Below are 57,671 nucleotides of genomic sequence, written 5' to 3'. Positions count from 1 at the left end.
GTGATAGCATGTGCTATTCCAGGTATACTCTCTCCTTGTAGTGAAGTAGTAGTACTTAACAATGCTCCTGTTGATACAAGAAGTATACGTTTTACAGTTTTATTTTTTAATTTTTCATATAAATAACTGCTAGCCACAACGGCTGAGCACCCTGCACCACTCCCTCCACAATTAACTTTCTGATCTTCAATATCAAATATACTCTCTCCACAATCCATATAAATATCCCTAACATCATACCCTAGATCAAGAAGCATTTCCTCAGTAATTTTCCGTCCGACAATCCCTAAATCACCTGTAGCGATGATATCATAATCTTTAGGGAGAAATCCTGTGTCTTCAAAATGAGTTTTTATTGTGTGCACAGCTGCTGGTGCCATAGCACCTCCCATATTAGTAGGATCTTTTTCCCCAAAATCTTTTACCTGACCAAATGTTACATGGGTAACTTTGGGATGCCCATTTCCCATACCTAGAAGCATAGCCCCTGACCCTGTAACAGTCCATTGAGCAGTAGGACTTCTTTGTCCTCCCATTTCTAAAGGAGCTCTAAACTGCCTCTCAGCTGATGAAAAATGAGATGAAGCCTCAGCTATTGCATATGATCCATATCCACCATCTATAAGTATACTAGCTACACATAAAGCTAAAGTCATTGTAGAGCACGCTCCATAAAGCCCAATAAGTGGAATATCAAAATCTCTTGATGCAAATGTAGTAGCAGTCAATTGATTTAAGAGATCCCCACCACATATGTAATCAATATCTTTGTCCTCTAATCCTACTCCATTTATACATTTCATTATTGTAGTATGGCTTATATGACTTTCTGCCATTTCATATGACATCTGCCCGTCCATATCATCATTTAATACAGAATTAAAATATTTCCCCAGTGGACCTGCTCCTTCTTTAGGACCAACAGTACTGTATGTTGAAATAATACTAGGTTTATTACGAAGAATAATACTTTGTTTTCCAATATGATTTTTCACGTTCTCACCGCTTTTCTTAATTTTAAGGTACATTCAAAAAATAAACTAGTCATCTTACTCGTCCTTTTGCCTATTTTCGTCGTTACTCAATCACTCACATACAGTCAGTATGCGCGTGATTAAGTTCCTAGAAAATACTCAAAATTACTTCGCAATCTGACTTGTTTATTTTTTTCATGAACCTAAAAGTTTAGTAAAATAATATATAATTCCTAAAAGTACAGATGAACTTATACCATAAATAAGTACAGGTCCTGCAATTGTAAACATTTTTGCTCCAACACCAAAAACAAAACCCTCTTTCTTGAATTCCATTGCAGGAGATACAATTGAATTTGCAAATCCAGTAATAGGCACTATAGAGCCCGCTCCTGCGAATTCTCCTATTTTATCATAAATACCTATTCCAGTAAGTAGCGCACCTATAAACACCATTGTAATTGTAACTAGTAACCCTACATTCTCTTCTGAAATGTTTATCATAAGGTAAATATCATTGATTAATTGTGCTAGAACACAAAATAACCCTCCTACAATGAATGCCTTAATACAGTGGGAAACCAAATTTGGTTTAGGTTTACTTACATCATTATGCTTCCTATATGATTCTTTAAGTATTTCATCTTTCACAGTGTACACCTCCGCTTTTACTACTTTCTATTATTTTGTGTAATTTTCAAGAAAATAATAAAAAAAATAAAAGAAAAAAGCAAGCAGATTTTATCCACTTATTTTTTCTTTTATTTGACCGAGAACTTTCTTTTCAATTCTTGATACCTGAACTTGACTTATCCCTAACTTCTTTGCAACTTGTACTTGCGTTTTATCTTTAAAGTACCTTAATATTATTACCTGTCTTCCTCTCGAATCTAATTGCCTTATTGCTTCTTTTAAAGCAATTTTGTCAATTAATTTAACACTATTATCTTTCTTATTTGCAATTTTATCAATGAGAAGTACTGGTGACCCATCATCTTGATGTATTGTGTCGTACAAATAATTCATACCAGCACTAGATTCAAGTGCAACGATAACTTCTTCTCTAGGAATTCCAGAATATTCGGACAACTCTTTTACTGTTGGATCACGCTCTAGTTCATTAGTTAGGGTTTCTCTATCATAATGTAACTGCCTTGCTTGCTTTTTAACACTTCTACTAACCTTTATTATTCCATCATCACGGAAGAATCTCTTTATTTCACCCATAATCATTGGAACAGCATAAGTTGAAAATTTAACACCATAACTATCATCAAAATTTGATACAGCTTTTACAAGACCTATACACCCTATCTGAAATAAATCATCGTACTCATAACCTCTATTTATAAATTTCTTACAAATAGAAGTCACAAGTGGAAGATTATTTTCAACGATATTATCAAGGGCTTCTTTATTCCCCTTTTTTGCTTCTTTTAGAAGTTCTAGATTATTACTATATTTTTTGTCCATCTAATTCACCCGTTCCATATTTCCTAATTGATATGTTTTCTCATTACAACACATGTTCCTTTTTCATATTCTGATTCAACTTTTAACTCATCCATAAATGTCTCCATAACTGTAAATCCCATTCCTGATCGTTCTAAATCAGGCCTAGAAGTATATAATGGTTCCATAGCAAGTTCAATATTTTTGATACCATTCCCCTCATCCATAACTTTTATTTCAATATCACTGTTCTCAATAGTACATTCGATAATTACTTTCCCATCTTCATGACCATATCCATGAATAATGCTATTTGTTACAGCCTCAGAAACTGCTGTTTTAATGTCAGCAAGGGTATCAATTGTAGGATCCAAAATTGATATAAAACTCGCCACAGCTACACGTGCGAACCCCTCATTAATTGATTTACTTAAAAATTCTAGTCTCATACTATTCTTTTGCATATTTATCCCCCCACTAAAAATTACTAACAATACTCTCAATAGAGTCAATCTTTTTGATAATCTTGTAAATTCCAGATACACTAAAGATTTTGTCTACTCTTTCATTGGTGTTAACTATATTGAGTTCTCCACCATGTTCAATAACCTTCTTGTATCTGTTTATCAACATACCTAACCCTGAACTGTCCATAAATGATACATCCCTAAAATCGATAATTACCTTATAAATCTTTTCTCTATCAATTTTATCATCTATCTTAGTTCTCACTTCCATAGCATTATGGTGATCTAATTCACCAAATAATTTAATAACCAGATGATCTTTTACTATATAAAAGTCTAAATGCATTTTCACTCCCCCTATCGATTATTTACATATATTTCCTTTTATATAATTCGTTAAAAAAGTCAAGAATCCTTCAATTATTAGTAATTTATTTTTGATTATATCCATTTTATTGTTTATTATACATTTTTATTAGTATTTGCATGAATTTTCTATTATGTTTATTTGCTCTTTGTTTAAAGATAAATAATCATATATTTTTTCATCAGAAATAGTCTCTTTCTCGAAAAAAATATTCAATAATTTTATTTTTTTCAAAGAATTTGGATAATACTCATAAAGATCATTTCCTAATTTTTTGCACACACACTTCATATAAAACTCATATAATTTTGAATTGAAAAGACTGCATAATCTTTCATAATGATATGCTTCATCTTTAAATTTAATACAGTAAATATCAGCACTGAAGAAACTTCCATAATCTACTGCGAATCTATTACTTGCACTTTTATATGGGAATATTATTTTTTCTCCTTCAAAAATTTCTATATTTCTTCCCCACTGTAACTCGTACCATCTTCTTACTCCATTAATACACTCTCTTCTTTTTTTTAGCTTATCTTCATATTTCCTTAAATGTTTAATAACATTACCTTCATTTATATCCTTTTCTCTTATTATATCTGAGTATATTAAACACTTGTCACTCTTATAAATCTTTGACTTATTAATAGAGCTATTTTTTATCCATCTTCTCAAAAGGTACTCTTCAATTTTCTCAGTATTTTCATCATGTATTATAAATGCTTTATCACACCCTGTAATTATTCCTTGATAAAATTCAGCAATTTCATCAATTGTTTTATTACTATTACAATTTATTTTATTTATAATATTTTGCTGTTCTTCATTTATTAACATCCATTTACTTTTTTCAAGTCTTTCTTTTCCTACAGTAAACTCTCCATAATATCCACCAGCATTTAATAGTTTTTTTGTGAATTCTCTATCAACTTCACCATTTACTATTTCAGGTTTTATTACAGAAACATGAGACTGATTTTTTACTTCTTTATCAATATTTATTATCACAGGATCTATACCCACACCTTTAAATGGTCTAAGTCCGTAAAAATCAGTTATTTGTATGTATCCTTCTACTTCCAACAACTCATCTCTAAGCTTTTCTCCACTTAATGACTCCATAAAATATCTAGATGTTATGAATATTATTTTCCCTTTATCAGTTGTGTTTTGTAAAGCTTCGTACAAAAAACAATATGAAACATCACCCTTATTCATATAAATATTACTATATTTTTCTTTAAGTATTTTTCTATATTCTTTTGATATACTCTTATGCCCTATATAAGGAGGATTTCCAATTATTATATCATATTTTTCCTTATCATTAAGAAGATAATCTACATTATATATTTTATCTATAAAATGCCTATATTTATAATAAACATCCATTTGTAATATAGCTAATGCAACTTCATCGATATCGTATCCAATGATATTGTTTTTAAGAATATATTCCACTACACACTCCTTACATCGTGGTTTCATTGTTTCACCTTTTGAAAACAATTCAATCAACTGAGCTATAACCTCAAATATAAAATTCCCTGCACCACATGACGGATCACAGATTTTTATATTTTTATGCTTATTAAAACTTAAGTTATTTACATGTTTTTTTACCATATATGCTACAATATGTGGTGGTGTATATACTCTTCCTTTTTCTTTATTCCCATGAACACATTTTTTTAAATAGAACTCCCCAATTTTTCCTTTTATCTCATACTTATTTTTTAATAATTCTATCAACTGTATCTTTTCAAAATATTCTGTTTTTTCTCCTCGTATAGAATCATATGTCTCTAAAACATCATTTTTAAACCCCATAAGTTATTCACCCCAATTGAATTATACACCACCCTTTCTTATTCTATAAAAATTGCTTATCCCCTTTATTTTTTATTCTCAAGTATAAAAAAACACTTGAAAATTTCTTTTCAAGTGTTTTATTCTCAAATATTAAAACAAAGATGTAATCAATACATATATCCAGTGGGCAGAAATTCCTGCACAGAGACCTCCAACTGTATGACTCAATATAGCCTTACCAGTAAGGTCTCTACATCCAAGCCCGTCCATCATTGCTACATGTGTACTTAAGTATCCACTCCAACACATTCCCATTGCTGTGAATACTGCAATCTCATTTCCACCTATAGTTCCACTTTTAAGTAATGGATCAACAAGACCTAAAGCGGCTCCAACAGCACCTAATGCTGTAATAGGGAAAGCTAGTGCTTCTCCACTTGTAAATCCAAATAACCATCCAAATATGGTCTTAAATATCCCTATTTCTCCTATAGCAGGAAGAAGTCTAACTCCTTCGAATGCAGCTCCAGTGTACCCTCCATCTGGCACTCCATATGTTAGCATCATTACCACTGTACATATTATAAGCACTCCAGGAATTATGCCCATTCCAAGCTCCACCCCTGCTTTACCACCATCAAGCATTGCTTCTAGTAATCTAGATGAAACACTTCCTTCTCTAACTTCTCTGAACTTCATAACATCTAAATCATCGCCATTACTTTCAACAGCCATCTCTTCTGTTCCAAATCGTTTCTTAGTGAATATCATCATTATTCTAACCGATACAATACTCCCAACTACAGCTCCTATATTTCCTACAAGTGCAGCGGTTGCCATACTTTCTCCAGTAGATGATACTTTTATTGCCATAGTAGTAGTAACTACTAGTCCCATTCCGAAAGCTGTACCCATATTAGTTAATGCTGGTAATTGAAACTTCTTAAAATATTTCTTAAATCCTTTATCACTAGCTAATGTTAGTATAGCCGGATTATCTGAAAGATAAGTTGTTACCATTCCAAGCGCCGCTGCTCCTGGAAGGTTATAAAGTGGTTTCATTAAAAGAGATAAACATTTATTAATTAATGCAACAATTCCAAACTCTGTTAAAATAGCTGCTACGGCACCTGCTAAAACTGAAATTGCCATTATATAAAATACAGTGTTTATCAATAAATCAAAGGCTGTATTCATCATAGTCTGTAGCATATTTGCTGTTCCCATGACAGAGCCTAAATACGTAAAAAATCCTAAAAACAAAAATAATGCAATAAACCCTTCAAAACCAATTGCTTTTTTAACCCTTTTATTATTTACTACCGGCTCAATAACTTCTGGATTAATATTCACTACTTGATTGTTCATACCTGTTCCCCCGAGTATTAATTTATTCCGATTTTTTCATTTACTATTGATTGAATTTTTTCACATTTCAACTTACCTTGATTTACTATGTGATTACATTTTTCTATAGTCTCATTCTTAAACTGCTCATTACTTATAGCAGTAAGATTTATTTTAACATTTAATACAGCACCTTCTATTGCGCTCTGAATCATCAATGCAGCAACACCTGCATCTGAAATAGCATTCTTATTTCCAAGTTCACATGCTGTTTCTATAAGGTTATACATATCAAATGATTTTTCTCCAACAATCATTGGAATAAGCATAGCTCTCTTATATGCTTCCTCAATTTTTTCTTTCCTTAAAGCCTTTTCCTCATCAGTCTCTTTAGGTAGCTTGTAAGCTTTCATTACTTCCATGAATTCCTCAGTATCCTTATTCATAAGGGTTAAAAATTCATCCTTAAGTGCTTGAGCCTCTTCAAGAGTATTATCTACTCGTTTCTGATCCTCTTCACTCATATTTTTGTAAGCTTTTTTCCCTACCGTTAAGCTAAAAACCATTGATGTTAAAGCAGCTCCAATACTTGCACTCAACGCTGCAACACTTCCACCACCTGGAGCAGGTGAATTCGATGCCAACTCATCAATGAATTCATTGACTTTTTTGTTATCTAGCATGGCTATTCCTCCTTAATTAACATGAAAATACTCAGAAAATTTTTCTTAACGATTTCATTATGGGGGATACAGGTATTTCTGTCAATAAAAAAAAATAAGATTTTTTTGATTAATTTTTATATTACGATTTTTCCATCTTTGATTACTTTATCTATCTGATTAATTCCAAAATGATACATTAAATAATTCAAATCCTTACTATCAAAAATAGCAACATCAGCCTTTTTCCCTATCTCAATACTTCCTATTTCATCTTGCCTGTTAATAGCACAAGCTGCATTATATGTCATAGCATTTATTATTTCTTCTGGAAACATTCCCATTCCAAAACATGCAAATGTCATCACAGTTTGTAATGATTCAGTAGGAGATGTTCCTGGATTACAATCTGTTGAAAGTGCTACTGCCACATCACCTTCAATAATCTTTCTAGCTTTTGCAAAATGATCTAACATTAAATAGAATGAAGTCGAAGGTAATAATACAGCAATTACATTATTATCACTCAAGGATTTAATTCCATCATCTGAAATTGCAACAAGATGTTCAGCTGATACTGCTTTAACTTCACCAGCTAGTTCTGCCCCTCCAATTGATACAACTTCATCAGCATGAATTTTGGCCTTAAGTCCCTTTTCCTGACCTGCTTTTAATATTCTTCTTGATTCTTCAACTGTGTATACCCCTTTTTCACAGAACACATCAATATACTCTGCAAGATTATTCTCAGCAACATGAGGTAACATCTGGTTAATTACAATGTTTATATATTTTTCTCTATCTTCTTTATACTCCATAGGTATTGCATGAGCCCCTAAGAATGTAGATACAATATCAATATGGTGTTTCTCATTCAATATTTTATTTACCTCTAAACACTTTATCTCACTCTCAAAATCTAACCCATACCCTGATTTACTCTCAATTGTTGTTGTCCCGTGAGCTAACATAGTATCTAGTCTCTTTTCCGCTTGTTCAACTAACTCTGCTGTAGTGGCTTCCCTTGTGTGTCTTACAGAGCTTAATATTCCACCACCACTTTTCAATATCTCAATATATCCAACTTTTTTTAATTTTAGTGGAAGTTCTCTTTCTCTTGACCCACCATAAACAACATGAGTATGACAATCTATCAATCCTGGTGTAACGGTTTTACCTCTTCCATCTATAATCTCTGTGTGGTTCTTAATATGTTCCTTATACCCATCACCACTACCTATTTTTATTATTCTATCTTCTTCAATTACTATAAATCCATTCTCAATTATTCCAGCTTCCATCATCTCTTTGCCTTTTTTAGGTCCTTCACCTTTACAAGTCACAAGACAATCTATGTTTTTAATGATAATAGACAATTATATCCCTCCTATTCCATAACTCTCTTTTCTAAAATTTGATCCATAGAGAAGTTCTCAATCTGAAGATAGTATTCAGCACATCCTATTAATGCAGCCATTGGAACTAGCCCTATAACCTCACTTCCCACAACTGGTACTCCATATCTCTTAGCTTCCATCTTAATCATTTCAAATGCTCTATATACAGCAGTTTTTTCATAATTAACAAGATTCATTGATACTTGTGCGATATTTCTCTCCTCAAGCATAACACCCATTGCCTTAACATATCTTAATCCACCACCTATATGTCTAACAACCTTACCTATCTTTGTTGCAACTTCTAGGTTATCTGTACCAAGATTCACATTGAATGCAACTAGTGGCACTCTAGCACTTATTGCTGTACATCCTGACTTCTCATTCATTTCTATTGGACCAAAATCAGGTTTCCATTGTTCTTCTTTTATTTTCTCAAAGAATCCTTCATATTGACCTTTCCTAACTTTTGCTAGATTCTTTCTATGAGTTGCAGTAGCTGCTTCTTCATATAAGTATACAGGCACACTATACATCTCTCCAATTTTTTCTCCAACCCTATTAGCCATTTCTTTACATTCATCCATTGTTACATCACTTATTGGTACAAATGGAACAACATCTAATGCTCCCATTCTTGGATGACCACCCTCATGCTTTGTCATATCTATATTTTCATAAACAACTCCAGCGAATTCTACTATAGCCTCCTCTAATTTAGCAGGATCCCCTATCACTGTGACAACTGTCCTATTGTGATCACTATCTGATGAGTAGTCAAGAAGTTTGACTCCGTCTCTTCCTCTCAATACATTTACTATTTTTTCAACTTTCTCCAAATCTCTTCCTTCACTAAAATTTGGTATACATTCAATTAACTTTGCCATAATTCTTCTCCTCCTAAATGTTAATTTTAATTATATCATTAACAGCATTATTGATTTTCTCGCTTTTCAATAACTCTGTACATAAATCAAGATCTTTATACATTACAATATCCTCTTCTATAAATTGTACTTCTTTTCTAATCTCATTGTAAGCAGTTTGTGTTGCCTCCCCAAGCTTAAATCCTTCTCTAAAGTCTATAGCTTGACATGCAGCCATCATCTCTGTTGCTACAACCCTATATGTGTTATTAATTATGTCTCTAGCTTTTCTAGCTGCAATTGTTCCCATACTAACATGATCTTCCTGATTAGCTGAAGAAGGAATCGAATCAACTGAAGCTGGATGTGCTAGTACCTTATTCTCAGATACTAATGCAGCTGCAGCATATTGAGTTATCATATATCCAGAGTTTAAACCACCCTTTTTAACTAAAAATGCAGGTAGATCATTTAACTGATAATTTATTAATCGCTCTAATCTTCGTTCTGAAATATTCCCAATCTCAGACATTGCGATACCAAGGAAATCAAATATTATTGCCATTGGTTGACCATGGAAATTACCACCGGAGTATACCTCTCCTTCCCTAGTAATAATAGGATTATCGGTAACTGAATTTATCTCAATTTCAACTTTTTCTCTTACATACCTATATGCATCTTTTGATGCTCCATGAACTTGCGGTATGCATCTTAATGAATATGCATCCTGTACTCTTATGTCCCCTTGTGAAGTAATAAAAGTACTTCCTTCCACAAGTTTAAGCATATTCTCTGCAGTATTAATTTGCCCTTGATGAGGTCTAATTTCATGTATTGCTGGGTTAAAGGCATCCCTTATACCTCTTAAAGCTTCTAATGTTAATGCTGATGTTATATCTGCAGCTTCAAGTAATATCTTAGAATCATATAAAGCTAATACACCCACAGCAGTCATAACTTGTGTTCCATTTATTAAAGCAAGCCCTTCTTTAGCAGTTAGTTCAATTATATCAATTCCTGCTAGTTCCATTGCTTTTTTACCAGTCATTCGCTCCCCATTAAATACTGCTTCCCCTTCTCCCAACATTGGTAATACCATATGGGCTAAAGGTGCTAAATCGCCTGAAGCTCCTAACGATCCTTTCTGAGGTATTATAGGTGTAACTCCCTTATTCAACATATCAATTAATGTATTTAAAGTTTCAACTCTAATCCCAGAGTACCCTTTAACAAGATTATTGATTCTTAGAAGCATTATAGCCCTTGTTTCATCAATGGAAAATGGTTCACCAAAACCACATGCATGTGATATTATGAGGTTCCTTTGTAAGGTTTTACAATCTTCTTGTGTGATTGTAACATCCGCGAACTTACCAAACCCAGTTGTTATTCCATATTTAACCACATCATTCTTAACTATTTCATCAACTATTTTTCTTGATTCCCTTACTTTGTCATATGCATCTTCACTGATAATAACCTCTTCATTCCCTCTAGCAATATGTACAACCTTTTCTATCGTCAAACTCTTCCCATCTATTACTATTTTCCCCATTTAATTTACCTCCTTAATTTTCTCAATATTATAAAAATTATAAATTTTCTTTATTGTACATCAAAAAAACCCAAAACATAATTATCAGAATTTTCTGAATATATAACCTCTGTTATCACTTTATCATACCATAGCAATTAAAACATAAAAGAAGCACGGCAAACCGTGCTAAAAAAACGGAGAATTGAGAATGTTTCGCTTTTTTAATATTTTAGGGCGCTATCATTAATTGTAAATGGTTCATTAAATTCATTCATAAAAACATATTCTCTTACATCTTTTTTTACATGTGATTCTTTAGTTTCATTAGGTTTTCCTACTGGTGTTAGAGCGATTACTTTATAGTCTGAAGGGATATTTAACATTCTTTTTATTTCGTTTTCATCAAATTCAGTTACCCAACAAGTACCGTATCCTTCTGCCGCTGCACTAAGAACAAAATGTTCCATAGCTATTGCTCCATCCATAAGGTAAAAATCTTTGCCATTCATAACTCCTGAATTTTCTGGTTTTCCAATAACTACACATGTTACTGGTGTATCTTTCACAGCTTCACTCATTTCAGAAGTACTATTTCTTATACAGTTACTTAAAGAGTTTTTGATATTATCATCTTCAACTATTATTATCTTATATGAAGTATTATTTTTATACGATGGAGAATTCATAGCACTATTTATCATTCTCTGAAGACTATCTCTATCAATACTATCATTCTTAAATTTCTTGTAACTTACTCGATTTTCTATTACATTATAAAAATCCATACAATCACTCCTTTGAGTTTATTGTTTGCATGAATTAATACTTTTATCAAAAGAACTCTTCAATTTTTTTATAATAACATCATAATTATATTTCTTCTCGATAAGTTCTCTATTTTCTATCCCTTTCTCTTCTATATCTTTATCATTCACCACTTTCACCATGGCATCCTTAATGACTTTTATATCATCATATTTTATAATTTCAACATTTCCATGAATCTTTAATTCTTCTGCAACTCCAACATCCGTTGATATTATCATATTTTTAAATAATGCTGCTTCAATAAGAACAAAACCAAAACTTTCAAATTCTGAATTTAGTATAAATGCTTTTGTCTTTTTATAGATATTATAAAGAGCTTTTCTCTCTCTTATTTCTCCTTTATAAATGATTCTATCATTTAAATCCTTATTTTCTTCTAAAAATATTTTATAGAACTTTTTAAACCTCTCCTCCATTGGACCCACCAATACTAATTTCCAATTGGTATTGGTTTTAGAGAATTCTTTAAATGCCTTTAAAATATTCTCTGTTTTTTTCTCTTCTGATCCTAATCTAGCCACGTGAAGAAATGAATTTTCTTTCTCAAACTTTTCTTCATTATTAATCTCATTTACCCAATCTAAGTCTACACCATTTGTAATATGAATAAGTTTACTTCCAAACTCACCAAATCTCTCTTTTAATGGTTCTATGAGTCTCTCCTGTTCAGCGCTTATAATATCAACTCTTTTTAAGTAAGCTTCAATAAATTTTCTCTCTATAGTGTTCATACTATCTAATCGTTCGATCAGCTTTTCACTGCAATCAAGTTTAAGATAGATCTTCCCTTTCCTGTTAAAGAACTTATAAACCATTGAATATACTACTGAATATGATGTCATATGGAATATTTGAAGTATATCGATTTTCTTACTATTTTTTAATAAATATAAACATCCATCTAATATATAATTATTAAATATTTTTTTTAGAAATTCTATCTTAAGTCCTTTAACTTCATCTTCTAAATAGGAATATTCGTCTTGGTTATAACATGTAATCCAAGAATTATACCCATATGACTTATAAAGTTTATATGGAATCATTCCCATATCTTTCACAAGATTTACATTACTAGTATTAGGATATAAAACACAATAATTAACCATATTCTTTCTCCAATCTATTTTAAAAATGTACGTAATGTATTCAGATACCCACTTTTGTACAACACCCCAAAGTACACCAAAATACTAATTGGGATAACTAAAATTATATTAATTTCAGCTATTTTAAAAACAATCAAAATAGCAGTTAATAAACAAATAGCTGGTAATATTTTTATTGTTTCTTTTAAATAAGATAAATTCACATTTTCTCTAACACTTAATGCCATTAATACAAACGTCATAATCTCACAAAATAACGTTGATAATGCAGCTCCCTCTATTCCAATATTTGTTATTGCAATATAATTTATTATAATATTTGCTATGGCTGAAATTCCTATTATCTTTAGATAAATTCTTTCTTTTCCCCAAGCATTTAAACTGTATGCACATAACTCTCTTATAAATAAAACCATAAAATATATCATAAGTATTTTAAGAGTCATACTTCCTTCAATATATTTTTTCCCAAATAATAAAACCAGTATCTCTTTTGAAAAGATGAAACCTCCAATTGAAATAGGTATTGCAAACATAATTACAACTCTAGTTAGCAATCCAAAGAAGCTTCTCAATTCCTGTCCTTTAAGTTTTGTTAACTTAGGATATGTAACATTAAATAAAACTGCAATCATACTTATGAGAAAGAAAATTAATTTATATGAATTCGAATAGATTCCTAGTTCATGCTCATTCAAAAGTTCTCCAACCATTATTGTATCAACATTTCCATTGATTGTAGATAGTATACTAGTCATAACAAATGGAAGAGCCATTGTCAATAATAGTTTGCGCTTCATTCTATCCCTTTTACTAAAGGAAAAACCCTTACTTTTAAATTTATAAATATGATAACATCCAGCCATAATCAATCCTATTAAAAAAGCAATTGGTATAACATATACATCGCTATCACTTTTAAGAAACGCTACAATAATACATAATGGTATTATTACTTTTATTACATTAAATACTCCATTATGCTTCATTTCATATATGCCAGTAAAGAACCAATCAAGATTAAAACATAAAGGTATTAATGTTAAAGAATATAATAATAATATTGTGCTGAAACTCTCTCCTTTTGTCATTAACATGGCTATAATTGCAATTACCACTATTGATAATAATGCAATAATCATTCTTATTGATATTACTGAATAAACTATCTCATCTTTTTCTACACTTTTTACAACTTCTTTAGAACCAAGCGTTTGAAATCCGAAGAGTGTTAAAAGGGTAAAATAAAGTATAATAGCTTGGCTTAAATTGACCAAACCAACTACATCAACAGACAATACTCTACTTATATATATGATTATTATTAAATTCACTATTTGAACCCCTATAGTACAAACAAACATATACATGAGATTCTTTTTAAGACTACTATTTGTATTCATTATCTTTTTCCTTCAATCCTCTTAAAATGAATTTTGGAATTACAGTTAATCTTTTTATTCTAAAAGGTTCCTTTATTACTCTATATGCCCATTCTAATCCAATCTTAATCATCCATTTAGGTGCTCTTTTTAATTTCCCACCAAGAATATCAATACTTCCGCCAACTCCCATTGCAATATTAAAATTCATTTTATTAAAGTTTTCATAAATGAACTTTTCTTGTTTAGGACACCCTAGTGCCACTACTAATAAATCTGGTGAACACTCATTAATTTCTTCCATTACTTTATCAGTATCTTTAAAATAGCCATCACGGTATCCACAAATGTTAATACCCGAGAATTTATACGCAATGTTTTTAACAGCTTCATTTAAAGTATCTTTATCTGCTCCCAATATATATACCTTTTTATTTCTCTCAGAACATACCTTTAATAATGATGTTAATACTTCTATCCCTGCAATTTTTTCTTTTAATTTCTTTTTCTTCAGTTTGCATAATAGAACAGTACCAATACCATCTGGTACAATAATAGTATTACTGGATTTAAAATGCTGATTAAGCTCTTTATCATTTAATCCTTCATATAATATTGCTGGATTGCCTGAAAGGACTACCTTTTTACTATTCCATTCAATTTCGTCATCAATTAATGATTTAATATCCTTATTATAAATACTATATCCTAAAATTTTGCTGTAGTTTTCCATATTAAATACCTACCTTGCCCCTTCTTTTCTTAATACAGAAAATATTGTATTGAAAAGAATTTTAATATCATAAAATACAGAAAAATTCTTAATGTATTTTAAATCATAATAAATTGTTTTTCCTAGTTCTATTTCTCCTCTTCCACTAATTTGAGCTAGTCCTGTTATTCCTGGTAAAACCAAAAGTCTCTGCTTATATTCTTGCGGATAATGTTCTACTACTTCAGTTATTTCTGGTCTTGGACCTACTAAACTCATATTGCCAATCAATACATTAAACAATTGAGGTATTTCATCAAGACTAGTTTTCCTAAGGAATTTCCCTACTTTAGTTATTCTAGGATCTTCTCCACTTTGAAAAACAAACTCATGTATATTTTCAATTTCTAGTTTTTGTTCTTTATGAGCATTTTGTCTCATTGTTCTAAATTTAAATATTTTAAAGTTCTTATTATTCTTTCCTACTCTACTCTGTTTAAATATAACTGGACCTTTACTATCAAGTTTAATAGCAATGCTAATTAAAGCAAATACTGGTAGAAGTATTACTATTCCTATAATTGACAGAGTAATGTCCATTATTCTTTTAAGAAAGAATTGGAACCCCTTACGTTTGATGTCTTCATATTCATCTATTTTTTCAAAATCATATGTTACTTTATTGTCTTTTATCATTACTCATTCTCCTTTGCTCATATCCCCATGCCAAAGCCGTAAACATCCAAAAGTAAGTAGTTAGTTTAGGTACAAAGAAAAGATCATCACTCAAATTCATAAATAGAAAACCTATAAAACTGCACATAAATCCCGTGAAAAATAATCTACAAATGGAATTTTTACATTCTTTAGCACATAAATATACGCTCTTACCACCAAATAATATTATACTCATAAAAATTATTAATGCAGTAATTCCAAGTTCACTCCACACTTTTAAAAAAGAATTATGTGGTGGCATATTAAGAAAAGAATGAAAGCTAACTTCAGGGTAATGTATTCTATATATATTATAAGTTTCTCTAAAGTTACCGTTTCCTATCCCCTTTATTGGATTATCTCTTATTATCATTCCAGCGCATTTCCACAACCTTAATCTACCATCATTTAATGCCATGTCAAATATATTCCGACTTTTCAATACAATTGCGCCTAAAATTCCTAATGCTCCAACTCCATACATTGCTCTTTTATCGTATATAATAGCTAAAATCACCCCACCACATACTATTCCTATAACACCATTTCTAGACATAGTGAACGCTAAATTAACCATTATAAGCATTATTACAATAACATAACTATATTTCTTTTCTTTAAATATCTTTTGAAAACTATATACTGCTATAGGATAAAATAGAAGCACTAAAAATCCAGCATATGTATTCGGATTTTCAAAGGTTCCGTGAATTTTATTAAATCTATAAGCTTCTGTACTAAAATCTGAAATCATGAATGCTCCAGTAGAAAACTGAATTATTCCAATGATACATTGAATTATCACTATTAATAAAATCAAATTTATCAATGGTTTTATCCACTTCTCTTCACAATAATCGTATCCTATAATAATCATCAATATTACATATGTTAAAAACCTACAGCTTTCTTTTACTGCAGTAACCTTAAAAGCACTATAACTGATACTCAAAAACATTATGAAACACAGTGCTAGCAAAAAGAGAAAGAAGAGTGAAGAACAACTCTTCTTTAGATATTTTAAAAATACTCTTCTCTCATCCTTAAATATTACTATTCTGCAGAAAAATAACAAGAAGAACATAAAGAGAATAATGTCACTCTTTATTCTTACATTTATAATAGGAATTACTCTGTTACTAAATGGCATAATTATCAAGAAAATTCCTAGCAAATAATCATTAATTTTTTTTAGTTTAGTTTCCATATTCCCACCATTATTTTTTATATTTATCACAAATATATTTAACACAATCTATAACATATTTTACATCTTCATCTTTCATCTTTGGATAAAACGGAAGTGAAATAGTCCTATTAAAATAATCTTCACAAACCGGGAAGTCTCCCTCTTTATAAGAAAAACGCTCTTTATAATAACTCATAAGATGTACTGGAATAAAATGCACACTAGTTCCAACATTCATTTCATTAAGTTCTTGAATAAACTCATCTCTATCAATTGATAATTTCTCAATTTCAAGTTCAATTGCGTATAAGTGCCATGCATGTCTTGTGTAAGATTTCACCTTTGGAATTCTTACAAATTCACATTCCTTAAATCCTTCACTATAGAGTCTAGCTAATTCTTCTCTTCTCTCTTGCATACACTCTAATTTACCTAATTGCGCTAAACCAAGTCCTGCTTGCAATCCTGTCATATTATATTTAAATCCAGGATAACTAATATCATATCTCCAACTACCTTTTTTACCATATCTATTCCAAGCGTTTTTAGTCATTCCATGAAGACTTACTTCTCTAGCCATATTTGCAATATTCTCATCATCCGTAGTTAGTATTCCACCTTCTCCAGTACATAAATTTTTAGTATAATAAAAACTGAATGAAGTTGTATTTCCTATACTACCGATCATTTTATCCTTATATTTAGTATAAGTAGCGTGAGCACCATCCTCTGAAATAAATAGGTTATGCTCTTCTGCTATCTTCATAATCTTATCCATATCACAAGCATGCCCTGCAAAATGAACTGGAACAATTGCTTTCGTTCTATCTGTAATTTTCTCTCTGATTTTTTCTGGATCAATACATTTAGTTTCAGGATCTATATCCACAAAAACAGGTGTTGCTCCAGTATGTATAATAGTATTTGCAGAAGCTGCAAATGTAAGAGGTGTTGTTATAACCTCATCACCTTCACCTACTCCAGCACATATTAGTGATGTATGTAATGCTGCTGTTGCTGAATTCATTGCTACAGCATATTTTGCTCCCACAAGATCTTTAAATTTTTCTTCAAACTCATTAGTTACTTTACCTCTTGATAACCATCCACTTTTTAAAGTTGCAATAATAGATTCAATATCACTTTCTTCAATTAATGCATCATAATATTTAAGGAATTCAGCTCTTTTCTCCATTCCATCATCTCCTGTTCATTATTTACATACTTCTATTAAAAGTTTTTCCAGCTTATCAGCAATTTTTATTCTATTGTAATGCTCATCCACATATTTTTTCCCATTTTTACCCATACTTTTAAGCAAAGCTCTATCGTTATATAATTTCAGTATAGCCGCCGCCATCTCTTCACTATTCTCAGGCTCAACAGGTATCCCAGCATGTGCATTATTAATTAACCTTTCAGCCTCGCCCTCTACCCCTAGTATTACCGGAATTTCAGATACTAATGCTTCAAACATTTTTGATGGCAATGCACCTTTGAAAATATCTTTCTTTTTTAATGGAATCAAGGTTACATCCATGGAAGCAACAATTTTAGGCATATGCTTCTTAGGTTGAATTGGTACAAATATCACATTATCTAACTTATATTCCTCAACCATCTCCATAAGCTTTTTCTTCTCTGCACCATCTCCAATTAGAACAATACGTATATCATCATTATCCTTTATCAATCTAGCTGCCTCAATTACACTATCTAAACCTTGTGCAAGTCCATGTGTACCTGCATATCCTACAAAGAATTTTTCTCCAACTCCTATTTCTTCTCTAAATTTTTCATCATAGAATTTTTTTGAGAATAAAGATGTATCAACACCATTAGTTATTAAATGAATCTTTTCTTCGTTAAATCCTCTGTCAATTATATTTTCTATAATCCCTTGCGTCTGTCCTAAAATCATATTTGACTTCTTATAACAAAACTCTTCAAGCCATGTTGACATTTTTATAAATAGTTTGTTATTAAGAGCTCCTAATTTAACTGCTGACTCTGGCCATAAGTCCGATATATTGAAAACAAATTTAGCCCCTGTCTTTTTACACAATTTATATCCTGACCACCCTAAGAATAGAGGTGGTGATTCAGTTATTATCACATCTGGATTACCTACAAGTTTTTTCCCCTGTACTACAGATGATATTGTAAAAGAAAAATATTCAATAAGCCTTTTAATAAAACTCTTTTCCTTTGCTGGACTTATCCACGTTCTTATTATTTTGATTCCTTCCAATTCTTCAACCATACTTTTCTGTCCTTGATACTCTGGGAAAATTTCTCCTCTTGGATAATTGGGAAAAGCGGTAAGAATAGAAACTTCATGCCCTTTTTTCTTTAGTAGCTTAGCCATTTCAAATATTCTATTCTGTGGTGCTCCTACTTCTGGAGGACAATATTGCGTTAAAAATACTATATTCATTTTACCCTCCTATTTACTACTGATGATATCCGTTATTTTTTTTGAAGCGTTTCCTTCTCCAAAGACATTTATTCTCTCACTGATTGGATTAAAATGCTTTATATTTTCAACAATCATTCCTTTATCAGCTCCAACAATAACATTCCAACCATTGCTGATAGTCTCAACCCACTCAGTTTCGTCTCTAAGTGTTATACATGGTACGCCCATAAAAAACGCTTCCTTCTGCACACCGCCACTATCAGTTACAATTTTCTTAGCGTTACTTTCTAAGGCTATCATATCTAAATATCCTACTGGATCAATAACTTTTATATTTTTCCCTAGCTCAATTCCGTATTCTTTAATATATTTATTTGTTCTTGGGTGAAGTGGTAATATTATATTCTCTCCACTCTCTTCAAGCCCTTTAAATATGCTCTTTAATCTATCTTGATGATTAGTATTTTCTGCTCTATGTATTGTTGCTAAAATATATTCATTCTTCTTTAAATGTGATTTCTCTAGTATTTGAGATTTTTTCTTTGATAATTCCGAAAAGAATAGCACTCCATCATACATAACATCTCCTACACTAAATATGTTAGATAGCCCTTCATTCTTCAAATTCTCATCTGCGGTTTTGGTAGGAGTAAAAAGATATTTAGATATATGATCCGTAAGTATTCTATTCTGTTCTTCTGGCATATTCATATTTCTACTTCTCAATCCTGCTTCAACATGAGCAACTGGGATAAGTAATTTACTTGCAGCTAGTGCACCTGCTAAGGTAGAATTTGTATCACCATAAACAAGCACTAAATCTGGTTTCTCTTTTAAATATATCTCTTCAATTTTACTTAACATTTCTCCTGTTTGCTTTCCATGATTTCCTGATCCTACTTCAAGATTAAAGTCTGGCTTTGGTATCTCAAGTTCATCAAAGAAAACACTAGACATATTTTCATCATAGTGCTGTCCAGTATGTATTATCAATTCTGTATGTTTTTTTCTTAATTCTTTTGAAACTGCAGCACACTTAATAAATTGTGGTCGTGCACCTATAACAGTTATTATCTTCATAATCCAAACCTCTCTTTTGCTATCATTTTATTATCTCGTCATATATGTTAATAACTTCTTTGAAACACTCTTCTTCTTTATACTTCGATAAAACAAACTCTCTTCCTCTTCGTCCCATAGAATCTCTTAATTGTTTACCATTTATTAATTTTTCCATAAGTTTCTTTAATTCTTCAACATTACCTTTTTCGAAGATAAAACCACTGTTATTATTATCTACAACTTCTGGAAATCCCCCTGCGTTACTTACAATTACAGGAATCCCACAAGCTTCAGCTTCTAATGCTGACACACCAAAACTCTCACTCATTGAAGGGAAAACGCCAAAGTGACAACTATTATATACATCAACTATCTCTTTCCAATTTAATTTACCTAAAAAATTAATTTTATCAATATGACCTAAATCATTCGACAACTTTAATAGTTCTTCTTTTTGTGATCCATCTCCACCTATAAACAATTCTAGATTATCATATCTCTCACATAGTTCACTAAAAGCTTTAATTGCTAAATCTATCCCATATACCTTCTCAAGAGATTTTACAATGCATATTCTAATTTTTTCATCACTCTTTACTACAGGATATGGTTTAAATTTTTCAATATCTATTCCAAAAGGAGTTAAAATAATTTGCTTCTTTGTATACTTATTAGCTTCTACAGCCATATCTTTGCTTGTTGAGAAGATTACATCTGCTTTTTTCAAGTTAAACTCTAGTATTTTCTTAAATATTTTTCCCTTCTTTGGAAATAAGTAAACATCACTTCCCCAAACTGATAAAATATAGGGGTGAAATGATGAAAGCGCCCCAATCAAACCATAACTAGAGGCATAATGGGCATGTAATATATCTGGAGATATTTTTTTTATCAACTTTTTTATCTCAAAAAATTTAGTTATATATCTTATTTTTTTTAGAGAGGTATCAGTATTCATATCTTTTTTTTCTACACCTAACGTATGCACTGTAACCCCTGCAATTTCTCCGTAGTTAAATGATATCACATGAACCTCATATCCTCTTTTCTTAAAAAAATCACACCATTTAATAGTGTGACTGCTACTAGCATCCGCTAAAAAACATATCTTCATAAACTCCTCCATCTTAACATTGAGTAAGATCTCTTATGATTTTTTCTGCTCTACTTACCCATGTGTTTTCATCTAATATGTTAAGTATTTCTTTTTGCTTCAAGTCTATTTCCTCAAAATTCACACTAAGTTTTTTCAAAACACTAAATATATCATCTTTATTATAATCAATTTGCCACCCAATTTTCTTTTTTTCAATAAACTCCCCTGTAGCAGTACCCTTCGATGATATCATTGGTTTCCCATATGACATATATTCAAACAATTTCAAAGGCATAGCAAATTTTCTATATTCGCTTGGTTGGAAAAGCAATGAACATATATGACTCCTATTAATGTATGGTGCATACTCTTCACCTTTTTTATGAATAATTTCTATATTATCACTCATTAAATCTACATATTTTTCCTTAACACTATTCCATTCGTTTTCTCTGCAACAAACAGTCAACTGACCTTCTTTAAATTCATTAAAAACTTTGAAAAGCTCGGTCATATCATATAGCCCTGATACACCGCCAACATAAAACATCTTTAATGGGTAAGATTCAAGAGTATTCTTCTTAAATTCAATTTCATTTACGGCTGGCGGAAGTTCTTCAATTCTAGTCTTGATTTTAATTGGTATGTATTCTTCCATTTTTTTATGTGGAAGATATAGTATATCTAAAATGCCTTTGTAATTTAAAAGATCAAACCTATAAAAACATTTAGCTAAATTTCGTTTAATGAATGGAACCTTATTATATATGGGAAATCTCCAATAAATGTCCCTATAAAACAATCCAATTTTAATCCCCTTTTTTTTACAAAACTTCATAAACCCAAAGTCCATGAATGGATACCTTGGAATATGATCTTTTTCAGTTAATAATGTAGGTTCTGTAGAACTTTCACTATATATAAAGTCATACTTTATTCCATTATTTATATTTTTCTTTATTTTATTGATTACTTCTTTTCGTTCTTTCCCATATCCCCAAATGACATCAACAATATAATCGCACTTTTCTAATCCTTCGATTATTTTAATTGGTCTTATATTAGTGCCTGAAGGTCTATTTTTATCAACAAAAAATGGGACGTGAAAAATACATCTCTTCTTATTCAAAATATCACTCATTCCTTAATTCTCTTTATTGGTAAATCTATTCAATGTTCTAACAAGAAATTTAAATACAATTAAGCCAATTATTATAAAAATAATATTGAAATTGTACACATAATCGGAAAATCCTCCATTTAGTGTAGTACTAAAAAAAACAACTAATGCAATATATATCATAATATTATCAGGCTTCTTCTTCATTCTTAAAAATACAAAATATGCTAGTGCTAATAAAATCCCAACATATATTGGTGCCAATAGAGCTCCACTATATCCAAAGTTTGCATATGCCTCACCCATAAAATTCGAATTCATTACACCTGCAGTTCCAGCATGAACTCTAAATGGGGAATAAAACTCCATAACTACTCTACCAGACCTTATGTGAGTCATATTTTCTGTTAGTAAACTCATTACAGTAGGCGATAAACTTCTTCCACCAAGGAAAGGTAAAAATGTTGGAAATAAATCAAAATGTAGAAATAATGTTCCAATAGATGTAAATATTGTTCTTCCTATAGGTCCATTATATATATCAAATAAGTTTTCCATATTGAATCCGCTTCTCGCATACATAAACAATATTACTCCTACACACCCTATTCCACATGGTATCAGCAATTTATTTGAGATTTTACCATATATCAGAATATGAATAAATATAAATATAACCATATAAAATACCACAGGTGACTTAGAATAATCATAAGTTTTAACAAAAATACTAGTAACAAATAATAGAGCAAATAACATTATCCATTTCTTATCTCTTGTAATATTTGCGTATATGAACGTAAAATAAGACAACAATGGTGTTAATGTTAATATAAATAAATTTTTAATATATGGATTCAAATATAAAGTACTTGTAATTTCATGTCTCAAGGTACCTGTATCAGCTCCACGATTAAAAACCAAATCCACCAATGGAACTCTACCCATTTTTATAAACATATATACACTAAGTAAAATGCATAAAATAGAAGCCAAGCTTATAAGCAAGAATGCTTCTCTTTCATATTCAATAATGATATCTTTTTTAAGATAATTATTATACTCTTTCTTAGAATTCGCTTTAAATATTCTAAAGAATATAACCATTGTTAATGGTAGCATTATAGCACAATACATAATGAACATAAAGGTAATATTGATAGTAGAATCATTTATCATCATAGATTTTATCAAATAATGTTCTCTAAATCCTAAGAAAATTAAACTTCCACCAATAAAAGCAGTTATCATAAAAAGATAATATATATACGATACAATATTTAATTTATTAAGTGCCAATGTTCCACTAGCTTTGCGAAATAAGTACGTGCTAATGGAGAACACTACTAATATTATTAAAATTTTAATACTCAAAATCATCACAACCTCAACTTTAGACTAATTATTACAAAGAACAACTATCAAAGAACATATAATCTCTATATTATTAAATTTATATTATTTATAATAATTGTTTTCAATCAAATATGCTTTTGTATACTCATCAGCTCTCTGTAACTTATTATAAAAACCCTTTATTGGTGTTCTATCTATTTCCTTCTCAAGGAATATCTCAATTAAGTTATCCAAAGAGGCTAGTGTTTGAATATTTTTTACAGGTGTTATTCTTAAATCAATTGCTTCTAACTCTTTAAGTTCTTTTATTGGGGAAATATCTTTAATAAAAGTTTTTGATAGATCAAGATTTGTTAAATTTTCTAGTTTCTCTATTCCCTCAAGATTCTCAATCTTATTATTACTTAAATCTAGCATTTGTAATTTTTCAAGTTCTAAGATATATTTCAAGTTTTCAATTCCATTTCCCGATAATTTGAGTTTTTTAAGTTCACTTAAATTCTCAATTCCTTTAATATCACTGATGCTATTTCCACTTAAATCTAGATATTCTAGATGTGTCAGTGTAAGTATATCATCGTACGATTTCAAAAAGTTATTCCTTATACTTAAGATATCTAAAGATTCCATACTCCTCAGTGGCTTAAGATCATAAATATGATTATTATCGATATATAAACTCTTGATATTCGTATTCGATAATGCATCAATATTATTTATCCTATTATTATTTAACTTCAAAGTTTGAATGTTAATATTCTCTTCAAAGGTAGATATATCTTTTATACTATTTCCTGATAATTCCACATGAATTAATTTATCAAGCCTCTTTAAAGCTTCAATATTTTCTATTTCATTATTATTAGCTATAAGTGATGTTAATCTCCAAAATTCCTCTAATCCCTTTAGGGATTTTATATCCTTACCTGATATATTTAAACTTTCAAATGCAATAACATCTTCAGTATAGATATCACCCCAAAATCTACCTATTTTATACCTAATAATTCTTTCAAGGTTTTTATCTTCAAATTTCACAATATTATTAGCATATGGTAATTCGATTTTTTCCTTTGCAGGCATTAGTTTAGGAATTACTATACTTACGACTATTATAATTATTACTATAAGTGGAATAATTATCTTTTTGTTCTTTGATATTTTCTTTGCTTTTTCTAACACAATATCCACTCCTATCTTTTTCTTAACTTAAAAAAATCTTCAAGTTTAAATTTCTCTACTTTTATGAATGTTATTACATATAGTAATCCGTATACTGAATAAGATACAGACGAAGCAACAGCTGCTCCAACTATCCCCATTTTAGGAATGAGTATATAATTCAATATTAAATTTACTGTAAATATAGTTGTAGTAATTAAAAGATGGTTTCTTGTATTTCCTATACTCTGAAAATAAGATGATGAGACTTTTCCAATTGAAGCAAAAATTATTCCTATAAATAGTATAAGTGTAGGTAAACTCGCATCAGCATACTCTTGCCCATACACAAATGGAATCAAAGGTGTCATTGCCATTCCAATAAGTCCAAGTATAAGACATATATAAAATGTATATTTTACAGTTTTAGCTGTAACCTCTTTTCTTTCTGTGCTTTGGGCAGAATCAATATTATATAATCTCCCTAATATAGCAGTTCCAACACTTCCAGGTATTAAAAACAACAATTCTGCTAAGGAAACTGATACCGAATATATTCCCATGGCTCTCTCACCTAACATATTTTTTATAAAGAATTGATCCATTCTATAATTCATATAAATAAATAATGTAGACAAATAAATTGCAAAACCAAAACTAATCTGTTTTTTTATTAACTTCATATCAATATGAAATTTCATAGTGATATTTAAATTTCGATATAAAAATATTGCTAAAATCACCATTGAAAATGCAAAAACAAATAAATATGTATTAACATCTAGTCTGCCTATTATCCATAGAATGAAGTAAGATATGGACTTAAATAAACTCATTATAATATTAAATTTGTTACTTTCTCGTATTCTCTCATTCCCAATATAAAAATTATTCATATTCAAATTTGAAAAGGTGAAGAAAATTATTATCAATCCACATATGATGTGAAAAGCATTATAATTAATAAAAAATTTTCCCGTAACTTTAAGAATTATTATAATTAAAGATATAAATATAAAGTTTAAAAGTAAAAATGTCTGATTATTTATAAAGACATATTCCTCATCATAATTACTTCGTTTTTGAAAAAAGATACTAGCTTTCAACACTCCTAAATTACCATATTCTCCTATAAGCGTAAATATTAAAATTATATATCCAACATACCCTTTATTTTCTGGTCCTAAAGATCTTGCAATTATAATACTTGTCATGAATGCTAGAACAGAAACCATAATCTGAGTTTTAAAGTTGCTTACAATATTCTTTCTATAACTCATATACACACCTTACCCTAACTTTTCATCTGATAAACTTTGTTTTATGTTTATCAGTTTATCGGTCATCTTATTTAGTTCTATTAGAGAAAGATAATAATTAAAATGTGTGGTATTGGATTTTTCAATTTTTATGTTTTTTCTTTTTATTTCTTCAATAATTTTTTCAACATTATTCTGAACATAGCTAGTACTGAAATACACATTAAATCCATGTGATAGCATAAGCTTGTCACTTGACTTAGTCATCAATTTAAACTTATTTTTTATAAGATGCAAAACACTGTCTTTTTTATAGTAATTTTTATTTAAATAAGAATTAAGGTTTAACTCCTTAAGATACTCAATAGAAACCTCATTATATATTACCTTTTCAACTTTATATTTCAGTGGAACTTTCAAAAAGAAATCTATAAGCCTATTATCCCACAAAGGGAGAAATACCAAGTTATCAAACTGACGATATGTAGCACAGTCATTTAAAATGAACTTACTTTGTCTATTTTCCATATCCCATCTATCAAGCTCACTAAGTAATTTTTCTTTTCTAAGATTCGCCATGCCATCTATTTCATAAAACTTATTGTTTTTGCCATCAAAAGAATGTTTATGCAAAATAAGTTCAAGAAATTGTCCATCATATCTTCCCTCAGGGGAATAATAAACTTTTCTGCTTATATGTCCTCCACCTATGAAATCTCCTGTATGTCCAAAGAACCAACTATCATCTCTCTTCAGTTTTTGATTCTCAATCAATGGAAATCCATCTTGATAATGACAAAGGCTTCTTCCTTGGGTTGCATTTGTCATTATATCATTTTCATTAAACATATTATTGAATTCACTTATTGCAAAATGTTTTAGTTTTAAACCATGCGTGTGAGCAATCTTGTATGGAATTCTAACATCCTCACTATATATGTTTCCAAATGTATTAAGTACTATTTTAGATTTATCATCTATAAATTTCATGATACCGCCCAATACAAGTCGTGAATCTAATCCACCACTTAGAGCAAAATTAATTCTTTTACCATTTCTATTTATGTACTTACAATAATCCCTAAATATACAATCATAAATTTCTTTTAAATTTTCACATTCTCTTTTTTTATTAAAATCTTTATTCTCTTTATATTCAAATTCCCAATACTTATCAGTTTCAATATTTAATTCACTGTTATTTATTTTCATACTAGTGCCACATGGCAACTCTTTTATCTCGTTAATAATAGTATTCTCATGAGGTACATATCCAAATCTTATATAGTTATTAGCGGCTATATCATCTATCGTTAACTCAAATCCACACTTAGCAGCTTCTCTATATAGGTCAAAGAAATCTGTTGAAACAATTAATCTATCCTCTCTTTTAATATAAAATATAGGCATACTTCTATATCTATCTACTATCAGTTCTACACTGTCTTCATTAATTTTTATCAATCGAAAAAGTCCATTTAAAGAATATCTATTTTTGTCAACATACTCACTCTCAAAAATATCTTCTTTTGCAGTAACTATTCCATGTTCCTCATGAACATAATATCCTTCAAATACAATATTGTTTTTTAGTGTTGATCCTCTATTTATAGTTAAAATCATATTTATGACCTCTTATTCAAATTTTCTCAATCTCAGCACTTATCATTTTACTTGACTTATCATTTCCAACAAAAAACGCATTTTTTATATAATTCGCCATCTTATCATGATAATCCTTTCCAAACTCCTCTTCAAATTTCATAATTAGAGCAATAAGTTCGTCTCCATTACGTGCCCCTTTAGATATACCATCTTCAACAAATTTACATACATCGTCATATTTAGGTAACCTTAAACATATTGATGGTTTTTTCAATAAGGCAGCTTCAAGGACCGCTGTGGAATGGACGCTAACTACACAATGGCACTCATTAATCATTTCATATAAATCCTTATCTTTAACTATTTTGCCATTAATATTTTTCTTCTTTATTTCCTCTTCATAATACTCTCTGTATTTATTATCTCCTGGATGCAACTTAATTACTAACTCATAATCTCTTTTCAACCTTTTTAGTCCATCAAAGAGAATATTTCCAGCCATATAAACTAAATCATCCATATATTGAGATAAAAATAGTATTTTAATCCTCTCTTCACTTTTATCTTCTATCTTTTTCTCAATAATTGATTTTCTTAACTCATCACTTCTAATATTTCCAACTACGGAAAGGTTATTTTCTCCATATACATCCGTCATTTCGCTTAACAACTTCTTGTAATTTTCACCCCAAAGAAATGTTGTCTTTGGAATAACCTTCTTATTTTCCGTTGTGAGATGGTAAGAATGTGAGTTTCTAACTATTATACCATGTTGTATTGCATAAGTATTTATATCTACTAAGTTTCCAGCGGAAATTAAACATCTTCCCCTATCCCCCTCATCAATTGCAATACATTTTTTTACACCAAATTTTTTAAAGAATCTCTGAAATAAGATAATCTCTTTAAGATATGATTTACAAATAGATTCTCCTCTATTTTTCATAAAGCCCTTTACCATACCCTTTAAATCAAAACCTTCAAATATAAACTCAATATTATCAATAACATCCAAATTTCTTTTAATTTTATTATATTCCTTAGGATTTTTCATAAATATCTTTTTATACAATATAAATAATTCTAATGGAACCACCTTATACGCAGCTTTGCCACTCTTGTACAACTCTTTTTCACTTTGTAAAAGCTGTATATTCATGATAGAATACTTTGATTCTAACTCTTTCTGTAAATCTCCATAGAGATAATCTCTATAAACCCCACCCTTTTTACTTTCAGCTATTGTAGAGGCCATTGAGTACATTACCATCCGCTCCTTTTTACACAGTAAAAAGGAAACAGCACTCCCTATCCCCTTACATAATCGTTTAAAGTACCCAAAAACGTTCTTGCTTTTCTTCTTAATTTTGGAGTTATCATTTTCTTTTTCCACCATAATCAACTCAAGATTAAAGAACTCATTATTTATTTCTTTTAATTCCTCATTATCAGTTTTGATTAAAATATCCTCATATTTATCATTCAAATATTTAAGTATATATATCAATTCAATTTTACTACTCAGCCATACTGAAAAAGCTGGTCTCATAAATATGTATAATGGTATATTCTCATATATAAATATATCTTCCAATCTCATATTCATAAATGATTGTTTCTCAATCTCCCTAAGAAATTGTCCACATATTTCTCTAATATCTATATATCCAAGTTCCTCATAAATGAACTTTTCAATACCATCAATTTTTATAATCTTTTTATTTTCTCTATAAATTAATTCAACCATGATATCTTCCTTCTGTAAATTATATATATAACACCTGTGGTTACCATTAATATTCCCCACCTTATTAAAGTATACTCTAATAAGGAATAGTAAGTAAATACTGATAATCCCATTAATATTATCCCTTTAAGGTACATTGTGTATGAAAATATCTTATTCTTGAGAATAAAATCATTTATAAGAATATGGTATAAAAATAGTATCACATAACTTATTAATGTAGTTATAGCTGCTGCTATATCCCCATATATAGGAATAAATATAAGATTTAATACAATATTACTGACTCCTGCTATTATTGCTCCCAAACTAAAATATTTTGTATTCTTATGATAAAATTCAGTGTTTGATAGAAAGCTATATAAAAAGAGAAAATAAAACCCTGCTGCTGCTATCGGAATGTATATAAAAGCATGTGAAAAACTCTTATTTTTTAAGAAAAATTTCATTTCTGGGACCGCCATAAGAAATGCAAAAAATAAAAAGGAAAAAATAACAACATATTGCTCCGCAACTTTTTTGATTTTCTCAGTATCTTTCTCCCTCATTTTTTCGAAAAACCATGGTGTCCATAACTTATTAAGTATAGTCCATATAGTGCTTATTATCATTACTATGCTATATGCATAAGTGTATACCCCTTGGGTTCCAGCATCTAAGTGTCCACTTACTTCATATCCTTTTAAAACAAAACTATCAAAATAATTTAATATAGTCGTAGAAAGTGAATGCAAAATCAGAGGAATACTATATGTTGTTGCAAAGATTAAATATTCTTTCTTAAATTTAAACTTAGTTTTCCTATTCTTTATTAAGAAAAAAATTGAAAATCCTACCATTGTTAGAACAGTACCTGCTACTCTTTCAATATATGTATCCCAATTAAACACAAAGAAAAATATAATTACAGTAGTTACCGTAATAAGAGTTTTTAAAACATCAATAATTGCAAATTCTTTATGTTTATATGTGGCTGTAAGCTTATTCATATTACAATTATATAGAAATAACATAATTGAATGTATCCCCATAAATACAATTATCGGAATACTTAAATATGAGGTTTCGAATACTCCAAGTTCTTTTATAATAATAATAGCTACCATAAATACGGAAGAAGAAATCGCACTAAATACAATTCCCACTATTATTATTGATTTAAAAAAGGAATCAAACTCATTCTCAAATTCAAACTTACCTCTCATAATGCTACTGCTTAGATTTACTGTTCCTATAATATTAAGTATAGAAAGGGTTCTTAGGTATAACCCAAAATTACCCAATTGCACTGCTGGCATAATATTAACTACATAGATATTAATAAATATAAAAGATATTACCTGACTCAAAATTGTTGAAACAGTTAAAAAACTTCCACCCCGTATAAACTTATTCTCCATTAATTTTTTAATTCTACTCATAACAATCCCTATTCCCCGTCATTTACTTTATAAATTTTCATTTCCTCATTATCGAATACTTTAATATAATTCTGATTTTTAAGTTCTTTTTCTTCATCATATAGATTTTCAGAGATTATAATATAATTTATTCCTTGTTCTTTTGCAAGAAGTGCATCACCATATTTATATATTTTATCAGCGATTTCTTTTTTCTTATCTACCTGTGCTTTATATTCCTCTGGTGCATAAAAATAAAAATATCCTTCAAGATAGAACTGCCTGTTACTGAAAGTGCTATAATAAAAATATCTAGCAGTTTTATCCACTTTATTATCACTAATATAGTATCTATCGCTTAATATAACAGAATCCTCTGAAGTGTTATCTTTAATCCATTTGATTCCTTCATATTCTTTATATGTAATGGTATTTGGGTGATACCCCTTTGTAAATTCAATTTTACTCTTTATTATTTCATTATATTTCATACCTATATCTATTCGACCCTTTATAGAATAATAGGAGGTAGTAACCCCTACAATAAAGGATATCATTATTATTACCTTAAGTATTTTATTTAGTTTATTATTCATAAGAAATTCAACTGCTGCAATTTCCATGAAAGGTATTGCCGTCATAATAAAATAAATTTCTGAGTGTCCATAATGGCTAAACATATAAGCACATATTATACCTAATACAGCCATTCCCCCTATAAGTAATTCATTTGTATTGCATTGATTTATTTTCCCCCCTCTCATCCAAAACCAAATTACAAACGGAATTGATGCTAACGGGAGATAAAGGTAGAAATGCAATGGTATAATCATTATTCTAGTCAGAATACCATCACCTATTAAACCTATGACTTTTCTACCAATCAGACTATCTTTAGCTATGTATCCTAACTCAAAATTCAAATCTCCACTTCCGCTTTTCAATATAAAAGCAAATAATATAGCGAAGATAAGCACAAAGCTTACTAATAAAGTCAATCCTTTTTTGTTGATTTTCTTTTTAATAATAAACTCAATAATCAACACAGTAAACAATATCAAGATAACCATAAGTGCTAGAGGGCCTTTTGTCCCACTCAGAGCGAAGAAGACCATTAAACTAGGTAATATATACTTCTTCCATTCCCTTTCTTCTAACGCGTAAAATAAAAACATAAATACTACCATTAGTAATGCAATTGACATCTCAAATCCAAAGGCTCCATCTGTAAGTTGCCTTAGGTTTGAATTCATAAACACACCATATCCATTGCTATAAGCTCTATTTAAACTAAAACAATTGGTGAAGAAATATATAAAAGTGAGCATACCTGCTCCAATATTGCTCTTTAAATAGCTCTTTCCAAAACTAAAAATACATAACACAAGGAATAACATTTTTACTATATACCCGTAAGCAAAAAATAGCTTAGTTGGATCAATTCCTGTAGTTAATGAAATAACAGCATAATAAATATTAACAAAATAGTGATATGTAAAGGGAATCCCATTCATTCTTGAATCTATTGGTGGATAACTTCTCATTAGAGCTTCAGTATTTCCAATACTCCATAATAAATCTTGATTTATACCACTTCTTCCAATTACATCGGGCATTGAGTTCTTTATATAGAGAGAAAAGAATGTAGAAATCCACATTATACAGAATACAGTTACTAGTCCATTATTTAATCCACTAAATAATTTCTTGAGTTTGAAATTCCTAAATGAGATAATTACTCCTATTGTACCTATTACATATCCAATATATAATAATCTCCACTGATGAAATAAACTCATTGAAATTAAATATTCAAAAATAACTAAAGAGATACCAAGAAAATAGTTTATAACTAATGTAACTACTTGATCTTTTTTAATACTTAAAACCCATGTTAAAACAACCCCTTGACCGTAGATTAAAAACAACTGTGAAATTAAGTATTTTATTAAAGATATCCCTTCTCCCTCTCTATAAATCAAGGAAAATATCAAACCACATATTATTAAGACGTTAATAATAAAAAATAGTTTTTTTTCTTTAAGAAATAAATTTATACTCTCTAATCTAGATATCATATTAAACTCCTAAACTAATCAAAATTTTTACGGGTAACTCTTGCTGGATTTCCATAAGCAATTGAATTCACTTGAATATCTCTAGTAACTACTGAACCAGCTCCTATTATGCAGTTTTCTTCAATAGAAACCCCTTGAATTACAACCGCATTTGCACCAATCTGAGTATTGCAACCGATATTACTTCCGCCACACAGAACTACTCCTGGACTTATATGTGCATTATCTCCTATTTCACAATCATGTTCAATGATTGCACCTGTATTTAATATGTTGATTTTACCTACATGAACTTCTGGATTTATCATAGTTCCTGCCATAACGCATGTTCCTTCTCCTAATTTAGAGAAATCTGAAACATACGCTTTAGGATGTATAAGTATAGGTAACTTAAATCCAATACCTTTTAAGTGTTCATAAATCCTCCATCGTATATTCGGATTATTTAATCCCCCTACACAAATAGCAGCATTAGTAACACCTCTTAGAAAAATTTTCTCTAGATCTTCATCTTTACCTATTACAGGAATCCCCAAAACCCCACTTCTATTATTATCTATTATACCCAATATTTCATATTTTTTCCCCATCCTAATGATGTCTATTATGACTTTACAATGCCCTCCGCCGCCAATTAATACAATTTTCTCCATATAGATTTCTCCGTTCCAATAAAATACGCTTCGCGCTTCACTTTCTAATTAGAAAACCATTTAAATCAAGTAAGTTATCAACAGATTCATAAAGTTGAAGTTTCCTATTAGAGTAAAAAATTCAAAGCTCAACTATTTAAAATTGAGCTTTAGGAATATCTATTGATTTTCTAATAATTGATCTTCTGGTACGTCTCTTAACACCTTAGCCGGACACCCAGCAACTATTTTTCTTGCTGGTACATCCTTAGTTACAACAGCCCCAGCTGACACAAATCCATCCTCTTCAATAACCTTACCAGGCAGTATTGTTGCTCCTGCACCAATTCTACCACCTTTTTTTACTGTGATGCCTTTGAATTCTTCAAATCGTTTTTCACTTCTTCCAGCAAAGTTATCATTTGAAGTAGTTACTCCTGGTGCAACAAATACGCTATCACCAAGTTCTGAGTACGCAGTAATATAACAGTTAGTTTCTAACTTACAGAATCCACCTATAGTACAATGATTTTCTATAGCTACTCCTCTTCCCACAATAGTCTTCATGCCTATTGAAACATTTTCTCTTATTGATGCTAAATCAGCTACAAGCGTCTTTTGTCCAATCTCACATCCACAATATATAACAACATTAGCTCCAATTAAACATTCATCTCCAATAATAGCCCCTGTGTGATTATCACTCTGCTTAAGAGCACTATTAACAGATCTCATAGGCTTTTTACCTATAACAGTATTGTCATCTATTCTAACATTGTTACCAACTATTGTGTCCTCATGTATTACTACATTATTTCCAATAACACAATTATCACCAATTTTAACATTATCCTCAATAACAGTGAATCTTCCAACCTGAACTTTGTCTCCTATGGAAGCATTGAAACTTATATATTGCATCTTATTCCCCTCTTTGCCAAAGGCTATTCAAATAAATAACCAGTAAGTTATACTGAAAGAAATTATCATTATATCTTGATATAGAAAAAGTGGTGAACCTTCACTATTTTCTATATCGAGATTAACAAGGTAAACTTCTTTCTGTATACTAGTCTATTTTCATATGCCTGATATTTTTCATTTCAAGTGTTGAAAAATCACCAATTGGGAATGTAACTTTTTTATCTAGTAATCTACTCTTATAAGCTCCTAGAATGATTCCCATTGCTTTTTTCCCTTCTTCTCCACTAATAAGCGGTTCACTATCATTATTAATAGCATCTATAAAATCTTTGTATAATGGTGTATGTCCGAATCCATATACACTATCTGGCTCTTCTTCATTAGAGATTTGTTGATTATTTAATTCTTCATTTTCAAACTTCCAAGTTTCTATATTATTTACTGCAAGTCCTCCGATACATACTGTGCCCTTTTCTCCAAAAATACTAAGTGTTTCTTCCAAATTTTTAGGATATACACAAGCTGTACCTTCAATAATTCCTATGGAACCACTCTTAAATCTTATGATTATAGCTCCAAAATCTTCCCCTTCAATATCTCTCATAAAAGTATCACATTGAGAGTATATACTCTCAACTTCACTTCCCATCATCCACTGAAGAAGATCTATGTTATGTATACATTGATTCATTAATGTTCCACCATCTAATTCCCAAGTACCTCTCCAAGGAGCTTGTGTATAGTATCCTTGATTTCTGTTCCAAAGAATCCTAGCTGTACCATTTAATATTCTTCCGAATCCCCCTTGGTCTATGGCTCTACGCAATTTTTGAATAGGAGGGTTAAATCTATTTTGATGACAAACACCTAACTTAAGATTATTCTTCTTAGCTATCTCAATCATTTTATCAGCATCTTTAGTAGAAAGAGCCATAGGTTTTTCAACCAACACATGTAATCCCTTTTCAAGGCAATATATAGCAATATCAGCATGATATCCACTTTCAGTTGCAATTACAGCCATTTGTATATCTTCATGTTCTATTGCATCCTTGTAGTCAACATATACCTTTGCTTCCATTCCTGATTTTTCTTTATACTCTCTCATTTTCTCTTCAGCTTTTTCTACACTCGGATCACATAAAGCAGTAATTTCACATAATTCACTATTATTAACCACAGCTTCTACGTGTTTATAAGATATTCTTCCACATCCGATTATAGCAATTTTTATCTTATTCATGATCTTGGCCCCTTACTGTAGTATTTTTATCTTTATTATGTTTAATATTTTTATTATCTATTTCTATTTTACTATCTCTTTTAAACAATCAACTACATACTTCTGTTGTTCTTCATTTAACTCTGGATACATAGGTAGTGCTACGGATTTTCTACATGCATCTTCACATACCTCTAACTTTTGATCTGCATATCCCAATTCTTTGTATATAGGTAATTGATGTACAGGAATAGGGTAATAGTTACCAAAGCCAATTCCCTTATCTTTAAGAAACGCCATAACTTCTTCTTTGTTATCAGCCAAGATACAATATTGATGATATACATGTTTTCTCTCTTCCATTTCACAAGGTGTTTTAACATTTATATCTTTCAAAAGCTCGTTATATATTTCTGCATTTTTTCTTCTATCTTCTGTCCACTTTGCTAAATATCTTAACTTAACTCTTAAAATTGCAGCCTGAATTTCATCTAATCTACTGTTATGTCCAATCATTTCATGCATATATTTTTTCTTAGTTCCATGCTGTCGTAACATACATAATTTATCTGCTAACTCTTCGTCATTTGTTACAATCATTCCTGCATCTCCGTATGCCCCTAGGTTTTTTGTGGGAAAGAATGAAAATGTAGCTGCATTTCCAAAATTCCCAGCTTTTACACCTTTATATTCAGCTCCAATAGCCTGACATGCATCTTCAATTACTACTAAATTATGTTTATTAGCAATTTCCATTATTTTATCCATATTACACATCTGCCCAAAAATATGAATTGGAATAATTGCTTTTGTTTTCTCTGTAATAGCTTCTTCAATTTTATTTTCATCAATACACAATGTATCAGGATTAATGTCAACAAATACGGGCTTAGCACCAATTAATGATGATGTCTCGGCGGAAGCAAAGAATGTAAAAGGACTTGTAATAACTTCGTCTCCTTCTTCTATACCTAAAGCTCTAAGAGAAAGTAAAAGTGCATCTGTTCCGTTACCAACAGCTATTGCTCTCTTAACTCCACAAAATTCTGCTATCTCTTGTTCAAGCTTCTTTACATTCTCACCCATTATAAAATGTGTAGATTCTAAAACTTCATCAATAGCTTCCCTTATTTCATCTTTTATATTTTCATACTGTACTTTTAAGTCTAATAAATTTACTTTCATAATTTCCTCCTATTTCTCCTGTTCTACATCCACTGCTGCTTCATCCAGTTGATTTTTAGGGTATTCCCTTTTATATGTCTCAACATATTTACACATTAAATTAAATAGTATTTCATCATTATCTTTTCTCAATGCGTTTTTGAATTCTTCTATACCTCTATCAATATATGCAAAAGAAATATCTTTTGGTTTTTCTACATATATTTTATGATGCTCTGTTGTTTTAAGCTTATCATTATCCATTAATAACTCTTCATACAATTTTTCCCCTGGTCTTAACCCAATTACTTCAATTTTTATATCTTTCTCTGGCTCCAACCCTGATAATCTAATCATATCTTTTATTAGATCGTACATTTTAACAGGTTCCCCCATATCCAAGACGAAAATTTCGCCTCCTTGGGCCATTGCTCCTGCTTGTATTACCAGTTGGCTTGCCTCAGGTATTGTCATAAAAAATCTTGTTATTTCTGGATGAGTTAATGTTACAGGTCCACCAGATGTAATTTGGTCTTTAAACACCTGAATTATTGATCCATTACTTCCCAGTACATTTCCAAAACGTACTATGACGAATTCCGTTTTACTAAATGAACTAAATGCTTGCACAATTTTTTCACAATATCTCTTAGAAGCCCCATAAATATTAGTTGGGTTAACAGCTTTATCTGTACTTATTAATACAAATCTTTTCACATCATACTCATGACTGCAGCTAACCACATTATATGTTCCAATAATATTATTCTTAATAACTTCACTTGGATTTGTTTCCATCAATGGTACATGTTTATGTGCTGCTGCATGGAATACAACATGTGGCTTGTATTTGTTAAAAACACTTCTAATTCTCGCAAGATCCCTAATTGAAGCTATAACAATTTCAACATTCACATCAGGAAACTTTCTTTCTAATTCTCTTTGTAAATAATATGCAGTATTTTCGTACATGTCTAAAACAAGTATTTTACTAGGGTTAAATTCAGCAATCTGCCTACATAATTCTGAACCTATTGATCCAGCTCCACCAGTAATCATAACAACTTTATCTTTTATATATTTTTCGATATTATCTATATTTAACTTAACTTCTTCTCTACCTAAAATATCTTCGAGTTTTACATCTCTAATATGTGAAACATCTACGTTACCATTTATTATTTCAAAAATACCTGGTATTAACTTAAGTTTACATCCAGTTTTCTTACAAATATTAAGTATCTCACTTCTCTTATTTTTCTCTGCTGATGGTATTGCTATAAGGATATCACTTATATTTTGCTCCTTGCAGATTCTTTCTATATCATTTTGGTTACCTAATACCTTTTTACCCCCTATAAGCATTCCTTTTTTACTCTCATCATCATCAATAAAACCAACAACATTATATTTTAATTCTTCATGTCTGCTGATTTCTTTATTAATCATAACTCCAGCATCTCCAGCGCCAACAATAAGAAGATTCTTGCCATCAATACATTTTTCTTTTCTTTTTGAGTGTTTATTTTTTATAAAGACTCTAACACCTGTAAGTGCTCCAATAGATAAACACCAAAATATGATAATAACAGTATATGGAAATCTATAATATTTAAAATCCATTCCCACACTGTTTACAAATATATTTGTACTCAAGTAGGAAAATATCATAAATATTATATTTGCTATGGACAGAGAATACAGAACCTTAAGAAATTCATCAAAGGATGCGTATTTCCACACATTTTCATATAAATTGAATATCATATTCGTTATTGAGACTATAACCACCATTGGAATTATAGACATTTTGAAAAATTGAATATAATCTTGGTGAATTTTAAAATCAAATTTTAATAATAAAGCTAGATATAAACATCCAAGTATCAGAATATTATCTATAATTAACAACTTATAATCTTTCTTCATGTCTTTACCACCTTTTGCGCTAATTTTATTCAGAAGTATGCATTTCATTTATCTCTAATAAATGCTAAATATTATCCTTTTTTATTGTACTATATTTTTAACTTAAATTAAACATTATATTAGGACAGTACAAATGAATTAACATTATATTTATATTTAAGAAACAATAAAAGAGAAGGAACACCTTCTCTTTGTTATTACAAAATATACTCTCTTTCATTTAACTCTTTTAAATATTTTTTAAATCCTTCTCTGAGTTTTTCATCTCTTAATGCAAATTCGCATGTTGCTTCAAGGAAACCTTGTTTATCACCTACATCATATCTTCTTCCTTGAAAAACATATCCATATACACTTTCATAACTCAGTAATTCCTTAAGTGCATCAGTTAGTTGAATCTCTCCACCCTTACCAGGTTTTGTATTCTCTAATAACTCAAATATTTTAGGAGTAATCACATATCTACCAAGAATCGCCACATTTGATGGAGCCTCTTCTTTATTAGGCTTCTCCACCATATCACTAACTTTATATGTATACTCCCCAACTTCTTCACACTTTAATATTCCATATTTATTTACATTTTCATAATCAACCTTCTGCACACCTAACACTGAGGATGATTTTTCTTCAAAACACTCAATAAGTTGCTTTAAACACGGCTTTTCAGCATTATAAACAATATCATCTCCAAGCAACACTGCAAATGGTTCATTTCCAACAAAGCTTTTAGCGCACAAAATCGCGTGTCCTAACCCTTTTGCTTCTTTCTGTCTTACAAAATGAAGATTAACCATATTTGAAATCTTCTGCACTTCCTCTAAAAGTTCCCTTTTTCCCTTTTGTTCAAGAGTAGTTTCTAACTCAAAGGATTTATCAAAATGATCCTCAATAGACTTTTTATTTCTACCAGTTATAATTAGTATATCTTCTATACCAGAATCAACAGCTTCTTGAATTATATGTTGAATTGTTGGTATATCAACTATAGGTAACATTTCCTTTGGTTGAGCTTTCGTTGCTGGTAAAAACCTTGTGCCTAGCCCTGCAGCTGGAATTACAGCCTTCTTCACTCTCATTATATACTCCCCCCTATTAGGTATATTCAAATATCGGTAGCACCTTTGACTTATTGCTTATTTTCATACACCTTAAATTTTATAATATTCTCTTAACTGCTGAACAATTTCATCATCTGGGTCAATCTTTATAGCTTCTTCAAGCACCTCTTTAGCTTTTATCATATTGTCATTATGTATATAACACATAACTATATTAGTTGCTAATTCTATAGAGTTACTCTGCTCAAATGCCTTTTCAAAATATTGAATAGCTTTTTCATAATTCCCTAGCGCTGCATAATTTATGCCATACTCATTAAGAACTTCTAGAAATCTTTTATCTATTGCAAAAGCTTCATTCAAATAATATATTGCTTTCTCGTAATTTTCTAGATTTCTATATGCTACTGCAACATGATAATAGTATTCTGCACTATCACCTAATACTGGCATAAGTGGAATCAATATCTCAAGAGATCCCTTAGGGTCTGTTATTGATAATTCTTTGCCCTTATCATACTTCAAAATTGCTGAAAGATTTTGTTTAAATTCAATAATATCGTTATCTTCCTTTCCGCCCAACTCCAAGTACTTCTGTAATGATTCCATAGCAAATACGAAATCACCCTTATCTCTTTTAATAAGTGCATCATAAAGATGAGGAAGAGGAAATCCTCCAAATCCTTTAGCTCTATTCAATATTTTCATTTCAATAGTAGTATATTCTTCATCTTCACTTCTTAACTTGTCAGTTACATAAATTAATTTTTCATATACGTCTTTAGTTTCTTCTACTTTTGATAACCCTCTTAAAAAAATGAAAGCCTCTTCATATTTTTCTTCTTTCACTAGCTTAAGCGTTTTATTCTTAATGAATTTTGTAGAATCTTCATTTTCCCTCAATAGCTTTATATACTCATCGTTAAATTTGAACTCTTCATCAGCACCTAGAACAAAATACATTCCTTCGTATAAAGTACTTAGGGGTATCTGTTCCATACTATCGCCATTCTTAACCTTGTTTATAAGTTCTTCACTTCTTATAGCAACATAAATAGCATTAGGTAGTTTATATCTTCCTATTTGAGCCCCTTCTTTTAGTTCGATGAATAATAATTGTTCAAGTTTTTTCTTTAGTCTTACAAGAATTTTCATTTTTACACCACTCTTCTAATTTTTTAATTCAAAATTACTTCAACAAGTTCTTCCACTTGTTTCTTAAGAGATTCTCTCTTTTCATTTAATTTTTTTTCATTTTTCCCATTTGTACTAAGGTATATTTTTATCTTTGGTTCTGTTCCAGAAGGTCTAACTACAAACCATGAATCATCATCAAATATAAATTTCAGAACATTAGATTTGGGAAGATTAATTCTTTCAACTCTATTTTCTTCACACATTATGCATTCACTACTATTATAATCTTGTATTGCTTTAAGATTAAACCCTTTAAAGTCAATATTATTCATTTCTCTTAATCTTTCTAAAGCTGTAGCTATTTTTTCAGCACCCTCTTTTCCCTCTAACGTTATTGAAATAAGGTCCTCTTTAAAATATCCATATTTCTCATAAAGATCAAATAATCTATCCTTCAAACTCTTGTTTTTAAGTTTATAATATAATGCCATTTCACATATTAATGTGGATGCAATAACAGCATCTTTATCTTTAACAAAATCTCCACTTAAGTACCCAAAGCTCTCCTCAAGTCCAAATATGAATTTTTTCTCACCAGATTCTTCAGATTTATGAATTTTTTCACCAATATATTTGAATCCTGTTAATACATCACTTATTGAGCAACCAAAATCTTCTGCAATTCTTTTAATCATGTCTGTAGTAACAATAGTCTTAATTATTTCACCATTTTTAGGCATAATATCTTTCTCTTTCATTGCTGATAAAAGGTAATCACTTATTAATATTCCTATCATATTTCCATTAAATACGAAATATTCATCACCATCTTTGCAAAGAACTCCAATTCTATCACAGTCTGGATCTGTTCCAATTATAATATCACTATCAATATCCCTAGCTAATTTCAATCCCAGTTCAAAAGCTCTAGGATCTTCTGGATTTGGATATGGAACTGTTGGGAAATCCCCATTTGGCTTTTCCTGTTCTTCAACCACAACTACGTTTTTAAATCCTAATTCGTCTAATACTCTTCTAACAGGAACATTACCTGATCCATGTATAGGTGTATAAACTACCTTTAATTTTTCAGCATTATCATTAATCATATCTCTTCTTATAATTAAATTTTTCACATTTTTCATATACTGCTTATCTAAATCTTCCCCAACAATATTTAAAAGACCGCTTTTTTTAACTTCTTCAAAAGATATACTTTTTATATCTTCAAAATTTTCAACTTTATTCACAGATTGAATTATTTCCTTAGCAGCATCATCAGTAATCTGCCCACCATATTCATTGTATACTTTATACCCATTATACTCCTTAGGATTATGGGATGCAGTTATAACGATTCCACCCTTAGCACTACATTGAGGTATACTAAATGAAAGTTCTGGAGTAGGTCTTAAATCGTCAAAAAGATTTACTTCTATTCCATTTCCACATAGAACACATGCAACAACCTCACTGAAATACTTTGAATTATTTCTTGAATCATAAGCTATATTAATTTTAATTTTACTATCATTATATTTGTTTACAAGATAATTAGCTAACCCTTGAGTAGCTTTACCAATAGTAACATAATTCATCCTGTTACTACCTACCCCCATCTTACCTCTTAAACCACCTGTTCCAAATTCTAGGTTTTTATAGAAACACTCTTCAAGTTCTTTATCATTCATCTCTCTAATTGTCGTCTTAAAATTCTCACTTATAAATTCACTTTCGATCCATTTGGCAGCTTCCTTTTTATACATATACATCCCTCCATCTGTTCAAGGCATATTCAAATAAATAACTAGTCAGTATACTAGTTATTTATTTTCATAGCCCAAAATTAATTATACTAAATTATCCTATCATATACAACTTAAAGAAATTTGTTAACTTTTTTAAAAAAACTCTTGAATATTATGTTATTATATAACATAATATAACAGCAAGAATAAATTTTAGGGGGATTTAAAATGGACAACAATAAACCTTATGAATCAAATAATGAAGATTTATTAAATTCTACAACTGCTCCCATGACTTTTGGGGATTGGATGCTTACTATTTTACTTCTTATGATACCTTTAGTAAATATAATGCTTTTATTTGTATGGGCATTTTCATCAGAAACTAATTTAAATAAGAAAAACTTTGCTAAAGCACAACTTATTTTTATGGGTATTGGAATAATACTTTCTATAATATTTGTTTCATGTAGTACAGCAATGGTTATGAATTCGTTCTAGTTTTAAATTTTTTAAAATCTACATAAAACAAAGCTGACACAATGTCAGCTTCAGGCTGTTGAAAAAGCCCAATCTCATCGTCACTAAGACTCGCTGTGCTGCTCGAGTACTTTATGTACACTGCGCTGCTCGCTCTTCTTGTTCCTTGACCTTGGGCTTTTTCAACGCCTGACATTCTAAAGATGGAAATCAGAGTGAAAACAATATATAAAAAAAGCCCAATCTCACCGTAACTAAGACTCGCTGCTGCTCAAGTACTTTATGTACACTGCGCTGCTCGCTCTTCTTGTTCCTTGATCTTGGGTTTTTTCAACGCCTAAAATTTAAAGATAGAAATCAGAGTAAAACAATTTTTTTTGACTTTTTTAACAAATTCAAAGCTGACACATTGTCAGCTATGTTGTGGTTCGTCATAAACAGTATCACTTGACATATCATTGCCGACAGTATCAACTTCTTCTTCTTCAATATATGTTGCATGTGTTACACTCATGACAACACTATTTAGTGGTTCCATGAAAGTTAAATCTTCTGCTATTTCTAAATCAGCAATTCTCATCATATCACCAATTCTCATATTAGCAACATCAATTTTTATTTTTTCTGGAATAGAACTTACACGTCCTTTAACTCTTATACTACTCTTTTCTTTTTGAAGAATTCCACCATTACTTCTTACCATTTTTTCATGATCAAAGTAAATAGGTATATCCGTACTTATCTCTTTATTTTCATCTATACTTTCTAGATCAATATGAATAATATTATGTTTCACTGAATCTCTTTGAACTTCTTTTATGAGAACCATTTCACTACTACCATTTATATTGGCACTTGTGATTCCATGCTCTCCATGTTCTTTAATGTATTTATCTAATTCAATTTCGCCTATTTCAAAAAGAAAATTTTCTTTATTTTTTCCATACATAACACCTGGTATAGAATACTTACTTCTTTTTTTTCTTTGCCTATTGGCTAAATTTAAACAATTCATATACATTCCTCCCATTCCTTTCTATTATTAACAGAATGGGAAAAGAATATTCACAAAGATATTATTATTTTCTTACTAGTGACAATCTTTCGTCTACATTGCTCTTTTCAAACCTTTCATGTTGCTTCATATATTGCATCATATTAAGATTTATTACTGATTGATACGTTTTTATAATTCTCTTATAATAAGATATTACATAATCAAGTTTATTTATTGGCGAAACTACACTTGTATTAAATCTTACTTTTAACCTTTTCTTCTTCTTATAAGCAGCATCTTGAACGTTATCATAAATGTTTATGCCCTTGTTTATAATAAGTACTTTTTCAAAATTCACTCTCATAAGTTCTTTATATTTATCATTAACTTCCTCAAGAAATTCTTCATTAAGAGTTCCTTGCTTTTTAGTAAATTCATCATATTGATTCATTATATCATTTAGAATAGTATTAGTTTTTTCTCTTAATGTAAGTACTTTTTCAGTAATAGTCTTTATTAATTCAGCTTGCTTCATACCTTCACTAATTAAAATATCTGCTGCTTCTATAGCTTCAGAGTAGTCTTTTCTGTCTCTTTCTACATCTCCTTCATTTTGAAGTGCATTAACTAAACTCTTATTACTACTTTCATCAAAAAATGCAGAATAAAAATAAAAATCTCGCCCTAGCTTCTTTATTAACTTCTCATCATCAACAACCTTATTATTGTCATCTATATAAAGTATACCAGAGTCTACTTTTTTTAAGGAAGGAAAGCTCTTTTTTGATAAAACAACTTCTCTGTAAAATATCTCACCCACGTTAACCTCTTTTGATATTTTAGCCTTTTCCCCCATCTTGATTACATTCTTTAATGAAGCCATAACTTCATTTGACGGCACCTCATAGAAACTCATACAATTCCTCCTATACACATTTTCAATATAATCTAATAAGGCATATTCAAATAAATAACAAATCAGTATGCTAGTCTATTTTGCATAATACTTCTTCCTTAGAACCCACTGATAGATCAACTATCAGTAGAACCTAACTCATCATCTGATGCAAAATATCCGTCGCATCTTTGACTTATTATTTATTTTCATACGCCTAATTAATATCAATTTCATTACAAATATTGATAAATGCAAATATCTATATGTAAATACATTTAACACGTGTTCATATTATATCACAATGGAATAAAAAAGGCACAACATGTGTGCCTTTTTTACAATAAGTTATCATTTTATTAATGATTATTTAACCTGATCCATTCCAACTCTGAATGCTTTTTTATTCAACTCAACAGCTTTCTTAGGAACAAGTCTTTCAATTACTCCATCCCAATCCATATTCTCAAGTTCCAAGGCCTTTATTACAGCCCCAAGAAGAACAACATTCTGAGCTTTAATATTGCCTAGTTCCTTAGCAATATCTCCTGCTTTAACAAATATTGAATTTTTAACTTCTCCTTGAACCTTCTCCTTAACTCCTTCTGGATAACTTTCTTTTCCAATTAAAACTGGTACTGGATGAATTTCATAGTCATTTACTACTGCATGGCCACCATCTTTAAGATATTCTAACCATCTCGCTACTTCAGACTTCTCAAATGAAACAATAATGTCAGCTTTTCCTTTTTCAATTAATGGAGAGTATACTTTCTCACCAAATCTTACTTGAGTTGATACACTTCCTCCTCTTTGAGCCATTCCATGCACTTCAGACATTTTAACATCATATCCACTCTCTAAAAGACCTTGTGATAGTATCTTAGAAGCTAATATAGTTCCTTGTCCTCCAACTCCAACGAATAAAATACTCTTAACTTTACTCATTGCCTTCACCTACTTTCTCGATTGCATCAAATGGACATACTTGTTTGCACACTTCGCATCCATTACACATAGTTTCATCGATCGATATAACTCCATCTATAAATCTTAATGCAGGACATCCAATTTTTAAACATGCCTTACATTTCTTACATTTTTCCTGATTAACAATACATTTTAATCCAGCTCTAGCTTTCATTACATCTTTGATTAATGCACATGGTTGTCTTGTTATTATTACAAATGGTTCAGTACTATCATGTGCATCTTTTACTGCTTCTCTAGTTTGCTTAAGGTTATATGGATCAACAACTCTGATATTAGATTGTTTAATACCTATTGATTTAACTAAGCTTTCTATATCTATTATTGGCGCTGGTTGCATCTGAAGTGTTTTACCGGTACCTGGATTTTCTTGATGTCCTGTCATTCCAGTAATACTGTTATCTAAAATTACAGTAACTATAGGAACATTATTATAAACAGAGTTAATTAATCCCGTAACTCCTGAGTGGAAGAACGTTGAATCACCTATTAATGAGAATACTTTTTGTCCATCTCTTCCCCCCATATCATTTGCTTTCTGGAATCCAATGCCAGCTGAAACTGATGCACCCATACAAATAACAGTGTCACCGATATTTAGTGGTTCAACCATCCCTAATGTATAACATCCAATATCACTTGTAGAAACAATATCTTTGTATTTTGACATTTCAAAGAATATTCCTCTATGTGGACATCCTGGACATAAAACTGGTGGTCTTGATGGTGGTTGGACATCTACAGAGTAAGTAGTTTTCGCTTCTTCTCCAAGAATTGCTTCTCTTATTATATCTGGATTTAACTCCCCGCATATTGGAATAATATCTTTTCCATAACACTCAATCCCCATTGCTTTTACCGCAGTCTCAATGTAAGGATCATTTTCTTCAATAACATATAATTTATCAACTTTTCCAGCGAATTCTCTGATCATATCGTCTGGTAATGGATAACTGAACCCAATCTTTAAATATGATGCATTATCACCAAAAACTTCTCTAGAATACTGATATGTGATACCACTAGTTATAATACCAATTTTAGTATCACCCATCTCAATTTTATTTAATGAACAGCTATTTGAGTACTGTCTTAACTTTTCTAATCGCTCTTCAACTTCTGGATGTTTAACCTTTGCATGACCAGGAGACATTACATATTTAGTAACATCCTTCTTATACTCTTTTTGAGGAACATCAACTCTCTCACCAAATTCAACAACTGTCTTAGAATGTGAAATTCTAGTTGTAACTCTGAAAAGAACTAAAGTATCAAATTCTTCAGAAACCTTATAAGCTTCTTTCATAAAATCTATACATTCTTGTGAATCTGACGGTTCCATCATAGCTACTTTTGCATGTGGTGCATAAAATCTATTATCCTGTTCGTTTTGAGACGAATGCATTCCTGGATCATCTGCAGAAACAACAACGAATCCTCCATTAACACCAGTATAAGCCATTGTAAAAAACGGATCAGCAGCAACATTCAATCCAACGTGTTTCATTGTTGACAACGCTCTAACTCCTGAAATACATGCTCCAGAAGCTACTTCAAAAGCAACTTTCTCATTTGGGGCCCACTCAGCGTAAACCTTCTCATATTTTGCGAAATTCTCAAGTATCTCAGTACTTGGTGTTCCTGGGTATGCTGATGCAACTGTTACACCTGCTTCAAAAGCCCCTCTAGCTATAGCTTCGTTACCAGTCATTATAGCTTTCATAAATATTCCTCCCATGTAAATTCGTATATGCAATATAGATGCGTATTTATCGTTTTAAGTTTATTTATAATTATTATTAATAAAGTTAATGGGAGGAAATTTTTATAGCTTGACCATTATTTCCTCCCATTAACTTTTAAACAATATAAGTAGTTTATCTATAAAATTCACTATTTATCAGGCTCTTGAAAAAGCCTAATCTCATCGTCACTACGGATCGCTGCGCTGCTCAAGCACCTTATTACTGACTAACCCTGCTCACTCTCCTTGTTGCTTGACCTTAGGCTTTTTAAAGAGCCTGAAACTCTGAAGATAGAAAACAGAATGAAAACAATATTTAGCAACTTTTTCAGCTAACCTATTTGTTTTATTTAGAAATCATAGCACTTAAAGCAATTGAGTACAGTTTTGACTTTGCGCTATCAGCTCTAGAAACTAATACTATAGGACATTTTGCTCCCATTACAACTCCAGCACTGACTGCTCCACCCATATATGTTAAAGATTTTCCAAGAAGATTACCAGCTTCAATATTGGGAACCAATAAAATATCAGCATCTCCAGCAACATCACTAACTATGCCTTTGTGCTCGGCTGCTTCTTTAGAAATTGCATTATCGAAAGCTAAAGGACCATCTATGATACAACCTTTAATCTGTCCTCTTCTATTCATTTGAACCAATGCTGCAGCATCAAGTGTAGCTGGCATACTAGGGTTAACAACCTCAACAGCACAAAGAGGTGCTACTTTTGGTGTTTCAACTTCAAGAGCCTTTGCAACCTTAACCGCATTGTTAATAAGACCAACTTTATCACTCAACTCAGGATATGTTACCATTCCACCATCAGTAAGTAATAGCAATTTGTGATATGCACTACTCTCATACACCATAACGTGTGAAAGTAATCCGCCTCCTCTTAATCCTTCTTCTTTATTAAGAACAGCCTTCAAAAGCACTGAAGTTCCTAATAATCCTTTCATTAAGAATTGCGCTTCTCCATCTTTAACACACTTAACCGCTAGTCTTGCAGCTTCTTTAACATTATCTGCATGAATAATTCTCATATCTTTAATATCTAATTTTTCATTCTTAGCTATCTCACAAATTTCTTTCTCATCACCAACTAATATTGCATCTACAATACCTTCTTTTACAGCTTCACAAACCGCCTGAAGAACTGGCTTATCCTCTGCTGCTGCTACAGCTAATGTTATTTTCTTTCCTGCTTTCGCTTTTTCTAATAAAGCATCTAAGCTCTTTATCATCTTAATCATCCTTTCAATTATAAATCATAATATAACTGGAATTCCAAAGGTGTAGGAACAGGCATAATCTTCTTAATTTCCTTTTCATACTTCTTATGAATCCAATTATCAATAAAGTCTTTATCAAATACTCCTCCCTCAAGTAAGAATTGATAATCTTTCTTTAATTCTTCCAATGCTTCTTCTAGAGATTTTGGAAGAGCTTCAATCTTATCTTGTTCTTCTTTTGGAAGATCAAATACATTCACATCAAATGGTCCATATCCTTCTTTAGTAGGATCAATCTTATTAACTATTCCATCAATACCAGCCATTAACATAGCTGAATATGCTATGTATGGATTACAAGTAGCGTCTGATGATCTAAATTCAAATCTTTTTTCCTCAGGATTTCTAACATATCCTGGAACTCTTATAACCGCACTTCTATTTCCTGTTGCAAAACAAACTGAAACTGGTGCTTCAAATCCTGGTATCAATCTCTTATAAGAATTCGTTGATGGATTAGTAAATGCCAATAAAGCTTTAGAATGTTTTAATATACCCCCAATGAAGTATAATGCTTCTTGACTTAATCCTGAGTATCCATCAGCATCATAGAATAAATTTTGTCCATTTTTTCTTAATAACATATGAACATGCATACCACTTCCAGCCTCTCCATAAAGAGGTTTTGGCATAAATGTAGCACTTTTATCATGTTTTAGAGCTTCATTCTTTATAACGTATTTTGCAATCATTGTATTATCTGCCATACTAACCATATTTCCTAATTCAACTTCAATCTCATGTTGACCTGCAGATCCAACTTCGTGATGATGATATTTAACATCTATTCCCATTTGAAGAAGCTTAAGAGTCATTTCACTTCTTAAATCGTTGTTAACATCATATGGTAATGCAAGATGATATGAAGCTTGGAATGGTGCTTTATACCCTTTATTATCTTCTTTTGAATTTGAATTCCATGGTGCCTCATATGAATCTATAAAAACTTCCTGGTGATGATTCTCAACACCAAAATTTACTTTATCAAAAATATAAAACTCAAACTCTGGTGCAATCATATACTCATCAGCTATCCCCAAGTTATTTAAATATTTATTGGCCTTTTCTACCAAATATCTTGGATCTCCTGAAAATCTTCCTTCTTTTTTTCCAATAGTATGAATATTAGCAATCATACTTATTGTTTTTACCCCACAGTATGGATCAATAAATGCTGTTGTTATATCTGGTATGAATCTCATATCTGATTCTTCAATCTTAGAATAACCATAACTTGATCCGTCAAATCCAATGCCGTCTGTAAATGTTCTTTCGTTTAACCTCTCAACCGGTATTGCTAAGTGTCTCCATCTACCATTCAAAGTTATTACTTTAAAATCCACCATTTTTATTTCATTATCTTGTATGTATTGTTGGAGCTCTTCAAGTTTTTTAAACATATTTAATTCCCCCTATGGTTATAAATATTATTTTCAAAATTGTTTATATTTTTAGTATAATACTAACCGTTTTTTTATGTCAATTCTAAGTGCTAAAGCGTTTATAAAGTTCCTAGATATTTTTTAATATTTGCAGCGATTAATAAGACAATTGGTATGAAGATATTTGCAGCTGCGCTATAATATGGCCATACCTCTATTAGGAATTCTACCCCAATCAATATACTCTGATATTCAATAAAAAACAGATTAACACTAGTCATAACAGCAGGTATTACCCAAAATTCATTTTTTTCAAGTTCAAATAGCCTCTGAATAGCTTTAGAACCAGCTAACACAAATATGCTTCCTCTAAGAAATTCACTTATTATAAAAACTATTGATATAACACTTTCCAATCTCTGAAATGCCATTCCTATATGAATTTTTCTTAAGCGCTCATATCCTGGAAAGTGAGCCCTTATAGTATTCTCAACACCTAATACAAAAATATTCTCTAATGTATATACAAGAAATATTATCCCAATAATCACAATTGATCTTATTAAGACTTTTTCAAATTTTTCTATAGAACTATAACTATCTACAAAGAAAGTAAATATTATTACTCCTGAGAAAGATGTACTAACTATAGAGACTATTCCCAGATAAATATTATAGAATCCCTGTGATAATATGGGCTTTATATTCTCATAATTATATAATTGTATATTAAAGTAAATAGTACCAATTATTAATATTGCTGTAACAAATAAAAAAAACACACTCCATTTACCAATAACTTTTAAGCCCTTATTTACCATCCAAATATCTAAGATAGCCAAACACATTACTAATACCAATATAGGGGTATTTGGAAGTCCAGTAAAGTTAATAAAATCCACTATATTAAAAAAAGTTAATGTAGTGCAATGTATTGCAAACCATAAATAAAGTATAGTAAAGAACTTCCCTATCCACCTTCCACTTATCAATTCAAAAATTTGAAAAAGATCTTTTCCAGGATATAGTTTTAATAATTTGCAATACACCTTAGCAATAGGTATGACTACTATGGTAGAAATTATTACTGCTATCCAACTATCTTCTCTTGCCACAGTCCCTGCTCCAAACAATACAGTGGTTCCTATAGTAAATAATACCACTACTGCATTCAATTCACTGTCATTTAATTTTTCATTCATTATTAACTCCTTTTACAAATTCTTGAAGTAAATAACAATCTCTTCTATTAAATCTACTGGGGTTTTCATTTCTATCTCAAAATAAATTATTATACTAAGAATCACTTGAAAAAACATGAGTATTGAATATAAAATTTTCTCTTTAAATTGCCCCTTTTTTAAATTATTTTTGAATTCAAAATAAATAATTAAGACATAAAAAACTATAATGAGTATTAATACCATTTCACTTGCCAACCTTTATAGTATTTTTCTTTAAAGCACTACCTCTTATATGAACATCACAGTTAACATTTACCTTTAATAGTTTGAATTCCTCATCCCACATACCCTTATTTTCTTTCCAATATTTTGGTTCCTTCTTTTTAAGTATTTCTCCAAAGCCAAAGATATCACTATCTAAATCATTTTGTGCTTTATAAATAACTTTTTTTATGTTACTCTCTAATAATTTTTCTGCTACTCTCTTTATCTCGTATCTTCCAGCTTTTGATAAATAATCTTCCTTAGCTCCTCCAATTTCTGATACAATTACATTTACATCTAAATTTATATCAAAAGTCATTTCATCATTCTTTAGGTATGGTTTTATTTTTTTATTAAATCCTACCATCTCTAATGAAACCTTTGTTCCATCTGAAAGACTTATTGGAAACACAGTCTTCAATTTTTCATTGCCTTTTATAAATGTGAGATAGAAGGTTTCTTCTCCATCCAAAAAACCCACAACTTTATCATCCTTAAATACATGAGTACCTTTTGTTTTCGCAATAATATCATTAGCTGTATGCCCTACATATATGTTAGTAAGAGTAGGTGATATCCCTTCTCTAGTAAGTTCATCAACGAATTCATATAATTTGGTAGATAAAAATCTACCACTTAATTTTTGTGATTCTACTGTGTTGATTATCTGATAAGATATTATCTCTTCCAAATCCTTTGTTTTTTTAAAAATATCTCCAGCATTCTTTTCATCGCATACAAAAACAAGCATATCTGATCTTACATCAACATCTCTATCTACAAGGTCAATAACTGGTATTATCCCTTCTTCTGCAATCTCTTTATCTATTATGTACAACGCAGCATGTCTAGTACTAACCATATTACCTGTGGTAGTAATTGTCTCTCTAAAACAACCGTGGACTGTTTTCCCTCTTCCTTCAAGTACTACTGATTGAATAGAATTGCCATCTTCTGTAGGTTGTATCACCTCTAATGTCAATAAATACTCCCCCGTCTTATCATCTTTATCAATTGCTATTCCTGCAACTGGTATTACATTATTAAACTCAGTATAATCCCAACATGAGCTGCTTATAAAGCAGTTACAAATCACTAATATTAGTATTAACCAAACTTTAATTATTTTCTTCATCATCGTCACCATTATCACCTAAATTTTCATCGTTAGATGTTTTTATACTATCTTTTGCGATTTGCTTAGTACGCCTTTTTAATTTCCACCATGGTGCCCTGAAAATTGTTCGACCCAAATCTTCCATTTTTAAATTTCCCATATAAAGCATATAATTAATACCAAAGCTCTTCATGGACATGAGATGTATGAATACTCCCATTACAGAAAATATATATCCATACAACCCTAAAATTGATGAGGAAATCAAAAATAAAAATCTTAAGAAGATCAGTGCCTCTTGCATATTAGCCAATACAAGTGCTGATATCTCTGTGAGGGCAATAACTATTACCATTGGGGCACTAACGAATTTTGCCTTTACAGCAGCATCTCCTAATACTAATGCTCCTACAATTGATATTGCTGAACCTACATGTTTTGGTAACCGTACCGATGCCTCTCTTAATATCTCAAATACTAATAACATTGCAAGACATTCAAAAAATGTTGGAAAAGGTACCCCTACTCTAGATAAATATATACTCATTGCAAGTTGTGTTGGTATCAACTCTCTATGAAATGTACATGCTGCCACATATAAAGCAGGAGTGCTACTTCCAATAAAAAAAGCTAAATATCTCAACATTTTATTTATACTGCTATATATGTAATGGTTATAGTTATCCTCATTAGAATCAAAACTTTCATGAAAAATATATGGAATAGTTAGAGCTACTGGAGAGCCATCACATAGTATTGCTAATTTCCCATCCAATATTTTTTCACATACAACATCCGGTCTCTCTGTAACTCCTATTGTTCTGAAGGTTGACTTTGGGTGATCTTCTATAAATTCCATTATTTTGGCAGTTGATAAGATATAATCAATATCTATCTTATTGAGTCTTTTTTTTACCTCCTCAAGAATTGTATCGTTTACAAGATCATCTAAATAGCATATAGCAATTTTAGTCCCACTTCGTCTTCCTATCTTCATCATTTCAAATTTCAATTCCGGATTACTTATTCGTCTTCTCACAAGCTCTAAATTCCCCATGAGAATTTCAGTAAAACCCTCCCTTGGTCCTCTAAGAACGCTTTCCGATTGTGGTTCTGTTATACTCCTACCACTATATTCCTTTGTATCTATTACTAATGCTCTGTTTTCCCCTTCAAAAAGTACTAATGAATCTCCTCTGAGCACACTGTCAATCATGTGTTTTTCACATTTCTCTATTTTTATGGACTTAGCAACAATTTTGCTATATGCCAGCTCCTCCATAAAATTTTCTTGTGATATATCTCCTTCATTTATCAATGTTTTAATCACGTTATCATTAATTACTTTACCATTGATCATACCCTCATTGAATATTACATAACATTCAAATTTTGAATTTATGTTTATAATTTTTCTATATTGGATTGTTCCATTTTTATCAAAAACCTCAGTCTTTAGGTTTTCGATATTTTCCGATAGATTCTTTGTAATTTTAAAATCTTTATTCATATTCAGCTCCTAAAGTGTTATTATACATATCTTTTGTTTATTTATAGATTATATTCATTCTTTAGGGGGAGGGGAGAAGACAAAAAGAAAAAAGAATAAAGAACAGAGAACCTTTAAAAGAAATGGAAAATGGAGAATAGAGAATGATGGACATTTCACTCTGTGAAATTTTAATCTTGTTGTTCCTTGGAAAAAGAATACCACCAATAGTTGCATTTTTTGTGGAGTGTGAGGATTGCAGAAATTATAAATTATCCTGCGATAATAATATTGCTGATTTTTTTGTAAATAAAGTAATTCCATGGTGTAGGAAACGATATAATATTTCACATAAACCTGAGGATTGTATAATAAGTGGATTAAGTCTTGGTGGTTTATTCGCATCATATATGGGATTAAATCATTCAAATATATTCGGAAATGTTTTATCCCAATCTGGTTCCTATTGGTGGTATCCAAATTATGATTCTGGTAAGCCACTTAAAAAATATAAATCTAATGGTATTACTTGGATGGCTGAATCCTTTCAAGAACATGAAAAATTAAATCTGAAATTCTACTTAGAAGTTGGAGCTTTAGAAAGGGATAGAATAATTAATGGAAGTAAAAATATGCGAGATATATTACTTTCCAAAGGTTACCATGTTCAATACTCAGAATTCCAAGGTGGACATGACTACTTAAGTTGGAGAGAAACCTTGGCAAAAGGATTGAGATATCTAACGAGAGAATGTGATACACCAATATCTCTTTTAATAAAGGAGTAAGACCTTTTATATCTAAAGATTAACAAGATGCACTTATGTTAATTTTTTGAAATTCGCTTCAATATTCTGTATAATTGAAAAGACATAATTATGATGTTTACAAAGAACAGAGAATAAAGAATAAATTAGGAGGTAAAATTATGAGTGGAGACAAAAGATTTGAAGTTGTATCTACCCAAGGAAATTTTCAAAGTTATAGAGTAATAGTTGATAAAGAGACTGGAGTAAATTACCTGTATGTTAGTAATGGAAGTTCTGGTGGATTGACAGTCTTATTAGATTCAGAGGGAAAACCAATTATAACAAAAGATAAATATTAGAATCAAATGCAAACAAATGCACGTGCTGCATGCACAGTAAACCCTAAAAATCTTTACAATAAATGGACAGTGGACAATTGACAACGTTTTCAACTGTCAACTGTCCACTATGTTTTTATTTGTATATTATTCTAGAATCAACCTCATTAACATCCGCACATCCTGTTAATATCATAGCTGATTTTAATCCACTCTTTAAGGTGTCGATATATTCTTGAACGCCTTCTGTTTTCCCTCCAAATGACGCCCATACGAATGGTCTTCCTATTAAAATGCCATCAGCTCCTAATGCTAGCATTTTAAGCACATCTATTCCAGTTCTAATACCACCATCAGCAAAAATTTTAACTTTCCCTTTAACAGCTTCTGCAATGGCTGGTAATACTTCTGCTACTCCTGGAGTATGATCAAGTACTCTTCCTCCATGATTTGATACTACTATTCCATCTACACCTGCTTCAACTGCTAATAATGCCTCATCCACTGTCATTATTCCTTTCAGTATGAAAGGAAGTTTAGTTGAATTTGCAATTTTTCTTATATCTTCAACTGTTTTTGGCATTACAGGTTTCCCATGCAATGCAAGTGTAATAAGTCCACATGCATCTATATCCATGCCTACTGCGAAAGCTCCTGCCTCCTCAGCAAGTTTTATTTTTTTTATGACATTTTCATTTTCCCAAGGTTTTATAAATACTATACCATCGCCATTATATTCCTTAAGCATTTTTAGATTTGTTGTAAGGAAAGAATCTACTGCAGTATCTCCAACCATAGGATATATTCCATTCTTTATACATCCTTCAATAACCCATGTAATATATTCTTCTTCAGAATATTTACCTCCCATATTTAATGTTGTTCCTGATACAGGAGCAGCAAATACAGGAATATCCATATCTTTACCAAAAAAATTGCTCTTCATATTTGGTTCCTTCACATTGTGTATGGTTCTCATATTCACCTTTATATTCTTTAAAGATTCATGGTTTGATGTAAATGATGATGCAGTTTCTCTTCCGCCCATACCAGGAACTTCTCCAGCACAAGCAATACCATTACACTCTCTACAAACCTTACATGAACCATTGAGGTTTGTTCTTGCGTTCATCAACGTTTCCTTATAACTCATCGTTCTCTCCCCTTAAATTATATTAAATCTATAAGTTCTTCAATATTCTCTTCTGTATAAATTTTGATTCCATTTCTTTTCAGAAGTGCTGCAGTAACTCCATTACCATATTTTTTATTTCCAGTAAAACTCCCATCGTAAATCTTGCCAAACCCACAAGATGGGCTCCTAGCTTTAAGCACAGCATATTCAGCTCCAATAGCTTGAGCAATCTTCAATGTCTCTTGAGCTCCTTTTAAAAACTCATCAGTTACATCATCACCTTCTGGACCTTTAATGACACCTTTTCCATCTAATACTTCTTCACCTGTACTATCTATTATCTCATGAGGTATCCTTGGTGTTGATTGACCTCCCAGCTGTTCTGGACATACTGGTAAAGCTTTCCCACTCTTAAGTAATTCAACTGCCTTATCATTAAGATTATTTCCACCATCATACTTGCAGTTAATTCCACACAAGCATGCACTTAAAATTATCTTCATGTGTTCACCTCTTATACTTTATTTAAGGATTGCGATTGTTACACCTGCTCCACCTTCGCCATAAACCCCTGGTCTATGTTCCTTAACATGATTATGTCTTCTGAGCATGTCTGTAACAGCCTTCTTAAGTACTCCTGTTCCTAATCCGTGTATTATTGTAACCTCA

The 57,671-nt window shown here is 30.6% G+C and carries 52 protein-coding genes (2 of these 52 cut by a window edge); 3 read left to right on the top strand and 49 right to left on the bottom strand.

Annotated elements, in window-relative coordinates; translation table 11 throughout:
• The 37 genes from spoVAD to KDK92_RS22435 all read right to left on the bottom strand — a co-directional run.
• Positions 1–1,028: the 5' portion of a stage V sporulation protein AD gene (gene spoVAD / locus KDK92_RS22615; protein ID WP_250861685.1), read on the bottom strand. Its footprint begins 19 nt before the window's first position; only the first 1,028 of its 1,047 coding nucleotides appear in the window; the start codon lies at positions 1,026–1,028; its stop codon lies beyond the left edge, outside the window.
• Positions 1,029–1,169: 141 nt separating this feature from the next.
• Positions 1,170–1,625 carry a stage V sporulation protein AC gene (gene spoVAC, locus KDK92_RS22610; protein ID WP_250861684.1) on the bottom strand — a complete coding sequence of 152 codons (456 nt, stop codon included), beginning with the start codon at positions 1,623–1,625 and terminating at the stop codon, positions 1,170–1,172.
• Positions 1,626–1,715: 90 nt separating this feature from the next.
• Positions 1,716–2,447, bottom strand: a complete 732-nt coding sequence (gene sigF, locus KDK92_RS22605; RefSeq protein ID WP_250861683.1) for an RNA polymerase sporulation sigma factor SigF — start codon at positions 2,445–2,447, stop codon at positions 1,716–1,718.
• Positions 2,448–2,470: 23 nt separating this feature from the next.
• Positions 2,471–2,890 carry an anti-sigma F factor gene (gene spoIIAB / locus KDK92_RS22600; RefSeq protein WP_250861682.1) on the bottom strand — a complete coding sequence of 140 codons (420 nt, stop codon included), beginning with the start codon at positions 2,888–2,890 and terminating at the stop codon, positions 2,471–2,473.
• Positions 2,891–2,903: 13 nt separating this feature from the next.
• A complete protein-coding gene (gene spoIIAA, locus KDK92_RS22595; RefSeq protein WP_250861681.1) occupies positions 2,904–3,239 on the bottom strand; it encodes an anti-sigma F factor antagonist in 336 nt (111 codons plus the stop codon).
• A 129-nt stretch (positions 3,240–3,368) separates the two neighbouring features.
• A complete protein-coding gene (locus KDK92_RS22590; RefSeq protein WP_250861680.1) occupies positions 3,369–5,093 on the bottom strand; it encodes an Eco57I restriction-modification methylase domain-containing protein in 1,725 nt (574 codons plus the stop codon).
• A gap of 132 nt (positions 5,094–5,225) precedes the next feature.
• The gene (locus tag KDK92_RS22585) at positions 5,226–6,443 is read right to left on the bottom strand and encodes a CD0519/CD1768 family membrane protein (protein ID WP_250861679.1); all 1,218 of its coding nucleotides are present in this window, start codon (positions 6,441–6,443) and stop codon (positions 5,226–5,228) included.
• A 17-nt stretch (positions 6,444–6,460) separates the two neighbouring features.
• Positions 6,461–7,105, bottom strand: a complete 645-nt coding sequence (locus tag KDK92_RS22580) for a cyclodeaminase/cyclohydrolase family protein (protein ID WP_250861678.1) — start codon at positions 7,103–7,105, stop codon at positions 6,461–6,463.
• Between the two features lie 116 nt (positions 7,106–7,221).
• A complete protein-coding gene (gene hutI / locus KDK92_RS22575; RefSeq protein WP_250861677.1) occupies positions 7,222–8,460 on the bottom strand; it encodes an imidazolonepropionase in 1,239 nt (412 codons plus the stop codon).
• An 11-nt stretch (positions 8,461–8,471) separates the two neighbouring features.
• Positions 8,472–9,368: a glutamate formimidoyltransferase gene (gene ftcD, locus KDK92_RS22570; protein ID WP_250861676.1), complete on the bottom strand. Its 897-nt coding sequence runs from the start codon at positions 9,366–9,368 to the stop codon at positions 8,472–8,474.
• 13 nt (positions 9,369–9,381) lie between these two features.
• A complete protein-coding gene (hutH, locus tag KDK92_RS22565) occupies positions 9,382–10,905 on the bottom strand; it encodes a histidine ammonia-lyase (protein ID WP_250861675.1) in 1,524 nt (507 codons plus the stop codon).
• Positions 10,906–11,108: 203 nt separating this feature from the next.
• Entirely contained in the window at positions 11,109–11,672 is a 564-nt protein-coding gene (locus KDK92_RS22560; protein WP_250861674.1) for a nitroreductase family protein, read from the bottom strand.
• An 18-nt stretch (positions 11,673–11,690) separates the two neighbouring features.
• Positions 11,691–12,824, bottom strand: coding sequence for a glycosyltransferase family 4 protein (locus tag KDK92_RS22555; protein ID WP_250861673.1), 1,134 nt, complete (start codon positions 12,822–12,824; stop codon positions 11,691–11,693).
• Between the two features lie 14 nt (positions 12,825–12,838).
• Positions 12,839–14,227, bottom strand: a complete 1,389-nt coding sequence (locus KDK92_RS22550) for a flippase (protein WP_250861672.1) — start codon at positions 14,225–14,227, stop codon at positions 12,839–12,841.
• Positions 14,214–14,939, bottom strand: coding sequence for a WecB/TagA/CpsF family glycosyltransferase (locus KDK92_RS22545; RefSeq protein ID WP_250861671.1), 726 nt, complete (start codon positions 14,937–14,939; stop codon positions 14,214–14,216). The genes KDK92_RS22550 and KDK92_RS22545 overlap by 14 nt, the downstream gene beginning before the upstream one ends.
• A gap of 9 nt (positions 14,940–14,948) precedes the next feature.
• Positions 14,949–15,614, bottom strand: coding sequence for a sugar transferase (locus KDK92_RS22540; RefSeq protein ID WP_250861670.1), 666 nt, complete (start codon positions 15,612–15,614; stop codon positions 14,949–14,951).
• Positions 15,598–16,842 (bottom strand): O-antigen ligase family protein, encoded by a 1,245-nt coding sequence (locus KDK92_RS22535; protein WP_250861669.1) that lies wholly within the window; start codon positions 16,840–16,842, stop codon positions 15,598–15,600. Before KDK92_RS22535 ends, KDK92_RS22540 begins: the two co-directional genes overlap by 17 nt.
• A gap of 10 nt (positions 16,843–16,852) precedes the next feature.
• Positions 16,853–18,019 carry a DegT/DnrJ/EryC1/StrS family aminotransferase gene (locus KDK92_RS22530; RefSeq protein ID WP_250861667.1) on the bottom strand — a complete coding sequence of 389 codons (1,167 nt, stop codon included), beginning with the start codon at positions 18,017–18,019 and terminating at the stop codon, positions 16,853–16,855.
• Positions 18,020–18,037: 18 nt separating this feature from the next.
• A complete protein-coding gene (locus tag KDK92_RS22525; RefSeq protein WP_250861666.1) occupies positions 18,038–19,261 on the bottom strand; it encodes a glycosyltransferase family 4 protein in 1,224 nt (407 codons plus the stop codon).
• 9 nt (positions 19,262–19,270) lie between these two features.
• Positions 19,271–20,323: a non-hydrolyzing UDP-N-acetylglucosamine 2-epimerase gene (gene wecB, locus KDK92_RS22520; protein ID WP_250861665.1), complete on the bottom strand. Its 1,053-nt coding sequence runs from the start codon at positions 20,321–20,323 to the stop codon at positions 19,271–19,273.
• A gap of 22 nt (positions 20,324–20,345) precedes the next feature.
• A complete protein-coding gene (locus KDK92_RS22515) occupies positions 20,346–21,419 on the bottom strand; it encodes a glycosyltransferase family 4 protein (RefSeq protein ID WP_250861664.1) in 1,074 nt (357 codons plus the stop codon).
• Between the two features lie 13 nt (positions 21,420–21,432).
• Positions 21,433–22,542, bottom strand: coding sequence for a glycosyltransferase family 1 protein (locus KDK92_RS22510; RefSeq protein WP_476739438.1), 1,110 nt, complete (start codon positions 22,540–22,542; stop codon positions 21,433–21,435).
• Between the two features lie 3 nt (positions 22,543–22,545).
• Positions 22,546–23,895, bottom strand: a complete 1,350-nt coding sequence (locus tag KDK92_RS22505) for an O-antigen polymerase (RefSeq protein WP_250861663.1) — start codon at positions 23,893–23,895, stop codon at positions 22,546–22,548.
• Positions 23,896–23,979: 84 nt separating this feature from the next.
• A complete protein-coding gene (locus KDK92_RS24860; RefSeq protein WP_250861662.1) occupies positions 23,980–25,059 on the bottom strand; it encodes a leucine-rich repeat domain-containing protein in 1,080 nt (359 codons plus the stop codon).
• A gap of 11 nt (positions 25,060–25,070) precedes the next feature.
• Positions 25,071–26,318 (bottom strand): oligosaccharide flippase family protein, encoded by a 1,248-nt coding sequence (locus KDK92_RS22495; protein WP_250861661.1) that lies wholly within the window; start codon positions 26,316–26,318, stop codon positions 25,071–25,073.
• Between the two features lie 9 nt (positions 26,319–26,327).
• Positions 26,328–27,920, bottom strand: a complete 1,593-nt coding sequence (locus KDK92_RS22490; RefSeq protein ID WP_250861660.1) for an asparagine synthetase B family protein — start codon at positions 27,918–27,920, stop codon at positions 26,328–26,330.
• 16 nt (positions 27,921–27,936) lie between these two features.
• The gene (locus tag KDK92_RS22485) at positions 27,937–29,649 is read right to left on the bottom strand and encodes a capsular polysaccharide export protein, LipB/KpsS family (RefSeq protein ID WP_250861659.1); all 1,713 of its coding nucleotides are present in this window, start codon (positions 29,647–29,649) and stop codon (positions 27,937–27,939) included.
• Positions 29,637–31,070, bottom strand: a complete 1,434-nt coding sequence (locus KDK92_RS22480) for a lipopolysaccharide biosynthesis protein (RefSeq protein WP_250861658.1) — start codon at positions 31,068–31,070, stop codon at positions 29,637–29,639. Before KDK92_RS22480 ends, KDK92_RS22485 begins: the two co-directional genes overlap by 13 nt.
• An 8-nt stretch (positions 31,071–31,078) precedes the next feature.
• Positions 31,079–33,127, bottom strand: a complete 2,049-nt coding sequence (locus KDK92_RS22475; RefSeq protein ID WP_250861657.1) for a hypothetical protein — start codon at positions 33,125–33,127, stop codon at positions 31,079–31,081.
• 14 nt (positions 33,128–33,141) lie between these two features.
• On the bottom strand, positions 33,142–33,780 hold the full coding sequence (locus KDK92_RS22470; protein WP_250861656.1) for an acetyltransferase: 639 nt from the start codon (positions 33,778–33,780) through the stop codon (positions 33,142–33,144).
• Between the two features lie 159 nt (positions 33,781–33,939).
• On the bottom strand, positions 33,940–34,680 hold the full coding sequence (locus tag KDK92_RS22465) for an acyltransferase (protein ID WP_250861655.1): 741 nt from the start codon (positions 34,678–34,680) through the stop codon (positions 33,940–33,942).
• A gap of 148 nt (positions 34,681–34,828) precedes the next feature.
• A complete protein-coding gene (locus tag KDK92_RS22460) occupies positions 34,829–35,926 on the bottom strand; it encodes a Gfo/Idh/MocA family protein (protein ID WP_250861654.1) in 1,098 nt (365 codons plus the stop codon).
• Positions 35,927–35,989: 63 nt separating this feature from the next.
• On the bottom strand, positions 35,990–37,090 hold the full coding sequence (locus KDK92_RS22455) for a DegT/DnrJ/EryC1/StrS family aminotransferase (RefSeq protein WP_250861653.1): 1,101 nt from the start codon (positions 37,088–37,090) through the stop codon (positions 35,990–35,992).
• A 9-nt stretch (positions 37,091–37,099) separates the two neighbouring features.
• Positions 37,100–38,998 carry a polysaccharide biosynthesis protein gene (locus KDK92_RS22450; RefSeq protein ID WP_250861652.1) on the bottom strand — a complete coding sequence of 633 codons (1,899 nt, stop codon included), beginning with the start codon at positions 38,996–38,998 and terminating at the stop codon, positions 37,100–37,102.
• Between the two features lie 197 nt (positions 38,999–39,195).
• A complete protein-coding gene (gene galU / locus KDK92_RS22445; RefSeq protein ID WP_276576097.1) occupies positions 39,196–40,077 on the bottom strand; it encodes a UTP--glucose-1-phosphate uridylyltransferase GalU in 882 nt (293 codons plus the stop codon).
• A 72-nt stretch (positions 40,078–40,149) separates the two neighbouring features.
• The gene (locus KDK92_RS22440) at positions 40,150–41,214 is read right to left on the bottom strand and encodes a tetratricopeptide repeat protein (protein WP_250861651.1); all 1,065 of its coding nucleotides are present in this window, start codon (positions 41,212–41,214) and stop codon (positions 40,150–40,152) included.
• 23 nt (positions 41,215–41,237) lie between these two features.
• On the bottom strand, positions 41,238–42,962 hold the full coding sequence (locus KDK92_RS22435) for a phospho-sugar mutase (protein ID WP_250861650.1): 1,725 nt from the start codon (positions 42,960–42,962) through the stop codon (positions 41,238–41,240).
• 210 nt (positions 42,963–43,172) lie between these two features.
• Between KDK92_RS22435 and KDK92_RS22430 the strand changes: the two genes are divergently transcribed.
• Entirely contained in the window at positions 43,173–43,445 is a 273-nt protein-coding gene (locus tag KDK92_RS22430; RefSeq protein ID WP_250861649.1) for a hypothetical protein, read from the top strand.
• 391 nt (positions 43,446–43,836) lie between these two features.
• On the opposite strand, the gene KDK92_RS22425 is transcribed toward KDK92_RS22430, so the two are convergent.
• The 9 genes from KDK92_RS22425 to KDK92_RS22385 all read right to left on the bottom strand — a co-directional run bounded on the left by KDK92_RS22425 (position 43,837) and on the right by KDK92_RS22385 (position 54,801).
• Positions 43,837–44,439 (bottom strand): 50S ribosomal protein L25, encoded by a 603-nt coding sequence (locus tag KDK92_RS22425; protein ID WP_250861648.1) that lies wholly within the window; start codon positions 44,437–44,439, stop codon positions 43,837–43,839.
• Positions 44,440–44,503: 64 nt separating this feature from the next.
• Positions 44,504–45,337, bottom strand: coding sequence for a hypothetical protein (locus KDK92_RS22420; protein ID WP_250861647.1), 834 nt, complete (start codon positions 45,335–45,337; stop codon positions 44,504–44,506).
• A gap of 345 nt (positions 45,338–45,682) precedes the next feature.
• Positions 45,683–46,264 carry an indolepyruvate oxidoreductase subunit beta gene (locus KDK92_RS22415; RefSeq protein WP_250861646.1) on the bottom strand — a complete coding sequence of 194 codons (582 nt, stop codon included), beginning with the start codon at positions 46,262–46,264 and terminating at the stop codon, positions 45,683–45,685.
• Complete coding sequence (gene iorA, locus KDK92_RS22410; protein WP_250861645.1) at positions 46,257–48,029, bottom strand: indolepyruvate ferredoxin oxidoreductase subunit alpha; 1,773 nt, start codon at positions 48,027–48,029, stop codon at positions 46,257–46,259. The genes KDK92_RS22415 and iorA overlap by 8 nt, the downstream gene beginning before the upstream one ends.
• A 367-nt stretch (positions 48,030–48,396) precedes the next feature.
• Positions 48,397–49,296 (bottom strand): phosphate butyryltransferase, encoded by a 900-nt coding sequence (locus tag KDK92_RS22405; protein WP_250861644.1) that lies wholly within the window; start codon positions 49,294–49,296, stop codon positions 48,397–48,399.
• A 17-nt stretch (positions 49,297–49,313) separates the two neighbouring features.
• Positions 49,314–50,744 (bottom strand): type I glutamate--ammonia ligase, encoded by a 1,431-nt coding sequence (gene glnA, locus KDK92_RS22400; RefSeq protein ID WP_250861643.1) that lies wholly within the window; start codon positions 50,742–50,744, stop codon positions 49,314–49,316.
• Between the two features lie 101 nt (positions 50,745–50,845).
• Positions 50,846–51,928: a GerAB/ArcD/ProY family transporter gene (locus KDK92_RS22395; protein WP_250861642.1), complete on the bottom strand. Its 1,083-nt coding sequence runs from the start codon at positions 51,926–51,928 to the stop codon at positions 50,846–50,848.
• A 226-nt stretch (positions 51,929–52,154) separates the two neighbouring features.
• Positions 52,155–53,312, bottom strand: coding sequence for a Ger(x)C family spore germination protein (locus tag KDK92_RS22390; RefSeq protein WP_250861641.1), 1,158 nt, complete (start codon positions 53,310–53,312; stop codon positions 52,155–52,157).
• A complete protein-coding gene (locus KDK92_RS22385) occupies positions 53,293–54,801 on the bottom strand; it encodes a spore germination protein (protein WP_250861640.1) in 1,509 nt (502 codons plus the stop codon). Before KDK92_RS22385 ends, KDK92_RS22390 begins: the two co-directional genes overlap by 20 nt.
• A 143-nt stretch (positions 54,802–54,944) precedes the next feature.
• Between KDK92_RS22385 and KDK92_RS22380 the strand changes: the two genes are divergently transcribed.
• Positions 54,945–55,568, top strand: a complete 624-nt coding sequence (locus KDK92_RS22380) for an alpha/beta hydrolase (protein WP_250861639.1) — start codon at positions 54,945–54,947, stop codon at positions 55,566–55,568.
• A gap of 140 nt (positions 55,569–55,708) precedes the next feature.
• A complete protein-coding gene (locus KDK92_RS22375; protein ID WP_250861638.1) occupies positions 55,709–55,888 on the top strand; it encodes a DUF6440 family protein in 180 nt (59 codons plus the stop codon).
• Between the two features lie 115 nt (positions 55,889–56,003).
• Here KDK92_RS22375 and KDK92_RS22370 read toward each other — a convergent pair whose 3' ends face one another.
• The 3 genes in view from KDK92_RS22370 to KDK92_RS22360 are tightly spaced (at most 18 nt apart) and all read right to left on the bottom strand, a layout consistent with a single transcriptional unit that may run on beyond the window.
• Complete coding sequence (locus tag KDK92_RS22370; protein WP_250861637.1) at positions 56,004–57,020, bottom strand: alpha-hydroxy-acid oxidizing protein; 1,017 nt, start codon at positions 57,018–57,020, stop codon at positions 56,004–56,006.
• Between the two features lie 17 nt (positions 57,021–57,037).
• Positions 57,038–57,505, bottom strand: coding sequence for a 2-thiouracil desulfurase family protein (locus KDK92_RS22365; RefSeq protein ID WP_250861636.1), 468 nt, complete (start codon positions 57,503–57,505; stop codon positions 57,038–57,040).
• An 18-nt stretch (positions 57,506–57,523) separates the two neighbouring features.
• A protein-coding gene (locus KDK92_RS22360) for an endonuclease MutS2 (protein ID WP_250861635.1) crosses the window boundary here: on the bottom strand, positions 57,524–57,671 show its end. It continues 2,222 nt past the right edge of the window; only the last 148 of its 2,370 coding nucleotides appear in the window; its start codon lies beyond the right edge, outside the window; the stop codon is at positions 57,524–57,526.

Origin of the sequence: Oceanirhabdus seepicola, assembly GCF_023684385.1 — a bacterium.
In the GTDB taxonomy this organism is placed as follows: domain Bacteria; phylum Bacillota; class Clostridia; order Clostridiales; family Clostridiaceae; genus Oceanirhabdus; species Oceanirhabdus seepicola.
This window is presented reverse-complemented; position numbering and strand designations above follow the sequence as displayed.

Bases quoted from the DNA above. Each gene is read 5' to 3' on its own strand.
- sigF (WP_250861683.1), bottom strand. From the start codon at position 2,447: ATGGACAAAAAATATAGTAATAATCTAGAACTTCTAAAAGAAGCAAAA.
- spoIIAB (WP_250861682.1), bottom strand. From the start codon at position 2,890: ATGCAAAAGAATAGTATGAGACTAGAATTTTTAAGTAAATCAATTAAT.
- spoIIAA (WP_250861681.1), bottom strand. From the start codon at position 3,239: ATGCATTTAGACTTTTATATAGTAAAAGATCATCTGGTTATTAAATTA.
- KDK92_RS22590 (WP_250861680.1), bottom strand. From the start codon at position 5,093: ATGGGGTTTAAAAATGATGTTTTAGAGACATATGATTCTATACGAGGA.
- KDK92_RS22585 (WP_250861679.1), bottom strand. From the start codon at position 6,443: ATGAACAATCAAGTAGTGAATATTAATCCAGAAGTTATTGAGCCGGTA.
- KDK92_RS22580 (WP_250861678.1), bottom strand. From the start codon at position 7,105: ATGCTAGATAACAAAAAAGTCAATGAATTCATTGATGAGTTGGCATCG.
- ftcD (WP_250861676.1), bottom strand. From the start codon at position 9,368: ATGGCAAAGTTAATTGAATGTATACCAAATTTTAGTGAAGGAAGAGAT.
- hutH (WP_250861675.1), bottom strand. From the start codon at position 10,905: ATGGGGAAAATAGTAATAGATGGGAAGAGTTTGACGATAGAAAAGGTT.
- KDK92_RS22560 (WP_250861674.1), bottom strand. From the start codon at position 11,672: ATGGATTTTTATAATGTAATAGAAAATCGAGTAAGTTACAAGAAATTT.
- KDK92_RS22555 (WP_250861673.1), bottom strand. From the start codon at position 12,824: ATGGTTAATTATTGTGTTTTATATCCTAATACTAGTAATGTAAATCTT.
- KDK92_RS22550 (WP_250861672.1), bottom strand. From the start codon at position 14,227: ATGAATACAAATAGTAGTCTTAAAAAGAATCTCATGTATATGTTTGTT.
- KDK92_RS22545 (WP_250861671.1), bottom strand. From the start codon at position 14,939: ATGGAAAACTACAGCAAAATTTTAGGATATAGTATTTATAATAAGGAT.
- KDK92_RS22540 (WP_250861670.1), bottom strand. From the start codon at position 15,614: ATGATAAAAGACAATAAAGTAACATATGATTTTGAAAAAATAGATGAA.
- KDK92_RS22535 (WP_250861669.1), bottom strand. From the start codon at position 16,842: ATGGAAACTAAACTAAAAAAAATTAATGATTATTTGCTAGGAATTTTC.
- KDK92_RS22530 (WP_250861667.1), bottom strand. From the start codon at position 18,019: ATGGAGAAAAGAGCTGAATTCCTTAAATATTATGATGCATTAATTGAA.
- KDK92_RS22525 (WP_250861666.1), bottom strand. From the start codon at position 19,261: ATGAATATAGTATTTTTAACGCAATATTGTCCTCCAGAAGTAGGAGCA.
- wecB (WP_250861665.1), bottom strand. From the start codon at position 20,323: ATGAAGATAATAACTGTTATAGGTGCACGACCACAATTTATTAAGTGT.
- KDK92_RS22515 (WP_250861664.1), bottom strand. From the start codon at position 21,419: ATGAAGATATGTTTTTTAGCGGATGCTAGTAGCAGTCACACTATTAAA.
- KDK92_RS22510 (WP_476739438.1), bottom strand. From the start codon at position 22,542: ATGAGTGATATTTTGAATAAGAAGAGATGTATTTTTCACGTCCCATTT.
- KDK92_RS22495 (WP_250861661.1), bottom strand. From the start codon at position 26,318: ATGAGTTATAGAAAGAATATTGTAAGCAACTTTAAAACTCAGATTATG.
- KDK92_RS22490 (WP_250861660.1), bottom strand. From the start codon at position 27,920: ATGATTTTAACTATAAATAGAGGATCAACACTAAAAAACAATATTGTA.
- KDK92_RS22485 (WP_250861659.1), bottom strand. From the start codon at position 29,649: ATGGTTGAATTAATTTATAGAGAAAATAAAAAGATTATAAAAATTGAT.
- KDK92_RS22480 (WP_250861658.1), bottom strand. From the start codon at position 31,070: ATGAGTAGAATTAAAAAATTAATGGAGAATAAGTTTATACGGGGTGGA.
- KDK92_RS22475 (WP_250861657.1), bottom strand. From the start codon at position 33,127: ATGATATCTAGATTAGAGAGTATAAATTTATTTCTTAAAGAAAAAAAA.
- KDK92_RS22470 (WP_250861656.1), bottom strand. From the start codon at position 33,780: ATGGAGAAAATTGTATTAATTGGCGGCGGAGGGCATTGTAAAGTCATA.
- KDK92_RS22465 (WP_250861655.1), bottom strand. From the start codon at position 34,680: ATGCAATATATAAGTTTCAATGCTTCCATAGGAGACAAAGTTCAGGTT.
- KDK92_RS22460 (WP_250861654.1), bottom strand. From the start codon at position 35,926: ATGAATAAGATAAAAATTGCTATAATCGGATGTGGAAGAATATCTTAT.
- KDK92_RS22455 (WP_250861653.1), bottom strand. From the start codon at position 37,090: ATGAAAGTAAATTTATTAGACTTAAAAGTACAGTATGAAAATATAAAA.
- KDK92_RS22450 (WP_250861652.1), bottom strand. From the start codon at position 38,998: ATGAAGAAAGATTATAAGTTGTTAATTATAGATAATATTCTGATACTT.
- galU (WP_276576097.1), bottom strand. From the start codon at position 40,077: ATGAGAGTGAAGAAGGCTGTAATTCCAGCTGCAGGGCTAGGCACAAGG.
- KDK92_RS22440 (WP_250861651.1), bottom strand. From the start codon at position 41,214: ATGAAAATTCTTGTAAGACTAAAGAAAAAACTTGAACAATTATTATTC.
- KDK92_RS22435 (WP_250861650.1), bottom strand. From the start codon at position 42,962: ATGTATAAAAAGGAAGCTGCCAAATGGATCGAAAGTGAATTTATAAGT.
- KDK92_RS22430 (WP_250861649.1), top strand. From the start codon at position 43,173: ATGGACAACAATAAACCTTATGAATCAAATAATGAAGATTTATTAAAT.
- KDK92_RS22425 (WP_250861648.1), bottom strand. From the start codon at position 44,439: ATGAATTGTTTAAATTTAGCCAATAGGCAAAGAAAAAAAAGAAGTAAG.
- KDK92_RS22420 (WP_250861647.1), bottom strand. From the start codon at position 45,337: ATGAGTTTCTATGAGGTGCCGTCAAATGAAGTTATGGCTTCATTAAAG.
- KDK92_RS22415 (WP_250861646.1), bottom strand. From the start codon at position 46,264: ATGAGTAAAGTTAAGAGTATTTTATTCGTTGGAGTTGGAGGACAAGGA.
- iorA (WP_250861645.1), bottom strand. From the start codon at position 48,029: ATGAAAGCTATAATGACTGGTAACGAAGCTATAGCTAGAGGGGCTTTT.
- KDK92_RS22405 (WP_250861644.1), bottom strand. From the start codon at position 49,296: ATGATAAAGAGCTTAGATGCTTTATTAGAAAAAGCGAAAGCAGGAAAG.
- glnA (WP_250861643.1), bottom strand. From the start codon at position 50,744: ATGTTTAAAAAACTTGAAGAGCTCCAACAATACATACAAGATAATGAA.
- KDK92_RS22395 (WP_250861642.1), bottom strand. From the start codon at position 51,928: ATGAATGAAAAATTAAATGACAGTGAATTGAATGCAGTAGTGGTATTA.
- KDK92_RS22390 (WP_250861641.1), bottom strand. From the start codon at position 53,312: ATGATGAAGAAAATAATTAAAGTTTGGTTAATACTAATATTAGTGATT.
- KDK92_RS22385 (WP_250861640.1), bottom strand. From the start codon at position 54,801: ATGAATAAAGATTTTAAAATTACAAAGAATCTATCGGAAAATATCGAA.
- KDK92_RS22380 (WP_250861639.1), top strand. From the start codon at position 54,945: ATGATGGACATTTCACTCTGTGAAATTTTAATCTTGTTGTTCCTTGGA.
- KDK92_RS22375 (WP_250861638.1), top strand. From the start codon at position 55,709: ATGAGTGGAGACAAAAGATTTGAAGTTGTATCTACCCAAGGAAATTTT.
- KDK92_RS22370 (WP_250861637.1), bottom strand. From the start codon at position 57,020: ATGAGTTATAAGGAAACGTTGATGAACGCAAGAACAAACCTCAATGGT.
- KDK92_RS22365 (WP_250861636.1), bottom strand. From the start codon at position 57,505: ATGAAGATAATTTTAAGTGCATGCTTGTGTGGAATTAACTGCAAGTAT.